At 51.7% G+C, this 57,671-nt stretch carries 53 protein-coding genes, 2 tRNA genes, 1 rRNA gene and 1 pseudogene (1 of these 57 running past the window's edge); 27 read left to right on the top strand and 30 right to left on the bottom strand.

The window, feature by feature from the left end:
• The 4 genes and pseudogenes from QVF11_RS07555 to QVF11_RS07540 form a co-directional block, all read right to left on the bottom strand.
• A pseudogene (locus tag QVF11_RS07555) lies at positions 1-104 on the bottom strand (GNAT family N-acetyltransferase); its annotated part reaches 441 nt to the left of the window's first position; the annotation flags it as partial.
• Positions 105-114: 10 nt separating this feature from the next.
• Complete coding sequence (locus QVF11_RS07550; RefSeq protein WP_110273875.1) at positions 115-372, bottom strand: YjhX family toxin; 258 nt, start codon at positions 370-372, stop codon at positions 115-117.
• A gap of 318 nt (positions 373-690) precedes the next feature.
• Positions 691-1,665: a LacI family DNA-binding transcriptional regulator gene (locus tag QVF11_RS07545; protein ID WP_112214025.1), complete on the bottom strand. Its 975-nt coding sequence runs from the start codon at positions 1,663-1,665 to the stop codon at positions 691-693.
• 100 nt (positions 1,666-1,765) lie between these two features.
• A complete protein-coding gene (locus tag QVF11_RS07540) occupies positions 1,766-2,698 on the bottom strand; it encodes an ROK family protein (protein ID WP_287856026.1) in 933 nt (310 codons plus the stop codon).
• 527 nt (positions 2,699-3,225) lie between these two features.
• Between QVF11_RS07540 and uxuA the strand changes: the two genes are divergently transcribed.
• From uxuA to QVF11_RS07450, 18 genes are all read left to right on the top strand, one after another.
• Positions 3,226-4,410: a mannonate dehydratase gene (gene uxuA / locus QVF11_RS07535; protein ID WP_287856024.1), complete on the top strand. Its 1,185-nt coding sequence runs from the start codon at positions 3,226-3,228 to the stop codon at positions 4,408-4,410.
• 75 nt (positions 4,411-4,485) lie between these two features.
• A complete protein-coding gene (locus tag QVF11_RS07530) occupies positions 4,486-5,961 on the top strand; it encodes a fructuronate reductase (protein WP_287856022.1) in 1,476 nt (491 codons plus the stop codon).
• 134 nt (positions 5,962-6,095) lie between these two features.
• Positions 6,096-6,872, top strand: a complete 777-nt coding sequence (gene uxuR, locus QVF11_RS07525; RefSeq protein WP_110273880.1) for a Uxu operon transcriptional regulator — start codon at positions 6,096-6,098, stop codon at positions 6,870-6,872.
• Between the two features lie 165 nt (positions 6,873-7,037).
• Positions 7,038-8,030, top strand: a complete 993-nt coding sequence (locus QVF11_RS07520; RefSeq protein ID WP_142513173.1) for a helix-turn-helix domain-containing protein — start codon at positions 7,038-7,040, stop codon at positions 8,028-8,030.
• 121 nt (positions 8,031-8,151) lie between these two features.
• On the top strand, positions 8,152-10,260 hold the full coding sequence (gene foxA / locus QVF11_RS07515; protein WP_112214020.1) for a ferrioxamine B receptor FoxA: 2,109 nt from the start codon (positions 8,152-8,154) through the stop codon (positions 10,258-10,260).
• 223 nt (positions 10,261-10,483) lie between these two features.
• Positions 10,484-11,932 carry an NADP-dependent succinate-semialdehyde dehydrogenase gene (gene gabD / locus QVF11_RS07510; RefSeq protein ID WP_287856018.1) on the top strand — a complete coding sequence of 483 codons (1,449 nt, stop codon included), beginning with the start codon at positions 10,484-10,486 and terminating at the stop codon, positions 11,930-11,932.
• 340 nt (positions 11,933-12,272) lie between these two features.
• Positions 12,273-13,676 (top strand): undecaprenyl-phosphate glucose phosphotransferase, encoded by a 1,404-nt coding sequence (locus tag QVF11_RS07505; RefSeq protein ID WP_287856016.1) that lies wholly within the window; start codon positions 12,273-12,275, stop codon positions 13,674-13,676.
• Positions 13,666-14,952 carry an outer membrane beta-barrel protein gene (locus QVF11_RS07500; RefSeq protein WP_287856014.1) on the top strand — a complete coding sequence of 429 codons (1,287 nt, stop codon included), beginning with the start codon at positions 13,666-13,668 and terminating at the stop codon, positions 14,950-14,952. The genes QVF11_RS07505 and QVF11_RS07500 overlap by 11 nt, the downstream gene beginning before the upstream one ends.
• Positions 14,949-15,503 (top strand): polysaccharide biosynthesis/export family protein, encoded by a 555-nt coding sequence (locus tag QVF11_RS07495; protein WP_287856012.1) that lies wholly within the window; start codon positions 14,949-14,951, stop codon positions 15,501-15,503. The genes QVF11_RS07500 and QVF11_RS07495 overlap by 4 nt, the downstream gene beginning before the upstream one ends.
• A gap of 1 nt (position 15,504) precedes the next feature.
• Positions 15,505-17,592: a GumC family protein gene (locus tag QVF11_RS07490; RefSeq protein WP_287856010.1), complete on the top strand. Its 2,088-nt coding sequence runs from the start codon at positions 15,505-15,507 to the stop codon at positions 17,590-17,592.
• A 5-nt stretch (positions 17,593-17,597) separates the two neighbouring features.
• Positions 17,598-18,815 carry a lipopolysaccharide biosynthesis protein gene (locus QVF11_RS07485; protein ID WP_287856008.1) on the top strand — a complete coding sequence of 406 codons (1,218 nt, stop codon included), beginning with the start codon at positions 17,598-17,600 and terminating at the stop codon, positions 18,813-18,815.
• Positions 18,806-20,188: a capsular biosynthesis protein gene (locus QVF11_RS07480; RefSeq protein ID WP_287856006.1), complete on the top strand. Its 1,383-nt coding sequence runs from the start codon at positions 18,806-18,808 to the stop codon at positions 20,186-20,188. The genes QVF11_RS07485 and QVF11_RS07480 overlap by 10 nt, the downstream gene beginning before the upstream one ends.
• Complete coding sequence (locus QVF11_RS07475; RefSeq protein ID WP_287856004.1) at positions 20,181-21,206, top strand: glycosyltransferase family 2 protein; 1,026 nt, start codon at positions 20,181-20,183, stop codon at positions 21,204-21,206. The genes QVF11_RS07480 and QVF11_RS07475 overlap by 8 nt, the downstream gene beginning before the upstream one ends.
• Positions 21,187-22,401 carry a glycosyltransferase family 4 protein gene (locus QVF11_RS07470; RefSeq protein ID WP_287856002.1) on the top strand — a complete coding sequence of 405 codons (1,215 nt, stop codon included), beginning with the start codon at positions 21,187-21,189 and terminating at the stop codon, positions 22,399-22,401. Before QVF11_RS07475 ends, QVF11_RS07470 begins: the two co-directional genes overlap by 20 nt.
• The gene (locus QVF11_RS07465) at positions 22,398-23,513 is read left to right on the top strand and encodes a glycosyltransferase family 4 protein (RefSeq protein ID WP_287856000.1); all 1,116 of its coding nucleotides are present in this window, start codon (positions 22,398-22,400) and stop codon (positions 23,511-23,513) included. The genes QVF11_RS07470 and QVF11_RS07465 overlap by 4 nt, the downstream gene beginning before the upstream one ends.
• Positions 23,510-23,920: a hypothetical protein gene (locus QVF11_RS07460; protein WP_287855998.1), complete on the top strand. Its 411-nt coding sequence runs from the start codon at positions 23,510-23,512 to the stop codon at positions 23,918-23,920. Before QVF11_RS07465 ends, QVF11_RS07460 begins: the two co-directional genes overlap by 4 nt.
• Positions 23,921-23,922: 2 nt before the next feature.
• A complete protein-coding gene (locus QVF11_RS07455; protein WP_287855996.1) occupies positions 23,923-25,341 on the top strand; it encodes a DUF4832 domain-containing protein in 1,419 nt (472 codons plus the stop codon).
• A 2-nt stretch (positions 25,342-25,343) separates the two neighbouring features.
• Positions 25,344-25,850, top strand: coding sequence for a serine acetyltransferase (locus QVF11_RS07450; protein WP_287855995.1), 507 nt, complete (start codon positions 25,344-25,346; stop codon positions 25,848-25,850).
• 71 nt (positions 25,851-25,921) lie between these two features.
• Here the strand turns inward: QVF11_RS07450 and crl are convergent, their stop codons facing one another.
• From crl to gpt, 3 genes are all read right to left on the bottom strand, one after another.
• A complete protein-coding gene (crl, locus tag QVF11_RS07445) occupies positions 25,922-26,320 on the bottom strand; it encodes a sigma factor-binding protein Crl (RefSeq protein ID WP_110273884.1) in 399 nt (132 codons plus the stop codon).
• Positions 26,321-26,377: 57 nt separating this feature from the next.
• Positions 26,378-27,622: an esterase FrsA gene (gene frsA / locus QVF11_RS07440; RefSeq protein ID WP_287855992.1), complete on the bottom strand. Its 1,245-nt coding sequence runs from the start codon at positions 27,620-27,622 to the stop codon at positions 26,378-26,380.
• A 106-nt stretch (positions 27,623-27,728) separates the two neighbouring features.
• Positions 27,729-28,187, bottom strand: coding sequence for a xanthine phosphoribosyltransferase (gene gpt, locus QVF11_RS07435; protein ID WP_110273886.1), 459 nt, complete (start codon positions 28,185-28,187; stop codon positions 27,729-27,731).
• Positions 28,188-28,444: 257 nt separating this feature from the next.
• On the opposite strand from gpt, the gene pepD reads away from it, so the two are divergent.
• The gene (gene pepD / locus QVF11_RS07430) at positions 28,445-29,902 is read left to right on the top strand and encodes a cytosol nonspecific dipeptidase (RefSeq protein ID WP_287855990.1); all 1,458 of its coding nucleotides are present in this window, start codon (positions 28,445-28,447) and stop codon (positions 29,900-29,902) included.
• 58 nt (positions 29,903-29,960) lie between these two features.
• Here pepD and prfH read toward each other — a convergent pair whose 3' ends face one another.
• The 11 genes from prfH to QVF11_RS07375 form a co-directional block, all read right to left on the bottom strand.
• On the bottom strand, positions 29,961-30,560 hold the full coding sequence (gene prfH, locus QVF11_RS07425) for a peptide chain release factor H (protein ID WP_287855988.1): 600 nt from the start codon (positions 30,558-30,560) through the stop codon (positions 29,961-29,963).
• On the bottom strand, positions 30,557-31,696 hold the full coding sequence (locus QVF11_RS07420) for an RNA ligase RtcB family protein (RefSeq protein WP_287855986.1): 1,140 nt from the start codon (positions 31,694-31,696) through the stop codon (positions 30,557-30,559). The genes prfH and QVF11_RS07420 overlap by 4 nt, the downstream gene beginning before the upstream one ends.
• A 235-nt stretch (positions 31,697-31,931) precedes the next feature.
• A complete protein-coding gene (locus QVF11_RS07415) occupies positions 31,932-32,384 on the bottom strand; it encodes a GNAT family N-acetyltransferase (RefSeq protein ID WP_425402937.1) in 453 nt (150 codons plus the stop codon).
• Positions 32,385-32,389: 5 nt separating this feature from the next.
• Positions 32,390-33,445 (bottom strand): DNA polymerase IV, encoded by a 1,056-nt coding sequence (dinB, locus tag QVF11_RS07410; protein ID WP_112214013.1) that lies wholly within the window; start codon positions 33,443-33,445, stop codon positions 32,390-32,392.
• Between the two features lie 139 nt (positions 33,446-33,584).
• On the bottom strand, positions 33,585-33,800 hold the full coding sequence (nqrM, locus tag QVF11_RS07405) for a (Na+)-NQR maturation NqrM (RefSeq protein ID WP_167492892.1): 216 nt from the start codon (positions 33,798-33,800) through the stop codon (positions 33,585-33,587).
• 2 nt (positions 33,801-33,802) lie between these two features.
• On the bottom strand, positions 33,803-35,026 hold the full coding sequence (gene nqrF, locus QVF11_RS07400) for an NADH:ubiquinone reductase (Na(+)-transporting) subunit F (protein ID WP_112214012.1): 1,224 nt from the start codon (positions 35,024-35,026) through the stop codon (positions 33,803-33,805).
• Between the two features lie 11 nt (positions 35,027-35,037).
• Positions 35,038-35,634, bottom strand: coding sequence for an NADH:ubiquinone reductase (Na(+)-transporting) subunit E (nqrE, locus tag QVF11_RS07395; RefSeq protein WP_287855981.1), 597 nt, complete (start codon positions 35,632-35,634; stop codon positions 35,038-35,040).
• Positions 35,635-35,640: 6 nt separating this feature from the next.
• On the bottom strand, positions 35,641-36,279 hold the full coding sequence (locus tag QVF11_RS07390; RefSeq protein ID WP_112214011.1) for an NADH:ubiquinone reductase (Na(+)-transporting) subunit D: 639 nt from the start codon (positions 36,277-36,279) through the stop codon (positions 35,641-35,643).
• Entirely contained in the window at positions 36,272-37,066 is a 795-nt protein-coding gene (locus tag QVF11_RS07385) for a Na(+)-translocating NADH-quinone reductase subunit C (RefSeq protein WP_112214010.1), read from the bottom strand. The genes QVF11_RS07390 and QVF11_RS07385 overlap by 8 nt, the downstream gene beginning before the upstream one ends.
• Positions 37,059-38,297 (bottom strand): NADH:ubiquinone reductase (Na(+)-transporting) subunit B, encoded by a 1,239-nt coding sequence (locus tag QVF11_RS07380; RefSeq protein WP_112214009.1) that lies wholly within the window; start codon positions 38,295-38,297, stop codon positions 37,059-37,061. Before QVF11_RS07380 ends, QVF11_RS07385 begins: the two co-directional genes overlap by 8 nt.
• 3 nt (positions 38,298-38,300) lie before the next feature.
• Positions 38,301-39,644 carry a Na(+)-translocating NADH-quinone reductase subunit A gene (locus tag QVF11_RS07375; protein WP_287855978.1) on the bottom strand — a complete coding sequence of 448 codons (1,344 nt, stop codon included), beginning with the start codon at positions 39,642-39,644 and terminating at the stop codon, positions 38,301-38,303.
• 414 nt (positions 39,645-40,058) lie between these two features.
• Here QVF11_RS07375 and dpaA point away from each other — a divergent pair, with 414 nt between their 5' ends.
• Positions 40,059-40,799, top strand: a complete 741-nt coding sequence (dpaA, locus tag QVF11_RS07370) for a peptidoglycan meso-diaminopimelic acid protein amidase (RefSeq protein WP_112214007.1) — start codon at positions 40,059-40,061, stop codon at positions 40,797-40,799.
• Here the strand turns inward: dpaA and QVF11_RS07365 are convergent.
• Entirely contained in the window at positions 40,770-41,537 is a 768-nt protein-coding gene (locus tag QVF11_RS07365) for a class II glutamine amidotransferase (RefSeq protein ID WP_112214006.1), read from the bottom strand. The two genes, dpaA and QVF11_RS07365, sit on opposite strands and share 30 nt — an antisense overlap.
• Before the next feature lie 209 nt (positions 41,538-41,746).
• A complete protein-coding gene (gene lpcA / locus QVF11_RS07360; protein WP_112214005.1) occupies positions 41,747-42,328 on the bottom strand; it encodes a D-sedoheptulose 7-phosphate isomerase in 582 nt (193 codons plus the stop codon).
• A gap of 238 nt (positions 42,329-42,566) precedes the next feature.
• Here lpcA and fadE point away from each other — a divergent pair, with 238 nt between their 5' ends.
• Both fadE and QVF11_RS07350 read left to right on the top strand, forming a co-directional pair.
• The gene (fadE, locus tag QVF11_RS07355; protein WP_112214004.1) at positions 42,567-45,011 is read left to right on the top strand and encodes an acyl-CoA dehydrogenase FadE; all 2,445 of its coding nucleotides are present in this window, start codon (positions 42,567-42,569) and stop codon (positions 45,009-45,011) included.
• Between the two features lie 166 nt (positions 45,012-45,177).
• Positions 45,178-45,948 carry an amidohydrolase gene (locus QVF11_RS07350; RefSeq protein ID WP_112214003.1) on the top strand — a complete coding sequence of 257 codons (771 nt, stop codon included), beginning with the start codon at positions 45,178-45,180 and terminating at the stop codon, positions 45,946-45,948.
• A 156-nt stretch (positions 45,949-46,104) separates the two neighbouring features.
• On the opposite strand, the gene eamB is transcribed toward QVF11_RS07350, so the two are convergent.
• Positions 46,105-46,698 carry a cysteine/O-acetylserine transporter gene (gene eamB, locus QVF11_RS07345; protein ID WP_112214002.1) on the bottom strand — a complete coding sequence of 198 codons (594 nt, stop codon included), beginning with the start codon at positions 46,696-46,698 and terminating at the stop codon, positions 46,105-46,107.
• Positions 46,699-46,802: 104 nt separating this feature from the next.
• Between eamB and QVF11_RS07340 the strand changes: the two genes are divergently transcribed.
• Complete coding sequence (locus tag QVF11_RS07340; RefSeq protein WP_287856102.1) at positions 46,803-47,681, top strand: LysR family transcriptional regulator; 879 nt, start codon at positions 46,803-46,805, stop codon at positions 47,679-47,681.
• Positions 47,682-47,749: 68 nt separating this feature from the next.
• Here the strand turns inward: QVF11_RS07340 and QVF11_RS07335 are convergent.
• Together QVF11_RS07335 and dnaQ are read right to left on the bottom strand one after the other, a co-directional pair.
• Positions 47,750-47,826, bottom strand: a tRNA-Asp gene (locus QVF11_RS07335).
• 132 nt (positions 47,827-47,958) lie between these two features.
• On the bottom strand, positions 47,959-48,690 hold the full coding sequence (gene dnaQ, locus QVF11_RS07330) for a DNA polymerase III subunit epsilon (protein WP_220022284.1): 732 nt from the start codon (positions 48,688-48,690) through the stop codon (positions 47,959-47,961).
• Positions 48,691-48,755: 65 nt separating this feature from the next.
• Here dnaQ and rnhA point away from each other — a divergent pair, with 65 nt between their 5' ends.
• Positions 48,756-49,223: a ribonuclease HI gene (gene rnhA, locus QVF11_RS07325; protein WP_110273908.1), complete on the top strand. Its 468-nt coding sequence runs from the start codon at positions 48,756-48,758 to the stop codon at positions 49,221-49,223.
• On the opposite strand, the gene QVF11_RS07320 is transcribed toward rnhA, so the two are convergent.
• Positions 49,220-49,942 carry a class I SAM-dependent methyltransferase gene (locus tag QVF11_RS07320; RefSeq protein ID WP_112213999.1) on the bottom strand — a complete coding sequence of 241 codons (723 nt, stop codon included), beginning with the start codon at positions 49,940-49,942 and terminating at the stop codon, positions 49,220-49,222. The two genes, rnhA and QVF11_RS07320, sit on opposite strands and share 4 nt — an antisense overlap.
• A 33-nt stretch (positions 49,943-49,975) precedes the next feature.
• Between QVF11_RS07320 and gloB the strand changes: the two genes are divergently transcribed.
• Entirely contained in the window at positions 49,976-50,731 is a 756-nt protein-coding gene (gene gloB, locus QVF11_RS07315) for a hydroxyacylglutathione hydrolase (protein ID WP_287855968.1), read from the top strand.
• Between the two features lie 71 nt (positions 50,732-50,802).
• Positions 50,803-52,170, top strand: coding sequence for a murein transglycosylase D (gene mltD / locus QVF11_RS07310; RefSeq protein ID WP_112213997.1), 1,368 nt, complete (start codon positions 50,803-50,805; stop codon positions 52,168-52,170).
• Positions 52,171-52,226: 56 nt separating this feature from the next.
• Here mltD and QVF11_RS07305 read toward each other — a convergent pair whose 3' ends face one another.
• The 3 genes from QVF11_RS07305 to QVF11_RS07295 all read right to left on the bottom strand — a co-directional run bounded on the left by QVF11_RS07305 (position 52,227) and on the right by QVF11_RS07295 (position 55,173).
• Positions 52,227-52,997 (bottom strand): class I SAM-dependent methyltransferase, encoded by a 771-nt coding sequence (locus QVF11_RS07305; RefSeq protein WP_287855966.1) that lies wholly within the window; start codon positions 52,995-52,997, stop codon positions 52,227-52,229.
• Positions 52,998-53,081: 84 nt separating this feature from the next.
• Positions 53,082-53,879, bottom strand: coding sequence for an endonuclease/exonuclease/phosphatase family protein (locus QVF11_RS07300; protein ID WP_112214203.1), 798 nt, complete (start codon positions 53,877-53,879; stop codon positions 53,082-53,084).
• A 103-nt stretch (positions 53,880-53,982) separates the two neighbouring features.
• Entirely contained in the window at positions 53,983-55,173 is a 1,191-nt protein-coding gene (locus tag QVF11_RS07295; RefSeq protein WP_112213996.1) for an MFS transporter, read from the bottom strand.
• 104 nt (positions 55,174-55,277) lie between these two features.
• Between QVF11_RS07295 and yafC the strand changes: the two genes are divergently transcribed.
• Entirely contained in the window at positions 55,278-56,180 is a 903-nt protein-coding gene (gene yafC / locus QVF11_RS07290; protein ID WP_287855963.1) for a DNA-binding transcriptional regulator YafC, read from the top strand.
• Positions 56,181-56,229: 49 nt separating this feature from the next.
• Here yafC and dkgB read toward each other — a convergent pair whose 3' ends face one another.
• From dkgB to rrf, 3 genes are all read right to left on the bottom strand, one after another.
• Positions 56,230-57,033 carry a 2,5-didehydrogluconate reductase DkgB gene (dkgB, locus tag QVF11_RS07285; RefSeq protein WP_287855961.1) on the bottom strand — a complete coding sequence of 268 codons (804 nt, stop codon included), beginning with the start codon at positions 57,031-57,033 and terminating at the stop codon, positions 56,230-56,232.
• A 163-nt stretch (positions 57,034-57,196) separates the two neighbouring features.
• A tRNA-Asp gene (locus QVF11_RS07280) sits at positions 57,197-57,273 on the bottom strand.
• Between the two features lie 56 nt (positions 57,274-57,329).
• A 5S ribosomal RNA gene (gene rrf, locus QVF11_RS07275) occupies positions 57,330-57,445 on the bottom strand.
• Positions 57,446-57,671 lie beyond the last annotated feature (226 nt).

The following is a 57,671-nucleotide window of genomic DNA, read 5'->3' as shown; positions in this document are numbered from 1 at the left end:
AGCTCAGCCTCTTTGCTAAAGCCGAACGCTCGGGTTTCGACCTCGCAAATATCACCGGCGTCACCTTCGGTAGTGATATGAAAAGTGAAGTTGTGGTTTGTCATCAGATGCTCCTTAGCGATTATCCAACTGGGCGCGAACGTTGTTCAGTCCGGTGGTATTGATGCGGTAGGGCTGCCCATTGACGGACTTAATCAGCTTTTTGGTTTTGAGTTTTTTGAAAACGGCGAGAGTACAGTCGGTGAGCAGAAGCCCTTCGCGGCTGTAGCATTCAACAGAGGTCACGCGGCCTGAAGTATCGCGAACGTGCGCGATCCGACCACCTTTAGCGAGAACGTGTAAGGTACGTTGTTCCTGACGGGATAGATTCATACTGAAGAAACCTGTTAATCATCATGCGTAAAAACGAGCCAACACCCAAAAGTGTTCGCGTAAAGTTTAAGCGCAGCGATAACCAGTCCGGCCTGAGAAGGTCGGGAAGCTGATTATCTAATGATTACATTCTCCAGCATCAAAGCCTCGGTGAGAGTTGATAGGTATATTCAATGCGAATGATAACAGAGAGAGCATGGATGGGAATAATCAAAGCTGGAAAATGTGATCTCAAAGGAATCGCGGCGAGTACAAAAACCATGCTATCCGGGTATCAGCTTTCTTTTATTCTCTGTGCTCGCTAACAAAAAATTGCCTTTACGCGCTATTTCTCAGCCTGAGCTGCACGGGCAATAAAATATTATCTGCACTCGAGCGGCAAATAAGCTCTTCCACGGCCCGCTTGCCTAATGATTCTTTATCAATGGCTATCGTGGTCAGCGCGGGCGTCAGGTGGCTGGATAAATCAATATCATCGAAGCCGACGATAGCCAGATCCTCTGGCACTCTTATCCCATTTTGATGGCAATAATTCATCGCCACGATAGCCGCCGCATCGTTGTAACAAAACAGGGCATCAGGGGGTTCGGGTAGCGCCATCAGTTCATCCAGCGCATATTCCAAAGAGGGTGTAAGTTCCGTCAGCGCGGGCGCCGTCACTTCATATTGAGGAGACATCAGCATGCCAGCCTCAAACAGCGCCTGTCGGTATCCTTTCTCACGCTGGCGAATACTGTAATGTGCAAGGCTGCTGGCCAGAAAGGCGATACGATGATACCCCTTTTCAATCAGATGCTGCGTCAGCACTATCCCACCCTGGTAATTATCAGGATTGATACTGACCATGCCGGGGATCGCGTGATCAACCAACACCATCGGCTGCGGTAATTTTCTTAATTCCGCCATCAGCTCCGGCTCTATAAACCCAACGCACAGGAGAGCATCGGGGGAATGCTGCCGTACCTGTTGGGTCACATTATCCGTCGGCCCCATCGCCAAAAAGCTGAGCGCAATGTTGCATTCCCGGCAGGCATCTTCAACAGCCAACAGGACAGGCGAATAGAAATTCATCGCACTGGCGGTGTTATGCTGGCGGTGGAGTATGAAGAGAATCTTTTTAATTTTCTCATCGCGAAGTCTGGAGAAGTCATATCCCATCTCCTGCGCTATCTGCATCACCCGCAGCCGGGTTTCTTCGCTCAGCCCGGGTCGATGGTTCAACGCCCGCGACACCGCCCCTACCGATACACCCGCTTTCTGCGCGATATCCCTCACCCTGACTGTCTTCAACATGCCTGACCTACCCCTTATTTACGGTTACCGCTATCATACTTCATGTTGCATTTTTGTTCAGGAGAATGAATGAGTTAGCAAGAGCTCGTATCATTGAAAACTATTCTGTACTGCCACTTGCCCTCAATGCCGCATCGCGTCCCAGCCATGCCGCGCCGCGAACGCCGCTGCTATCACCATGCATCGCCGGGACAATTGGCGTGGTGCATTGCGTATTGAAAATATACTTTTCTACAGCCTGAGTCAGGTTAGTAAATATCTCCGGAATGCGCGAAAGCCCGCCACCAACCACCACAATATCAGGATCGTAGATATTGATAACCGATGCTAACGCCCTCGCCAGCTGATCTTTAAATAGCAGGAACAAAGCGGTTGCATCAGGATCGCATTGATCAATAAGCGAAAAAATGGCTTTTGCATCCAGAGTATTGCTGTCAATCAGATTATATTGCCGTGCCAGCCCTGACCCCGAAATAAAAGACTCGGTACAGTTTAGCTGCCCGCAATAACATTTTACGGCAGCGCCATCCCGCAGCGAATCATAGTGAGGAAGCGGATTATGCCCCCACTCTCCGGCGTTGCCATTGCGCCCTCGCCAGAGCATTTTATTCATTGAAAGCCCGCCGCCGCAGCCGGTTCCCAGAATCGCGCCAAACACAATCCCCGCCTGCGCGCCTGCACCATCAGTCGATTCTGATAATGTAAAGCAGTTGGCGTCATTGTCCCACGCGACCGGATGACCCAACGCCTGTTCCAGATCCTGAATCAGCGGCCGTTGGTTAAGGACCACGATATTGGAGTTTTTGATGAGCCGGGTATCAACATCTTCTGTTCCCGGCAGGCATAAACCGACGCTGATCGGGACAGAGAAGGAAGACTTAACGTCCTGAATAAAATCGACCAGCGATGTCAGAAATCCCTGATAGTCAGATTTCACCGTACTCCTTCGCTTTGATAACAAGACATTACCCTGAGCATCGAGGATAACTGCTTCTGTTTTCGTCCCGCCAATATCCAGTCCCATACTTAACATTCTATCACCTCAGCAAGCGTTCATTCGCCGTTTACTAAACAGTTATTAATGCCCATTATCCTATGTGAAAAATCCGTTATTTGAAGCTTATTAATACGCATTGGTGATAAAGATCACATAAACAAAAATATAAAAACACATTGTTTACTAAACAAAACGAAACATATCAACTTACTGCTTTTGTCGGTGACACTTCCCTTGGGCCAACAGTATCGACCGGACTCCATTATGTGGTTGAGACGTGACTGAATTGGTAAACCATGACCACTCACCTGACCCCTGTCGGGGACATTTACGCAAAGAAAAATTGTCACACGCCGCCCTGTTTTCCCGTTAACACACCTTAAAACCTACTCTCATGTGATTTGGTTAACCAATTTTGCTTTTACGGTTGACATGTATGACAAATTAGAGGAATTTATGCGCCATATCGTCCGGTCTCCCCGGTTTTCATATGGTTTCAGGGAACCGACAATCCAACCAAAGCAGTGGCCTGAAGCGGGTCAACAACGTGAAAGAGGTTAAGCATGGAACAGACATGGCGCTGGTATGGCCCTAACGATCCGGTCACTTTAGCTGACGTTCGTCAGGCGGGGGCGACTGGCGTTGTTACCGCTCTGCACCATATTCCGAACGGCGAGGTGTGGTCGGTTGAAGAGATCCTCAAGCGCAAAGCCATCGTAGAAGAGGCAGGCCTGGTCTGGTCGGTGGTCGAAAGCGTGCCGATTCACGAAGAGATCAAAACCCACTCAGGCAACTATGCACAGTGGATAGCCAATTATCAGCAGAGCCTGCGCAACCTGGCTCAGTGCGGCATTAGTACCGTGTGCTACAACTTTATGCCGGTTCTCGACTGGACTCGTACCGACCTGGAATACGTCCTGCCTGATGGATCCAAAGCGCTGCGTTTCGATCAAATTGAGTTTGCCGCCTTCGAGCTGCATATCCTCAAGCGTCCGGGCGCACAAGCGGATTACACCGCCGAAGAAATCGCCCAGGCAAACCAGCGCTTCGCCACCATGAGCGATGAAGATAAAGCGCGCCTGACCCGAAATATCATCGCGGGCCTGCCGGGTGCCGAAGAGGGTTATACCCTCGACCAGTTCCGTCAGCACCTTGCAACCTATAAAGATATCGATAAAGCCGCGCTGCGCGAGAATTTTGCCGTCTTCCTGAAGGCGATTATTCCCGTTGCCGAAGAGGCTGGCGTCCGCATGGCAGTGCATCCTGACGATCCGCCGCGCCCGATTCTCGGCCTGCCGCGCATCGTCTCTACCGTAGAAGATATGCAGTGGATGGTCGATACGGTCAACAGCATGGCGAACGGCTTCACCATGTGTACCGGCTCCTACGGCGTGCGCGCCGACAATGACCTGGTTGATATGATTAAGCAGTTCGGTCCGCGCATTTACTTCACCCATCTGCGCTCCACCCTTCGCGAAGATAACCCGAAAACCTTCCATGAAGCGGCACATCTGCACGGCGACGTCGACATGTATGAAGTGGTGAAGGCCATCGTTGAAGAAGAACATCGTCGTAAAGCGGAAGGCAAAGATGATCTCATCCCGATGCGCCCTGACCACGGCCACCAGATGCTTGACGACCTGAAAAAGAAAACCAACCCTGGCTACTCCGCGATTGGTCGCCTGAAAGGGCTGGCTGAAGTCCGCGGCGTCGAGCTGGCAATTCAGCGCGCCTTTTTTAGCCGCTGATCCTGACTGGCGGGGCCGAGCGTCCCGCCCTTCTCTCCCTTCGGTCGCGTTTTGCGACCCACTCTGGAGTTTGCTATGACTGCTACCCTTGCCGACAGCAACCTGCCGGTTACACGCCCTGCATGGGATCGTTCTCGCCTGCAATCCCGTATCGTTCACCTGGGCTGCGGCGCGTTTCACCGCGCACACCAGGCGCTTTATACCCACCATCTGCTGGAAACCAGCGATAGCGACTGGGGCATCTGCGAAGTCAACCTGATGCCTGGTAACGACCGCCTGCTGATTGAGAATCTGAAAAACCAACAGTTGCTGTATACCGTAGCGGAAAAAGGCGCCGAGCGCACTGAGCTGAAGATTATCGGTTCGATGAAAGAAGCGCTGCACCCGGAGATTGACGGCTGCGACGGTATTCTGAACGCGATGTCGCGCCCGCAAACGGCGATCGTCTCACTAACGGTGACAGAAAAAGGTTACTGCACCGATGCCGCCAGCGGTCAGCTGGATCTCAACAACCCGCTAATTCAGCACGACCTCGCCAACCCGGCCACGCCGAAATCCGCCATTGGCTACATCGTCGAAGCCCTGCGCCTACGTCGCGAACAAGGGCTGGCGGCGTTTACGGTGATGTCCTGCGACAACGTGCGGGAGAATGGTCATGTGGCGAAAGTCGCGGTACTGGGCCTGGCGCAGGCCAGAGACCCAGAGCTAGCGGCGTGGATTGAAGCTCATGCCACCTTCCCATGCACTATGGTTGACCGCATCGTGCCCGCGGCAACCCCTGAAACGTTGCAGGAGATTGCCGACCAGCTTGGGGTCTACGATCCGTGCGCTATTGCCTGCGAGCCGTTCCGCCAGTGGGTAATCGAAGACAACTTCGTCAACGGCCGCCCTGAGTGGGACCTGGTTGGGGCGCAGTTTGTGGCAGACGTGGTGCCGTTTGAAATGATGAAGCTGCGGATGCTCAACGGTAGCCACTCATTCCTTGCGTACCTTGGCTATCTCGGCGGCTATGAAACCATCGCCGATACCATGGGCAACCCGGCGTATCAAAAAGCAGCCTTTGCCCTGATGATGCAGGAACAGGCCCCAACGCTATCCATGCCGGAAGGCACCGATCTACAGGCTTATGCCACGCTGCTGATCGCCCGGTTCAGTAACCCTTCTCTGCGCCACCGTACCTGGCAGATTGCGATGGACGGTAGCCAGAAACTACCGCAGCGCCTGCTGGATCCGGTACGCCTGCATTTGCGCAACGGTAGCGACTGGCGTCATCTTGCGCTCGGCGTGGCGGGCTGGATGCGCTACACCCAGGGGGTTGATGAACAAGGGCAACCTATCGATGTGCTCGACCCTTTACTGGCCGATATCCAGCAAATTAACTCGCGTTACCAGGGCGCCGAGCGCGTGACCGCCCTGCTGGCCTTAAGCGGGATTTTTGCTCAGGATCTGCCGGAGAACAGTGACTTCGTCGAAGCCGTTACGCAGGCTTATCACAAGCTGTGTAAATGGGGTGCGCGTGAGTGCGTCGCGGCATTAAGAACCGCCGTCTAATCTCTCTAAATCGCAGGTCAACTCTATGAACATTTGGTTGACCTGTTTTGCGTATCTAAGGCGTGAGAGATGCTAACCCGTCACTCAAATGTTATAGTCAGCCACCACACCATCGCATGCCACTGCATAACACCATGAAATCACAAACTTCTCAGCACAGACCCTATCAGGAAGTCGGCGCGATGATTCGCGATCTGATCGTACAAACGCCGTACAAGGCTGGCGATCGCTTACCGCCAGAGCGAGAAATCGCCGAGATGCTGGACGTGACTCGCACGGTGGTGCGTGAAGCGCTGATCATGCTGGAAATTAAAGGGCTGGTGGAAGTCCGCAGGGGTGCCGGGATCTACGTGCTCGACAACGCCGTAGAGGAAGAGGCTGCTGAAAATGCCGACGCCAGCCATTGCGATGACGCCGGTCCTTTTGAGCTGTTGCAAGCGCGCCAACTGCTGGAAAGTAATATCGCTGAATTTGCCGCCCTACAGGCGACTCGGGAAGATATCATCAAAATGCGCCAGGCTTTACAGCTGGAGGAGCAGGAACTGGCCAGCAGCGCGCCGGAGAGTTCAGAAAGCGGCGATATGCAGTTCCATCTGGCGATCGCCGAAGCAACTCACAACAGTATGCTGGTGGAGCTATTTCGCCAGTCATGGCAGTGGCGGGAAAATAATCCCATGTGGATCCAACTGCACCGCCACCTCGGGGACACCCACTATCGCCAGGAGTGGCTGGTCGATCATAAACGGATCCTTGCAGCATTAATCAAAAAAGACGCCCGCGCGGCAAAGCTCGCCATGTGGCAGCATCTGGAAAACGTCAAACGTCGCCTGCTGGAGTTCTCCAACGTCGATGATATTTTCTTCGACGGCTACCTGTTTGACTCCTGGCCGCTGGACAACGTCGACGCCTGACCTCTTATCAAACCGCGCGGGTAAACTCCCCGCGCGACTCCACTTCCCGTAACGGCAATACGTAAAGCAAATATTGATAATGATTCTCATCATTATTGTCGCACTGCGCACGCAGTGATAAAGTTGATCCATCCAATGACACCCTGTCTCAGTGCCAAAAACCGCATGAACAATATGACCCCGCAGAATGAACCTGCCCGCCCGGTGCTGAGAAAAACCTTCTCCGTCAGCGAGTTTATGGACTTTGGCGAACGTTACGGTATCGACTACCGTTTCCCACAGCAGCAGCAAAAACCGCAACCGCCGCACACCAGCCTCGTGCTGCGAGGAGAAGTGGAAGAGATGACGCTGCCGTGCGGAATGTGCGTTACCCATTCTGATGTTCACGTGCTGCAACCTTATGAGACGACCTCCCGCCATAGCAGCCCGCTATATATGCTGGTCGTACTGGAAGGCTGCGTCACTCTGACCCTGAACGGGGAGCAGCATCTCGTTCGCTCCGGGATGGCATTCACGTCCCGTCTTAGCGAACATCAGGTGATGTGCGCCCGCCACGATGCGGACAGCAGGCTACGGACGCTATCTCTGGGACTGTATCCTGACGGCGCATGGCGCGACGGCCTGCTCGACTCATTGATGCGCGAATGGGAAAGATGCCGGACGCCAACGCTTATCTGGCAGATACCGGGTTTTCTGCTGAGCGGCTTGCAGTACGCGCAGCGGAGCGTACTCGGTAGCGTTTCCCGGCAGCTGATGCTGGAAGGGCTCATTTTGCAGTTGTTCGGCCATGGTCTGAGCGTGTGCCAGGATGAAAGTGCGAAACACATCGTACCGGCAGGTGGCGAGCAGCAGCGGCTGGAGAGAGTTCGCCGCCTGCTGGAGCAGTCCCCGGAGAGCGACTACACCCTCAATGAGCTGGCGCAGCGGGCGGCGATGAGTTCCAGCAGCCTGCGCAGCAAATTTCGCCACGCTTACGGCTGCTCAGTGTTCGACTATCTGCGGGACTGCCGTCTGGAGCGGGCAAGAGGCTACTTACTTGAGGGCTATAGCGTACAGCAGGCCGCGTGGATGTCGGGCTACCAGCACGCCACCAACTTCTCGACCGCCTTTCGTCGACGCTATGGTATCTCGCCCTGTGACGTACAAAAGCCGGGCTAATGCATTTTTTACATTTTTGCGAAGAATACTTAGACGCTTTGGCAGCGCGCATACGCATCCTGGCATTCCGCATAGCTATAGAAAGCATCAAAAAGGTAATAATTCTTATTAACAATTAGAAATACCTTTGGAGATGTTCATGTTTGCGAAAACTCGCCTGGCGCTACTGGTAGGATGGGTGACCGGCAGCGTCGCTTTCCCGCTTCTGGCTCAGGAAACTGCTAAAAACGAAACCATCGTGGTCACTTCGCAGATGCAGAGCGGCGCGACCAAAATTGCCACCCCGGACATTGAGACCCCGCAGTCGGTCTCCATCATCACTCGCGAGCAGTTTGAAGAGCAGGGAGCGATCAGCGTCCGTCAGGCCGTGAGCTATACGCCGGGGGTTTACAGCAACCAGATTGGCGCTTCCAACCGCTTTGACTATATCGTCCTGCGCGGCTTCTCTGATGGCAGTCTGGATAACGTCTATCTCGATGGCCTGAAGATGATGGGCGACACCAACTCGCACAGCTCCCTGGTGGTCGATCCGTGGTTCCTGGAGAATATTGAAGTGGTACGCGGCCCGGCCTCGGTGCTCTATGGCCGCTCTTCGCCCGGCGGTATCGTCGCCCTCACCTCGCGTAAACCTTCATTCGATCCCGGCGGCGAAATCAAGCTGTTTGCTGGTAATAACAACCAGCGCGGCGCGGCGTTTGATGTCACTGGCGCGCTGGACGATAACGATCGGGTGGCGGCGCGATTAAGTGGGATGACCCGCTATGCGGACTCCCAGTTTGACACCTTAAAAGAGCAACGCTACGCGATTATGCCCAGCCTGACCTGGCGCATTACCGACCAGACGCGTCTTGATTTAATGGCCTACCTGCATCGAGATCCGGAGGGTGGCAGCCATTCAGGCCTCCCCTATGAAGGCACCGTCGTTCCACACGACGGCAAGAAAATCGCTAACACCTTCTTCGAGGGGGAAGATGATTACGACAAGTACGACCGTCGAGAAAATATGGTCGGCTACAATTTCGAACACATGTTTGATAGCGGCTGGTCGGTGCGGCAGAAGCTGCGTTATCTGCATACTAAAGTCGAGCTAAATCAGGTCTATGCCGCGGGCTGGTTGAATGAAACCGAGCTGAACCGAGGTTATTCCGGCTCAGACGAGAAGATGAATGCCATTACGCTGGATAACCAGCTTGATGGCAGCGTCGATACCTGGGCCGTGAATCATCGCCTGCTGATGGGCATTGACTATCAGGATCGCAGCAACGACACCACCGGCTATTACGGCGCATTCCCGGCCATAGACGCTTTTAACCCGGTCTACGGTGCGAAACCGGATTACATCACCATGTACAGCCGTGAAAAACACAAGCTGCGCCAGACTGGCTACTATCTGCAGGATCAGATGTCCTGGGACCGCTGGCGCTTCACGCTCGGCGGGCGCTACGATCAGGTGAGCGTGTCCAATATCAGTAAGCTCAACAATTCGCGCAGTGATCTGGATAAGAACAATTTCAGTAGCCGCGCCGCGCTAATGTATCTGTTCGATAGTGGTTTTGCGCCATATATCAGCTACTCCACCGCCTTTACGCCGACCAGCTTCGCCGATGAAAACGGCAACATACTGGATCCGATGAAAGGCAAGCAGTGGGAAGCCGGGCTGAAGTATGAGCCGGAGGGGATGAACAGCCAGTTCAGCGCCTCAGTATTCCGCATCAACCAGACCAATATCGCCACCAAAGAAGAGCCGACCGACCCGTACCGCTCGATTGGTGAAATTGAGTCGAAAGGGGTGGAACTGGAAGCCATCAGCCAGCTAACGGACAGCTTCCGTCTGCAGGCCGCCTATACCTACACCGACATCCGTTATAAGAAAAGCAGTCCGGAAGAGCAAGGCAAGCGCGCCGTTTACGCCCCGCGCAACCAGGCCAGCGCCTGGCTGAGCTACGATGTGAAAAGCGGCCCGCTTGATGGCCTGACGCTCGGTTCCGGCGTGCGCTATGTTAATGGGATCACCAGCGATCGCCTGAATACGCATACCCTGCCGTCCTATACGCTGGTGGATATGACGGTTGGCTATGACCTGTCGAAGGTAGGGATTAAAGGTCTTAGCGCGCAGCTGAACGTCAATAACCTGACGGATAAGAGCTATATCGCCGCCTGTAACTCGCTTTCCTATTGCTACTTCGGTGCAGAACGCAGCATCGTCGGCAGCGTCTCCTGGAAGTTCTGATTTAGCTAAATAATGCCCGGCGCTTTAATCGCGCCGGCATATTAATCCTCTGCTTTAACGTCCCACCAGCCTAAACAACCACAAATTTAAACTGGTGATTATCACATCAGCCCGTGCTGTGCCCGGTCCCTTGAGCAGGTTCGTCTACACTAAACAGGGACAAGTGTTTGACGCCGCAGACCGGACGCATTCACAGCTTTTACCGATAAGACAGGACGCAACCATGCAACTTAACGATCCCACCCTTTTTCGCCAACAGGCATTAATCAACGGACGCTGGCGCGACGCCTCCAGTGGAGAAACCATCGCGGTGACCAACCCCGCCAACGGTCAACCGCTGGGCAGCGTACCCAAAATGGGCGCCGAGGAAACCCGCGAGGCCATCGACGCCGCCAACCTCGCCCTGCCCGCCTGGCGCGCCCTCACAGCCAAAGAGCGGGCCAATATTCTGCGCCGCTGGTTCGATTTAATAATGGAGCATCAGGACGATTTAGCGCGCCTGATGACTTTGGAACAGGGTAAACCGCTGGCGGAAGCCAAGGGCGAAATCAGCTACGCCGCCTCTTTTATTGAGTGGTTTGCCGAAGAGGGTAAGCGCATCTATGGCGACACGATCCCGGGTCATCAGGCCGATAAGCGGCTGCTGGTGATTAAGCAGCCGATAGGCGTAACCGCCGCCATCACCCCGTGGAATTTTCCCTCGGCGATGATCACTCGTAAGGCGGGTCCGGCGCTGGCCGCAGGCTGCACGATGGTGCTCAAGCCCGCCAGCCAGACGCCGTTTTCTGCGCTGGCGCTGGCGGAGTTGGCGAACCGCGCCGGGATCCCCGAAGGGGTATTTAACGTAGTTACGGGTTCCGCCAGCGCGGTCGGCAATGAGCTCACCAGCAACCCGCTGGTGCGCAAACTCTCTTTTACCGGCTCGACGGAGATTGGCTGCCAGCTGATGGAACAGTGCGCGAAGGACATCAAAAAGGTCTCACTGGAACTGGGTGGCAACGCGCCGTTTATCGTCTTTGATGACGCCGATTTAGATAAAGCCGTAGAAGGCGCGATGGCCTCTAAGTTTCGCAACGCCGGGCAAACCTGCGTATGCGCCAATCGCCTGTACGTCCAGGACGGCGTCTATGACCGCTTTGCCGAAAAACTCCAGCAAGCGGTAAGTAAGCTGCAAATTGGCGACGGCCTACAGCCCAATATCACCATCGGGCCATTGATTGACGAGAAGGCCATTGCCAAAGTGCAGGAGCATATTAGCGATGCGTTAGACAAAGGCGCACGGGTGGTGACCGGTGGGAAAGCCCACGAGCTGGGCGGGAATTTCTTCCAGCCGACGATTCTGGTAGACGTGCCCGGCGATGCTAAAGTCGCCAAAGAAGAGACCTTCGGCCCGCTCGCCCCGCTGTTCCGTTTTAAAGATGAAGCCGACGCGATAAAGCAGGCCAACGACACCGAGTTTGGCCTGGCAGCCTATTTCTACGCTCGCGACTTAAGCCGCGTATTCCGCGTCGGCGAAGCGCTGGAGTACGGCATCATAGGCATCAACACCGGGATTATCTCTACCGAAGTCGCTCCTTTCGGCGGCGTGAAATCTTCCGGACAGGGCCGCGAAGGCTCAAAGTATGGCATAGAGGATTATTTAGAAATCAAATACATGTGTATTGGGATTTAGTACATGAATGCGCCAGCCTCGGCTGGCGCTGATTATTTTATAGTCGACATCAGTTCGGTCTGAGCGCAACATTTTTAAAATGACCCGTTCCTCGTACGAATAACAACGATCATTTCTCCATAGCCATCATTCATTATGTTTAATGACAATGATAAAAATATTGTTGTTCATAAGAAAAGGCAATCCATCACCTGTTGCGGGCAATTAGACATAAGATTAATCGTAAGCTACAATAACCAACACCGATTTAAAGCTTGGTTTTTGAATAGGTTCATATACATAAATTTCGCTTTAAAGGGAAATATGACATCATTTTATTGACTATAAAACGAGCAAAAAGATGACGGATAGCACGATTAAAATTTACAATGCACGCTACAGCAAGCTCATGAAGCTACTGGATTTTTTTGCCGTCAACCTGTTCATTTTCGCCTATTTAAAATACTTTTTCGTCGAACCATCAACGGCCTCACTTTTCCTCGGAATAATATACTCGCTAATTTTTATACGGGCTAACGAACACTTTCAGTTATACTCCAGCCAATTAAAAGGCCAGTATTTAAAAAAACTCACCAAACTATTCTTCAGCGTTTGTATTAGCGGCCTGCTATCATTTTTATTATTTGTGATTGCTGAATTATTCCTGAATAATCACAACCACACAAACGCTCTGCTTTTAGCTGAAATTATTACGCTGTGCTCAACAGCAATATTTATTAGTATGTTTCTTATCCGTCTCATTACTAGTCTCTATTTTTTCAAATCCAAACTCAAAGTGGCTATATTAGGAATAACGCCAGCCGGACTGGCTATCGAACAGGCGCTATTTAAAGAGTATACCCATAGTGGAATTGAAATTAGCTTCTTTGAGGACCGTACCGTCCAGCGAGATAGCCGTTTGCTCAGTATTAACAAAAAAGGCAACTCACGCGATTTACTGACGCTGGCAAAATCAGGAGAGATAGACGAAGTCTATATTGCTCTCCCCATGGTTGCACAGCAGCGTATTCGTCAGTTTTTAAACGAGTTTTCCGATACCACCGTGGATGTATTTTTAGTACCGGATCTTTTTTCCTACAGCTCGCATATTTCTCAGTTACGGATGTTTGGCAACATCCAGACTATCAGCATTTTCACCTCGCCGTTTGAAGCTGAAGGCGCGGTACTCAAGCGTATTGAAGACATTATTCTTGGCGCTTGTTTTACCCTGGTCAGCCTCCCGGTTATGCTCGCTGTGGCCGTCGGAATTAAGCTGACGTCACCCGGGCCGATTTTATTTAAGCAAAATCGCTACGGCCTGAATGGTAAACAGATACCGGTGTGGAAATTCAGAACCATGCGCGTAATGGAAAACAGCGCAGTCGTCACTCAGGCGAAGCGTGATGATCCGCGCATTACCCGCTTTGGTGCTTTTTTACGTAAAACCTCGCTCGATGAGCTACCGCAGTTTTTTAACGTCCTGCAGGGCACGATGTCGATCGTCGGACCCCGCCCACACGCTGTCGCGCACAACGAGCAATATCGTGTACTGGTCGAAAACTACATGATTCGCCATAAAGTGAAGCCAGGAATTACCGGACTGGCGCAAATTCACGGCTTTCGGGGTGAAACCGACACCATTGATAAAATGGAAAAACGCATTCAGTACGACCTGGAATATATCCAGTCATGGTCGCTGCTGCTGGATATTAAAATCGTTTTTTTAACCTTCTTCCGCGGATTTGTGGGGAAAAATGCGTTCTGAAATCACTTTCCTTGCAGGTCTGCTCTCAATTCCATACGCATGGGCGGACCTGCAAGCGAAACCACATACCGGAGTGGCTGGCATCGATTTCGAAAGCCAGGTGGGTTATGACGTCGGTTACAATGATAACGTGACCTGGCAACGTTACGGCGACAACGAAATCGCCTCCGCATACCAGGGAATTAAACCGATTTTCAAAGCTATCGGCGAACGCTATGAAGATCGCTACCTGCTGATGTATTCCGGTGATTACCGCAATTACGCCAGCAATAGCGCAGATAACCGCAACAATCACTTTTTTATGTTTAACGGCAAATGGCGTTTCGGCAGCATGCACGGCCTGTCGCTGGATCTGGATGAAACTTTCGGCCATGAAGAGCGCGGCCGCGATACCACCGAGGGCTTTCTGCCCGAGCAATTTAAAGAATTTGGTATTAATAAGCCTATCAGCACGCGCTTTTTTAACAGCGAGCTACGCTACAGCTATGGCGCACTGGAAGGTCGGGGTAAAGCCGAGGTTGCGTTGATGCACAAACAGCTACGCTTTCGCCATCTTGACAGCATTCAGGATGCCAGCGCCGACTTTGATTACTACATGCACGATCAGGAGTGGCATGAGAATAGCCTGGTCGCCGAACTTTTTGACCAAAAGGCCAAAACGTTGCGCTATCGCTACAGCTTTATTACCAACCAGCGCAGATATGAGCTCAACTCATTAAAAGACAGCAATGAGTATTATCTGCTGGTTGGTATGAAAAACCGCCTTTCCGGCAAGACTGAAATCAACGGTAACGTCGCCTGGCTGTATAAGGATTTTATCCATAACCCTGACTCACAGGGATTCAACGGCTTGAACTGGGATATTAATGCCGACTGGAAACCGCTTGAGCAGATAAAGTTTAACTTACACAGCTCGCAGCGAATTAAAGACCCTACCGATTCCGGCGGCTATATTCTGGTCTCGAACTTCGGTCTGGGCTATGAACATCACTGGTTAGTCGACAGGTTCTCCACTCTGGTTGATTATTCTTATATTACAGAAGATTACAAACACCAGACCAATGGACGTAAGGATCAATCCAACCTTTTATCACTGACCTTTAATTACGATTACCGCCCATCAGTTAATTTTCAGCTGAAGCTGCAATGGAACACGATGCACTCTAACAAAGAAAAGGATGTCTTCTATATTGGCCCGAACTACGACCATGAGGTCGAGCGCACTCTGGGCTACAACGACTCGGCAATTATTTTTATGACGCAGGTACAAATATGATCCTTACACACGGGAAACGGGTGATTATTCCGCTTCTGGCGCTATGGCTGGTGGGCTGCTCAACACCACAGCAGACAATCAGAACCCCACCGGATACCGTTTATCTTCTGGGCCAGGGGGATGAAATTAATATTTCTGTTTCCGGCGAGCAGGATCTCACCATGCGCGTAAAAATCGATAATAGCGGCAGCGTTGATTATCCTTATATAGGCTCCCTGATGCTGAAAGGAAAAACGCCTGAACAGGTCAGTAAAGAGATTGCCGATAAACTGCGCGGTAGCTATCTGCAAGCGCCAATGGTGACCGTCAGCATCGCTGAATATCGTAAAATTTATCTGTTAGGCGAGGTAAAAAAACCCGACGGTTACGCCTGGGAACCTGGCTTAACGGCTGAAAAAGCCATTGCGCTGGCCGGAGGATTTACCGATCGCGCCGACCGTCAGGACATCCGTATTCGCCAGCTTCGCAGCGGTAAACTGCTGGAGAATGTCGCCGCCGACTCCGCCGTACAGGCCGGGGATACCATTATCATTGGCATGAGCTTCTTCTGATATGGCCATTTCATTAGTTGAAAACGGAAAGAAGAAAGAAGGCTTTATCGATTTCACGCCTTATTTCAACAAAATAAAGCACAAGCTTATCTGGTGCCTGGTAGTGATGGTGATCGCTGCGGCGGCCTCATGGATAGCGACACGCTTTATGTCATCCAGCTACACGGCAACCGCCACGGTGCTGTTTAAAGCACAGTCGCAGGATGTCACCCCCCTGCCGCGGCTGGAAAATTATGACTCTACCCGCAGCGATTACTATGAGACCAAATATGCGTTAATGGGCTCTCGCGTGGTGTTTGAATCAGCGGTGAAAACGTTAAAACTGGATCAAGATCCCGAGTTTAACGGCGGGAATAACCTCGATGAAACTACGCGCGTGAATAATGCTGTACGCGCGCTGCAAAAAAACATCGCTATTTCCGGCGTTCGCACCACACAGCTGGTTTCCGTTTCAATGGAAGCAAAATCGCCGCAAAAGGCAGCCGATATCGCCAACGGCGTCGCGCAGGCGTTTATCGATTACAGCCTGCAGCAAAAGCAAAAAACCTTGCTTCAGGCGCAGGGCTGGAATGAGAAAATGATGGACGATCTGCGAAATAAGCTGGATCGCCAGAAGGCTGATATCGACGACTTCCTCAAACAAAATGGTCTGCTGACCTTTCGCAGCATGGATGGTTACGAGACTGAACGCCTGGGCATCGTGATTAACCATCTTGCCGACGCGACTCAGCGCCGTCTGAAAGCGCAAACGGTGTGGGACAAAGTGCGCCGCCAACAGGGAAAACCACCAGAAGCGATAATATCTTTGCCGGAAATTTCCGGTCATCCGCAGATTCAGGATTTGCGCATCGCGCTAATCCAGACACGACGTAACCTATCGGAAGCGGCAAAGCACTATGGTCCAAAACATCCAAAATATCTCCAGGCTCAGGCCCAGCTGCAGGTTGTCAACGGTCAGATAGGCCAGGTATTGGGCGAACTGCTTAACGGTTTACGCCAGCAGTATCAGATTGCGCTGGACGATGAACAGCACTACCAGCAAATGCTTAACGACCAGAAAGCCGACTTCCAGGCGCTGGGTGCTAAACGCGATAAATACAACACCATGATGACCGCGCTGAACAAAACCGAAGAGCTGTATAAGTCTCTGTATCAGCGGGCTAACGAGCAGAAACTCTCCGAGAGTTTTTCGGTTCCTGACGAAGTTATCTACGATGCCGCCGTGCCGCCAAATCTGCCGTCTAAACCGCAGCGTGGCCTGCTTATCGTGATGGCGACCCTGATGGCGCTGGCGCTGTACATCATGTATCTGATTGTCAGCACCGCGCTCGACAAAACGGTCAACAGCATCAGCGAACTAAAAGCTAAAACCGGCCTTGATGCCAGCGGAGAGTTTCCTCTGTTACCGCGTACGGATAGCGCGAAAGTGATATTCCAGAATCTCCTGTACGCCGATATGCTCCACAGTCTGCGCCTGGCACTGCAGAACCAAAGTAACGCGCCCGGCACGATACTCGTCACGTCGATTCATCCCCGTTCTGGCAGCAGCCTGATTGCTGAACTGCTGGCGTGGTCCACCAGCAAAACACGAAAAACCTTGCTTATCGACCTCGATTATCTGGCAAGCGAAGGCCTCTGTGCACGCTATCCGCAACATAAAATGGGTTTCAGCCAATATCTTGATGAGCGCTGCACAATGGCGCAGGCGGTGATTTCCCTCGGCGACAATCTTGATTTTATGCCGCGAGGCGAGCTAACCGACTCCGCGTTACTGCTGCTGACTTCTGAACGGCTCCCGGCCCTGTTAAAAACGCTGCACCAAACTTATGATTCGCTGATTATTGATACTCCCTCATTGAGCGTAGCGCAGGATAGCCTGCTGCTGACGCCGCATGTCGATACCGCGCTTCTGGTGGTGAAAACCGCCGAACAGGCACCGCATATCAGTGAAGCGCACCGGCGGATGCAAACCGCTGCGCAAACGCACGTTGCCATCATGCTTAACCAGGTGAAAGAAGAAAACCTGGAGACTCAAGAAGGCAAACGCCTGCCTGAGCGCGGCATGCGCGAACTTATTTCACCGAAGTAGCGATTATGAATCTAATCAAGAGTATTTCATCCATCGCCAGCTCCTCGGTCCTCTCGCAGGTAATCGGCGCATTTTCCGTGTGGCTGATTTCCCATCGCTACGGCATGGCGGAAGTGGGCCACTATGCGATGATCTACAGCAATGTGCTGATTGGCGCTCAGGTCTGTACCTTCGCCTCGCAACTGCTCATCCCCCGTCAGGAAGATCATGAGCTGGGGCAAAACGTGGTGTTTTGCCTACTACAAAGCCTGGTGCTGGCAGTGCCGTGGGCGGTTATTACCGGGCTGATTTTCGATCTTAATATCGCGTTTCTCTATCTACTGACGTTTGGCTATGCGCTGGTGTTGATTGCGGAAAACCTTTCGCTTCGCGGCGGCAACTATCAGTTTCTGACCTTTCAACGAATTGCTGTTTCACTGGTCGTGGCGATTGCCCTGCTGGCGATGCCGAATGCGACGCTTTTCTATATCGCCTGGATGGTGGGCATTTTGCTTCTACTCAGCATCTGCTTGCTACGTTTATTCCACTTCAGAACCCTGACACTTGCGCATTTTTCACCACGCGCGAACGAACTTTTTGCCCGCCAGCACTGGCAACACCTCAGCCGGGTGGGTAGCGCAGAGGTTCTGGCAATGGCCAGCAACAATCTGCCAACGATGTTGATTAACGTCTGGTTTTCACCACTGGTAGCCGGCTATTTCTCGGTAGTGAGCCGCTTCTGTTTATCGCCGGTAATGATTGTCGGTAACGCGGTACGTAACTCCATCTTTTCAAAATGGTCGATGGATTTTCGCAATAACACCTTTAACTATCTGGAGTATAAAAAGATTCGCCTGCTGCTGATGGCGGCGGCGTTGATTTGTATTCTCGGGATCTGGATTTTCTATCCGCTGGTTATGCGCTTAGGATTCAGCCAGGAGTGGCTCAACTCAATCCCAACTTCACGCTATATGCTGCCTTACCTGTTCGCCGCGCTGGCCGTCAGCCCGCTCACCGTTATCGAGCTTATCTTCGGCTCTAAACGCTATTTTTTACGCATCCAGATTGAGCAGTTGCTGATCATCGTCGTCGCCTTTGTGGTTCTGCCAAAATTTGGCCAGAACTATGAGATAGCCCTGTTGACGTTCTCCATTCTCACCAGCATTCGCTATCTGTTCATCCTGCTGAAAATGAATAAACGGGCGCTACGACTCTCCCGCCAGGAACAGAAAATATGCAGCTAAATACCGGCCGCTATCTGGAAGCGTTCGCCCTGACAACTATTGTCTTTTGCGGCACGGTTCAGTACTTCACCGGTATTGCGGCGGTGTTATGGCTGCCTTTTTTTATGGTACTGGTGATGGTGGTTCTGTTGATGATGCAAAGCCGCCCGCAGCCGCTGGGGCTTAGCGCTCGCGAGAAGATCGTACTAGCTCTGTACCTGACCTTTATTATCCTCAGCCTTTGTGCCACGGTCTTACAGTCAGGAATAGTCACCGCCATCGTTGGTTTTAAAAACGAATTGGCTCTGTCGCTGGTGATGTTTTGCATGCTGCTTGGCATGTTTCGCGAATCGCAACTGCATCGACTGACCCAGCTATTTTACTGGCTTTTCTACGTCCAGTTTCCGCTGGTCATTTACCAGGTTCTGGTGGTCGTGCCAAAACGCGTTGCGCTGCGCGGTGAGGATGAAAAGTGGGATTCCGTAGTCGGCACGTTCGGTGGCGACCCGATGGGTGGCGGCAATACCGCGGCCATGGGGATGTTCTGTCTGCTGATTATGCTGCTGAAGGTCTCCGAATTTAAGCACGGTATTTGTTCGTTTAAATCGATGGCTCTGCATATTGTACTGGCCTTTTTCCTCTGCGTTGTCGGCGAGGTTAAATTCGTCATTCTGCTGTCGCCATTCTTGTTGGCGCTGCTATGGATCATGCCTGCCTGGGTCAGCGGAATCAGCAAAGTCACCCTGCGCTCTTTGATGATTATTGCCGCTGGAATGGTGGTGTTAATTTTTGCCGCAATCACTATCCTGGCTGCCAATTACTCTTCAGCCTTTGGTGGCGATCCAAGCAAAAGCGCCCTCTCGGTATTTATCGATTCTCTCGGTTACATCTTCGATACCAACTACATTATGGAAAGTGGCGAGCTGGGGCGTTTTACGACGATTTTCTTCTGGCTCAAACATAACGAACTTTTTGGTCCCGGCGGAATGCTTTTTGGCTACGGTCTGAATGCCACCAACAGCGGCAGCACCGTCTCTCCTGGCTATATTGGCGCCTGGTATCATCTTATTCTCGACTCCACCGCACTAAGCATGCTGCTGTGGGAAGTCGGTATCATCGGCGTTGTTTTATTTATCGCCATGATCGCCTCTATTCTTATTGGTATGCGGCCAACAGAGACTTTTTCCCGCTATGATCTAAAACGTGAAGATTTACAATTGCTCAGCTCCGCCCCTGCATATTATGTCTTTGCCATTGGCTGTTTACTTAGCCTCCCCTACAGCCAGATCCTAATGATCATTCCCATGCTACAGTTTTTATTATGGCTAGCCCTCGGGGCGCTGATCGTCATTCACCGTTCTGTCCGTCTGAATTCCGGTACCCAATATGAATAAAACGCCATCCATCACCGTCAGCATTAAGACCCTCAATGAAGCTCAGGGTATTGAAAAAACGATCGACAGCGTTCGTAAGCAATTACAGCCTTATCCACATCAAATTATCGTTGCCGATAGCCTGTCTACGGATAACACTCGAGAGCTAGCCGTTGCCAAAGATGCCATGGTGGTGTGTCTGGATAACGCGCAAGATCGCTGCTGCGGAGTGGGTCACCAGTTAGGTTGGCTATTCAGCGAAGGGGATTACCTGCTGCTATTAGACGGTGATATGGAGCTGGAGCCGGGTTTTCTCGACACCGCCATCGCCTTTCTGGAAGAGCATCCGCAATACGCTGGTGTGGCAGGCAGCGTCGAGATGGATGATGCCTCTAACTACGAATTTAAATCCCGTAAGCAGCGCCTGCATCTTATCTATCCGCAGGGCGATACCGATCATCTGGGCGGCGGCGGGCTATATCGTCGTTCAGCAATAGAGAAAATTGGTTATCTGACCAATCTTAATCTTCACGGTTATGAAGAAGCTGAATTGGGGATCCGTTTACAGGCGGCGGGCTATAAACTCCATCGCCTCGCCGCGCCCTATTTTAGCCATGCGTCCTATACCATGCCGACGTTCAAAATGCTGACCTACCGCTGGAAGAACGGTTTTTTATGGGCGCCGGGTGAGCTATTACGCAACTGCTGGGGGAAAAAGCATTTTCCAGCCGCGCTGAAGATTGTCCGCAACGAACTCATATTCACACTGTACATCCTGATATTGATTATTTGCCTGCTCTCACTGAATCCCGGCTTGATAGTCCTCGCCCTGCTTCCGCTGTTGGCGTTTATCGCGCTAAAGGCGATAAAAAATAAATCGCTGCGGGACGGCATACAGAGCGTCATCAACTTATCATTGTTTTCCGCAGGTATGGTGCGAGGCGTCATTAACTCCGTTCGCGATCCGATGAAACAACCCGCGGTGACCGTCTCCAACCCAAAACATATCCAGACAGAACATGAAAATATTATTCGTTAACAAATTCTTCTTTATTAAGGGCGGAGCGGAAACCGTTTTTTTCCAGGAACGAGACGCCATGCTGAAGGCTGGCTATCAGATTGTCGACTTCAGCATGCAACATGCGGAAAATAAACCCTCTCCCTGGGAGAGTTTCTTCGTACATAACGTGGATTATCACCAAAACCACGGGCTGACGGGTAAGCTCAAAGCAGGTATCGACTTTATTTATAACGCTGAAGCCTGCAAAAAACTGAATACCCTGCTACTTGAGCAGCGCCCGGATATTGTGCACTTTCACAATATCTACCACCAGCTGACGCCCGCATTGATTGGTGTCGCCAAACGCTTTGGCTGCAAAACCGTGCTAACGGCACATGATTATAAAATCGTCTGTCCATCGTACACCATGCTGCGCGATGGCCACATCTGTGATGATTGTATTACCGGTTCGGTGAGCAACGCCTTTCGCCATCGCTGCCAGCAGGGCGACACCTTTAAGAGTCTACTGCTGTCACTCGAAGCTTACTGGCAGAAGTTCGCGCAAAACTACGCGATGCTCGACTCCATCATCGCCCCCAGCGAATTTATGCGCCGGACGCTGCTGCGCAAATTACCCAATGCGCGGATCGACGTGATCGTTAACGGTATTGATGCCAGTACGACAATTCCGGGTGATACGGTGGGCGATTACTTCCTCTACATCGGTCGCTTAAGTCGTGAGAAAGGCGTAGCCACTCTGGCGCTGGCGCAACAAAAAATGCAGCAAAAAATGCCGCTAAAAATTGTTGGCGATGGCCCGCTCGGCAACGATCTGCGCGCCCGCTTTACCGGCCCTGAATTTGTTGGCTATATGCAGCACGGAGAGGCGCTGAACGCTTTGATTCGCGGTGCGCGAGCGGTGATCGTTCCCTCCGAATATTATGAAAACTGTTCGATGTCGGTGCTGGAGGCGATGGCGTTCGGTCGCCCCGTCGTCGGCGGCAATATCGGCGGCATTCCGGAACAAATTCGCGATGGCATTGATGGCTATCTGACGGAACCCGGAAATGCCGACGAGCTGGCACGCATCATGGATAGCCTGGCGGCCAATCCGCAGGAGGCACGTGAAATGGGGATTAACGCACGCCAGCGTTTAGAGGAGAAATACGATCTTGCCCGGCATATGCAGGTATTGCAGGAACTCTATCAGCAGCTCGTGGGGGAAGCGAAATGAGGCTCAAAGTGACGGTGCTCGGCACCCGCGGTATTCCTGACGTCCAGGGCGGAGTGGAAACCCATTGTCAGAATTTATATCCCGAAATCTACCAACAGAATCATGCTGATATCTGCGTGCTTGCCCGCTCACCGTACGTTAATTATCGCCGCAGCGAATATAAAGGCGTGCAGTTGAAAAGCCTGTGGGCACCTAAAAGCCGCAAATTCGAAGCAATTATTCACTCTACGCTGGCGGCCTTTACCACCTTGTTTGACGGCTCTAACGTGGTCCACGTTCATGCTGTGGGGCCAGGCCTGGTGGTCCCGCTTTTGCGTCTGCTCGGCAAGCGCGTTGTTTTTACACATCATGGCCCGGACTATGACCGCCAGAAGTGGGGAAAGATGGCGAAAGAGATGTTGCGTCTCGGTGAAAAATGGGCGGTGAAATATGCCAATGAGGTTATTGTTATTTCGGAAGTGATTAATACGCTTATTAAGACCAAACATGGCCGTCATAATGCCAACGTGATTTACAACGGCGTGCGTCAACCAGTGCTCCCGTCCGAAGAGGCCCGGCAAGCCACGCTGAATCAGTACTCGCTTAAAGCCGGACAATATATTGTCGCCGTCGCTCGCTTCGTTGAAGAAAAAGGACTGCATGACCTAATTGCCGCCCACGAAGCTGCGCACTGCTCGCTGCCGCTAGTACTGATTGGTGATGCCGATCATGCGGATGAATACAGCGTGCGGCTGAAGCAGCAGGCGGCCAACAGTCCAGGCGTAATCATGACCGGTTTTATTAGCGGCGAACCTTTGCATACTTTGTTCTCGCAGGCCGGACTCTTTGTTCTACCGTCTTACCACGAAGGTCTGCCGATTGCCCTGCTGGAGGCGATGTCCTGGTCACTGCCGGTTATCGTCAGCGATATCCCCGCTAACCTGGAAATCGGCCTGCCTGCCGAAGTTTACTTCCCAACAGGCAACGTCGGCGCGCTGGCGCAAAAACTGCAGGCCTGGAGCGGCGATGAGGCCGCGGATTATAACCAATTGATGCCTAAATACCGCTGGCCGGACATTGCCGCTAAAACTGCTCAGGTCTATCAGCGCTTAACGAATAAGAGTCGACAGTGACAAAATCAACATCCGATCTGGTGGTCGAGCGCTTTTATTCCTCACTCGACCCGGAGGTGGAAGCCTCGTTAACCGCCGAGCAAAAGCAGGGTATTGAGCAGGCGCTGGTCAGAGCGAGCCTGGCCTCTCGCCATCGCATCGATTTTCGCCATAGCTTTCCTTTTCTACATCGTCGCTATTTTGTGGTCTTTTTATTCGGCCGTGATCTGCGCAAAATGCCGCGCGAAAGCACGCTACTCGGTCGATTTTTTTCCACCCTGGCGATTACGCTGGCCGTGTTATTCGTCATTTTAGCGGTACTACTAGCGCTCTATATGTTCAAATCTGCCCTGGGAATCGACGTGTTTAAGAATTTCCATGTCGGCATCTGGACGTGGTTCGTCAACCTCCACGATAAAGTGAATTAACGATGAGCACTTTTTCGCTTCGCCACACCGTGTTGTTTTTAACGCTGCTGCTATCTGGATTAATATCGCCTGTCGTAGCATTGGCTGAACGCACAATCATCACCCCTCCTACCTTCAGCGGCATCTTGACGAATCCGGGCATCGGCGTGGCCAGCTTTCACGATGGTTACGGTCAGAAACCGTCACCAGAAGAATATCCGGATACCGGATTTGAATACGATCGCTTTTACTGGAGCGATCTGGAGCCTGAGGAAGGCGTGTATAATTTTGCGCTTATTGACCATGCCTTTAGCGTCGCCGCCACACACCAACCGGCAATGAACGTCGGTTTGCGTTTTATGGTGCTTGATGAACCGCAATCAGGCTCAAAAATACCCACATGGCTCATCGGAAAAGGAATCAAGGGTCAGTGGGTCGAAAATAACAAAACTTTTGTCCCTGACCTCAGCGATCCGATTTTTATCGCCTACGCGCAAAAGCTGCTTAATGCACTGGGCAAACGTTATGATGGCAATCCGGAGCTCGCTTTTGTCGATATCGGCATGGTGGGGTCATGGGGTGAATGGCATAACTCGAACTTTACTGACATTGCGCCGTTGCAGGAAAAGTATACTCCCGAGCAGCTCAACCGCTATGTTGATATGCACTTCAGTAGTTTCCCTAAAACGCCCAAAATTATGCTAATAAGCGGCAATGACTCGCTGGTTTGGGCCAGTCAAAAAGGGGCCGGATGGCGCGCGGATTGCTGGGGGGACTGGCACAATTTTTCAACCGACTGGAGCCATATGCGCGATGACTACCCGCAGCGTCTGGCTGCCGCACAAGCGTCCTGGGCTGGATTTAATAAAAGCTGGCAACACGCTCCCATCAGCCTGGAGATTTGCGGTTATATGGCGGAATGGGAAAGCGTGCAGCACTATACCCGCGAAGAGGTTCAGGCAACCTTTAACTGGGCATTGGCGCAACACGCCAGTACGCTGAATCTGAAATCTCGCCCGGTACCGGCAGAGTATCGCGATATTGTTGATAAGGCGTTATTACGAATCGGCTATCGCTACCGAGTAAGTCAACTGGAATTCAATACGCCCGTGCACGGTGGTCAGCCACTGACGTTAAATGTGACCTGGCGTAATGACGGCGTAGCCCCCGCCTATCTCCCATGGCTTGTACAGTGGCGCCTAGTGAACGATGCGGGTGACATCGTTACGCAAATTAAAACCCAGGATAATGTTCGCCAGTGGCTACCCGGTACTCATCAAAGTCGTTTTACGCTGCCGCTGCCCACGAAACTCCCTACCGGTCAGTACCATCTGGAAGTGGCCCTGACTAATCATCAAGGTGTACCGCGCATTCAACTCGCTAACGAAGGTAAAACCAGGGAAGGATGGTATGCACTGGCTTCGTTTAACCTTAAGGAGTAACCATGTTTGAGGCTATCAGGCAGGTCAGTCGGGAAATCAAGTCTTGCGGCGGTATTAAGGCAAAAATCGCGGTGCTGCTCTATCGTCTGGCAACACTCTATCGCAGCAGGAATCCTCTGTGGAAAATCTGCGGCATCCCTTTTGTTATTCTCAATATTGCAATCAATGAGTGTTTATTCTGCATTGAAATTCCCTGGCGAACGCGTATCGGATATGGGCTGAAGCTCTTTCATCCCCACTGTATTGTGGTTAACCGCGGGACAGTTATCGGCCAAAACTGTACCCTGCGCCAGGGTGTGACCATTGGTAGCGTGACCGATAGCCAGGGCCGGGAAGGCGCCAGCCCGCGAATCGGTGATAATGTGGAATTTGGCGCTCATGCTGTTGTTATCGGCGCGGTGACGCTAGGTGATAACGTCAAAGTGGGAGCAGGAACAGTGGTAACTAAAGATCTGGAAGATGGAATGATTGCTGTCGGGCAACCATGTCGGTTATTAAAAAGTTATTGATGCCATTTATGTTATAAAAAACCACGCTTCTGCAAGCGTGGCTTTTAAACCAAAGGGTAAAAGGCTGAACCTCAGGCTCGCAGTTTCACCGGCTCGCTGAAATCATCGGCAGGTTCCAGCTTCAGGCTGAACGTCGCCAGTAGCGCCTCGGCTCGTTCGTGAAAGCCGCGTAGCGTCTTTTCGAGCTTTTCAGTGACTTCAGGATCGTCAATAGCAACTGCGCGCCAGACCCCTTCTTTATCGAATAAACCAAACTGATAGCTGTAGGTGAAGCGTGATTTCTCCGCGTCCATTTCCATCCACCATCCCCAGAACTCGCGTTTTTCCGGCGCCGGTTTAACGTTGACGCAAACTGCCAGGCAATCGAAAAAGAAGCGGTTGTCTTCACACTGCTCCTCACGGATGTAAGGTCCAAGAGCCGTGAATTTCTTAATCAGCTTACTCTTTAGGTGTCCACTCGGTAACGTCATTGCGATCTCCTTTAGTGATGCAATGACGTTACCAAATCAATAGAATTTAGCAATATATTAACTAAATCTATGACTAATCCAGCGGGCGATCTGCCGCAAGGCGTGATCGAAGTTGCGATAAACCGGGTTGAAAGGAATTTCCATCAGCTTGCCATCGGCTGATGATGAGGTAATCAAACGTGACTCCTCTTCCGGGCTGAACGGATCGTCTTTCCAGTAACCCGAGAGCATTGGCGTTGGGCTGCGGCGGCCCAGCAATCCCTGAACTTTTAACGAATAACGGCTCAGCTCAACGCGCAGCGCCTCATCAGAAGCATCATGCATCCCCAGACGCGAAGCCAGAACGTCAAGATACATTTCCGGCACCCGCCCCTGATGAAGAGGATCAACCAGCAGACCATGCACCACCGGCCCAAGGCAGGCTACAGCTTTCAGACGTTGCGCCTCAAGATAGCCCAGCCGCACCGCAATATTGGCGCCGAAACGAAAACCAAATGCGGCCACGCGAGTATGATCGACCCAGGGGACATTAGACAGATGCTGCAATACATACTGGTGCAGCAAACTGGTGTCCTGGGTCAACTTACATTTTGATGAGAAACCAATAGAAGGCATATCCACGGTCAACATGGCGATACCCAATGGCGCAAAATAGTTCTCATACAGGTTATAATAATCGGTCTGTAGCGCGTCTAGCCCGCCGCACATCAGCACCGTAGGAAAGGGACCATCGCCTGGCGGCATATGCAAGAAACCGGTTATCGGCGCTCCACCGGGGATGGAGAACTCCAGTTCGCGCAGCTTACCCGGCAGCCGCTGGGCCGCTTCTTCATAAGCACGATACGCCAGGACCTGAGCCTGCTCAGCCAGCTCATCGCCCTTAATGTGCGGATAAGCGGCAATGCTGTACAGGTTTGCCGCATGGAGCCAGTGACGGCCGCTAACCAGAAGATCCTCTTCTTGACCAGCCTTTTGCTGCCAATCCATCGCCTGTTTGGCCCACTCAAAGATCCAGTTACCGCCGCGATAGCCGACCACCGTATCGTAAAGCTCCGGGTCAGTGCGTTCTGCATCGCTCATGACGATGCGCGCCTGCACGTCGAGGATCTCCTGCGGCGTCACGCCACGCCAAATCCACATCAAGCGGTTAATGAGTCGATACCAGTGATCAACATTATTGCCGCTCAGCGCGGTCTGAATCGGTTGTTGCGATCCAGTGGAAAACCGACGCACCAGCGTTGATGTTTCCGGATGTTTGAATCGGGGTTTAAACAGCGTTTCGCTAAGGTTAGCCTGGGACATGTGCAGCCTCCATCATGTTGCCACTGAAGCTATTGTAACCTGCACAAGGGTAAAAAAAACCACGCCCGGCAAAACCGGGCGTGGTAATTAGCATTTACGCTGAAAATTAACGACCAGCGATAGGCGGTACGAACACCACGCCCATATCCCACGGTTGTTCAATCCAGGTTTCTTGCGGAATATCAACTACATAATCATCAACCAGCGGACGTCCTGCCGGTTTAGCGAAGATAGTGACAAAATGCGCTTTTGGATACATCTCACGAATAGCCACCGCGGTACCGCCGGTATCGACCAGATCGTCGATGACAATGAAGCCTTCGCCATCGCCTTCAGCACGTTTCAGTACGGTCAGTTCGCGCTGGTTATCGTGGTCATAGCTGGAGATGCAAACGGTATCAACATGGCGAATACCCAGTTCACGCGCCAGTAAAGCTCCCGGTACCAGACCGCCACGGCTAACGGCAATAATGCCTTTCCATTGTTCAACCGGCAGCAGACGAGTAGCCAGTTTGCGGGCGTGAATCTGCAACATGTCCCAGGTGACGACGTACTTTTCGCTCATGTGAAGTGTCCCAGCCTATGTAATACGGCTTAAATTGTGTTCGAGGGGAAAAATGGTTGCGCGAGATTATAGAGATCTGGGGCGTTAAAAACCAGCGTTAAGCAGCCATTGCGACTCTTTTTACGTGGTTTACACTACCGGAGTACGCGGAAAGTGGTATTCTCAACCCCATCGCGCAAGCCCTGGCTTGTAGTGTACTTGATTGCTAACCCCCGACCTGTAAACGACTTTTGCAGGCGCTCGTAAGGAGACTCATCGTGTCTGAACTGTCTCAGTTATCCCCGCAACCGCTGTGGGATATTTTTGCCAAAATCTGCTCAATTCCCCATCCGTCCTATCACGAAGAACAGCTCGCTGAGCACATTATGGGCTGGGCAAAAGAAAAAGGCTTACACGCAGAACGCGACCAGGTTGGCAACATTCTGATTCGTAAAAACGCCACCGCCGGTATGGAAAATCGCAAGCCGGTTGTTCTGCAGGCCCACCTTGATATGGTGCCGCAGAAGAATAACGATACCATCCACGACTTCACTAAAGACCCCATTCAGCCCTATATCGACGGCGAGTGGATCAAAGCGCGCGGTACAACGCTGGGCGCTGATAACGGTATAGGCATGGCCTCCGCACTGGCGGTACTGGCTGACGACAACGTGGTCCACGGTCCGCTGGAAGTGCTGCTGACCATGACGGAAGAAGCCGGTATGGACGGCGCATTTGGTCTGCAGGCCAACTGGCTGCAAGCGGATATCCTGATTAACACTGACTCTGAAGAAGAGGGTGAAATCTACATGGGCTGTGCGGGGGGGATCGATTTCACCTCTAACCTGCCGCTGACCCGCGAAGCCGTGCCGGCTGGTTTCCAGAGCTTTAAATTGACGTTAAAAGGGTTGAAAGGCGGTCACTCAGGCGGCGAAATTCACGTTGGTTTGGGTAATGCCAACAAACTGCTGGCGCGCTTCCTGGCGGGTCATGCTGAAGAACTGGATCTGCGTCTGGTCGACTTCAACGGCGGTACGCTGCGTAACGCCATCCCGCGTGAAGCTTTTGCCACCGTGGCCGTTGCGGCAGATAAAACAGACGTGCTGAAGGCGCTGGTCAACGAATACCAGGAAATCCTGCAAAACGAGCTGGCAGCCAAAGAAAAAAATCTGGTTATCCTGCTGGAGTCGGTCAGCAACGGCCAGGCGGCGCTAACTGCACAATCCCGCGATAGCTTTGTGCGCCTGCTGAACGCGACGCCAAACGGCGTTATCCGCAACTCTGACGTGGCGAAAGGCGTGGTGGAAACCTCTCTGAACGTCGGCGTTGTCACCATGACCGACGACAACGTGCAGATTCACTGTCTGATTCGCTCGCTGATCGACAGCGGTAAAGACTACGTCGTGAGCATGCTGGATTCTTTGGGCAAGCTGGCGGGTGCAAAAACCGAAGCCAAAGGCGCATACCCTGGCTGGCAGCCGGACGCCAACTCTCCGGTAATGCATCTGGTGCGTGAGACCTATCAGCGTCTGTTCAACAAGACGCCGAACATCCAGATTATCCACGCGGGTCTGGAATGCGGCCTGTTCAAAAAACCATATCCGGAAATGGACATGGTTTCTATCGGGCCGACCATTACCGGTCCACACTCTCCGGATGAGCAGGTTCATATCGAAAGCGTTGGCCAGTACTGGACGCTGCTGACTGAACTGCTGAAAGCCATTCCGGCAAAATAAGTCAAAAAAAGGTCCACACCGCAGGGTGTGGACCTTTTTGTTCATACTGACGAGCTGATTACCGCCCGCTAAACGTCCGCACTGGATTGCCGCGCTCAATCTGATGATGAAACATTCGCCGTTCAGATTTCAACGCTGCGTTATCATCCTGCCGCTGCTGTTCCAGCTTCCAGGCAATTAACAATCGCGCCAGCCGCTTATTGGCATGTTGACTCCGTTCCGACTGCACCTTCACGCTGATCCCACTCGCCAGATGCGTGGCGCGCACTGCGGAGTCGGTCTTATTCACATGCTGCCCACCGGGGCCGGAAGAACGTAGCGTTTCAAAGCGAATATCCCCGGACCGTTCCTGCTCATCACTGGAAAAACGTCCTACGCCAACATACCAGTTTTTACGCCCGTGATTGGGTCGAAACGGGCTGGGGAAAATCCACTGTAGGGTGCCACACCAGCTTTCACTTAAGGCAAACGCGGCGTCGCCATCAAGAGAGAGCAGAGCCGAGCGCAGTGTACCGGAACGTCTACCCGGCTCGCTTTCCAGCAGCGTCAGAGAAACCCGCTGCTCAGTAGCTTCCTGCATTAGCCGATCCAACGACATTTTTACGGCCAGACAACATTCATCTGGCCCCTGGGCAGAAGAGAGTTGCAATAAAATCATGCGCCTTTCCCTCCGCTGGTTTTCAGCGTCAGCAGAGGACGCAAACGAGCGACCGGCTCAACCAGCCCAGCCTGCACCAGGCACTCCAGTACGCTTTCAACTGATTTATATGCCTGCGGCGCTTCTTCGTAAATCAGCTGTCGATCTCGGCAAATCACTCGGCTTCCCAGTTCGGTACGTGCCATCTGCACCGGGCTGTATTTAGCGGATAGCCGCCCTTTGCATTCGGTACGCATCCATTTACGCCCCGCCCCATGGGCCAGCGAATGCAGCGTTTCTTCGCTGATAACGGGCTGAACCAGCCAGCTGTAGTCGCCGCGTGAACCCGGAATAATCACCAGACCACTACCGTCCGGCGTCGCCCCTTTGCGATGTAGCCAACCTTGTTGTCCGCTAACAGAACACGGCTCGACAAAGTTATGCGCAACATCCAGCACGCGCTGCCCGGTCGCGCGAACCTGCTGCAAAATACGGGTAGCAATCAGTTCGCGATTGACTCGAGCAAAAGCCAGGGCATCGTTATGCTCCGCCAGATAATCCGCCGCCGCCACGCTCCCTTCGGGTAAACCATCGTGCGAAAAAGACGTGATATGGCGTTGCAGAATAGATTGCCCCAGTCCGCGAGAGCCGCTATGTGCCAACAGCAGCAGATGCTGAGCATCAAGACCGATCCGCTGGAAGCGCTCGCTATCGACAACCTGATCCACTTGTTGCAGTTCGGCGAAGTGGTTGCCGCCGCCAATAGAGCCCAGCGCGCTGCGCCAGGAGTGCGCGATAAGATTTTCCGGCAGGTGCTCATCCAGCCAGCGTTCTTCAGCAACGTCATCCATAGCGGCCAGTTTTTTCTCAAACTTATCCGCGTTATATTTCCGCACAAGAATATCGGTTTGCCACAGCGCCATACCGCAGCCGATATCGTTACCCACCAGAGCCGGGTAGAAATGACCGAGAGAGAAAAAGGCCGCGCCAATCGGATAGCCGCGACCGGGATGCAAGTCAGGCATTCCCACCACGCGATGCATGTGGGGTAAATTTGCCGTCGTGTGTAATTGTTGGATCGCTAAACCTTCGATCCACAGATCGTCTGACGTAATATAAGAAATATTGTCAGACGTATAATGAACATTATTGCCCATATACCAATCCATATATAACCGTCATACTCCAGGCCACATGCACGTTAGTTACGTGTAACTCGAATTATTTGGGTATAAAAATAAATAAAGGATGTGGCAGACGTTACCAGGGCAAAAAGAGAGTTATTCCTGGGAAGGTCTGCAAAGTGCGTTCTGAGAATGTATTTTCATGGTGAACCTCCTTTGCAGTTAATAAATTAGGTGAAAGCGCACGTATAGTAATCAGGCGCAATTTTTATTGCAAGACGATTTGTCGCCGCATCAGATAATTAAGAAAACATTCACCGCGTGCTTCTACCACCTGTTTCTCTACAACACTGAAACCATGACGTTCAAAGCAGGGTTTTGCTGTAATACTGGCTTCCACTGTCCAAATACGTTCAGGAAACTGTATAAACAATGCATTAAGCAGCGTGCTGGCAATTCCCTGGCGGCTATAGTCAGGCGAGACAAACAGTAAATCGATATAGTCATCAACGGCAGTAATAAACCCAACGGGCGATTCATTTTTTACCGCCACCAGCACCTGAGAGGTGGCTATTTTCTGTCGCCAGCGAACTTCATCAACCTGCGCCCAGGCGACAATTTGCTGTGGGGAATAATCAGCGCTGGCGGTCTCTTTAACGGCCCGTAAAAAGATGGCGCATAGCGCGGAAAAATCATGCGCCTCGTAAGGTCTTATTTTCAGCATCGTTATAATCCCAGAACTAATTGTCTCTCAAGCTGTGGGTCAAGAAGCGTCACATGCAGCCCCACCAGCCTCACTCCCCGGCCACCTCGTCGCTCTTGCCAGGCTTTGTGAGCAGTGCTGATCAAGTCATCTTTATTCAACCGGGGCCAGATATGTTCCTGCGTGGTGAGCTGGAAATCATTAAACTTCAGTTTGACGCCCTGGCGGGCAATCAGCAAATCCGGCTTTACCTTCGCCAGACGTCGTTCCAGCTCAGGATAGAGATTTTCAATAATCGACTCACACTCCGCCCACTCGTGGATATCCTCCACCAAAGTGCGCTCGACGCCAACTGATTTACGCTGGCGCTCATTGTTAATCTCTCGCTCATCGATCCCCTGACTGCGCTCCCATAATATCCGGCCAAATTTACCAAAGCGCTTGAGCAACATCGCCAGATCGCTGTTTTGCACATCTTCACAAGTTCGCAGCCCCATGCTTTCCAGCTTTGCGGCAGAAACTTTGCCGACGCCAGGAATTTTCGACAGCGGCAACGTTTTGACAAACTCCGCCACCTGATGCGGCGCAATGACAAACTGGCCGTTGGGTTTGTTAAGATCCGAGGCGATTTTAGCGAGGAACTTTACCGGCGCAATTCCGGCGGAGGCTGTCAGATTTAGTTCACGATGAATGGTTTCACGGATCTCCTGCGCCATCAGCGTCGCTGAGCCCAGGCAAAGTACGCTGTCGCTGACGTCAAGATAGGCCTCATCCAGAGATAACGGTTCGATTAACGAAGTGTAGCGGGAAAAAATCTCCCGGATATGATTTGAGGCTTCTTTGTAAGCATCGAAACGACCGGGTAGCAGGGTCAGATGCGGGCAAAGCTTGAGAGCTGTGGCCGTCGGCATGGCGCTGCGCACCCCGAATTTACGCGCCGGATAGTTGGCGGTACTGATAACGCCGCGCTGTACCCGACTACCGCCAATGGCGATAGGAATATCGCGCAGCGCCGGATTGTCACGCATCTCAACCGCCGCGAAGAAACAGTCCATATCAACATGGATGATTTTGCGCATAGTTAGCCCCCACTGACCACTGGACAAGTATACAGCAAAAATCGAGATATTGAGAAGAGATGTGTTGTAAGCGGCGATGAATATCGTGATGAGGAATAACCCGGCGTCGCTACGCTCGGCCGGGTGGAAACTGAAGAAATTACAGAATTCGGTTCTGCTGGCGTTGCTCTTCACGGGCTATTCGCCGTTTACGCGCATCGCAAGGCTCAGGGCAGTCACAGACTTTCTCTATCCCCAGCGAGGAGATCCCGCCACAGCTGCCCTGAATACTTTTACGCTTGATCAGGTATCCCAGCGACATCCCCAGAATAACCAACGCAAAAATAACAAAGGTCGCCACAAATACCGTCAACATCATCAGCCTCCAAAGTCATCCAGCATGATGTTTTCATCTTCAACGCCGAGATCTTTGAGCATTTTAATCACTGCAGCGTTCATGACCGGCGGGCCACACATATAAAATTCACAATCTTCCGGTGCCGGGTGATCGCGCAGGTAGTTTTCATACAGGACGTTATGAATAAAGCCAGTATGGCCGGTCCAGTTATCTTCCGGCAACGGATCGGACAGCGCCACATGGAAGGTGAAATTCGGATTTTCACGCGCCAACTGTTCGAATTCATCGTCATAGAACATTTCACGCAGAGAACGTGCACCGTACCAGAAGCTAATTTTACGCGAGCTGTGCAGACGCTTAAGCTGATCGAAAATATGCGAACGCATCGGTGCCATTCCAGCACCACCGCCGATGAAGACCATTTCCGCGTCCGTCTCTTTGGCAAAGAATTCACCAAACGGCCCGGAAATCGTCACCTTATCGCCCGCTTTCAGCGACCAGATATACGAGGACATGATACCCGGTGGCGCGTCAGGTACTTTCGGCGGCGGCGTCGCGATACGCACGTTAAGCATGATAATGCCTTTCTCTTCCGGATAGTTAGCCATTGAGTAAGCGCGCAAAGTCGGCTCTTTTACGTCAGAAACGTAGCGGAAGAGGTTAAATTTATCCCAATCGCCGCGATACTCGTCCGGTACATCAAAGTCGGCATAAGCGACCTTGTGCGAAGGACATTCAATCTGAATATAACCACCCGCGCGGAATGGAACCTCGTCGCCATCCGGCACACGCAGCTTCAGCTCTTTGATAAAAGTAGCTTTATTATCATTAGAGATAACCTCGCATTCCCACTTCTTAACTCCGAAGATTTCTTCCGGCAACTCAATTTTCATGTTCTGCTTCACCGCGACCTGACAGGCCAGGCGGCAGCCTTCTTTCGCCTCACGTTTGGTGATATGAGAAAGTTCGGTTGGCAGAATATCGCCGCCGCCCTCTTTCACCGTCACCCGGCATTGGCCGCAGGAACCACCGCCACCGCAGGCTGATGAAACGAAAATACCGTTGTTGGAGAGCGTATTGAGTAACTTATCACCCGCCGGAGTACGGATCTGTTTATCCGCCTCGTTATTAATTTCAATGACCACATCACCAGCATTCACCAGTTTTGAACGCGCGGCCAGTATCAGCCCTGATAGCACCAGGACGATCAGCGTGAACATCACAACGCCAAGAATAATTTCCATACTTTCCGCCCTTATAGCTGCACACCGGAGAATGACATAAAGCCCAGCGCCATCAGACCCGTGGTAATAAAGGTGATCCCTAACCCGCGAAGGCCTGCGGGCACGTTTGCGTATTTCATTTTTTCACGGATGCCAGCCATCGCCACAATCGCCAACAGCCAGCCAATACCGGAGCCAAAACCGTACACGATGGATTCAGTGAAGTTATAGTCACGCTGCACCATGAATGAAACACCGCCAAAAATCGCGCAGTTAACGGCGATCAGCGGTAAGAATATCCCCAGCGCGTTGTAGAGCGCCGGAAAGTACTTATCGAGGATCATTTCCAGAATCTGCACCAGCGCGGCAATCACGCCGATGAAGGTAATAAAGTTAAGAAAGCTTAGGTCAACGCCTTCCACCAGTGCGCCGTCACGCAGGACCAGGTTATAGACCAGGTTGCTGATTGGCACCGCCAGTCCCAGCACCACCGTTACCGCCACGCCAAGCCCAAAAGCGGTCGAGACCTTTTTTGATACCGCCAGGAAGGTACACATCCCCAGAAAGAAGGCCAGTGCCATGTTTTCAACAAACACAGCGCGGACAAACAGGCTAATGTAATGAGCCATAATCGGTTACTCCTTTTCCTGCTGTTCAGGCTTCCAACTGCGCACGGCCCAAATCAACAAACCGATAATAAAGAATGCGCTCGGTGCCAAAAGGAACATACCATTTGGCAGATACCAGCCGCCGTTCTGCACCGTTTCCAGCACAGTGATGCCAAACAGTTTGCCGCTACCAATGAGTTCGCGCAGGAAGCCGACAATCAACAGAATCGCACCATATCCCAGACCGTTGCCGATACCGTCCATAAAACTCGCCAGCGGCGGCGACTTCATGGCATAGGCTTCCGCCCGCCCCATCACAATACAGTTAGTAATGATAAGCCCGACAAACACTGACAGCTGTTTCGAGGTCTCATAGGCAAAGGCACGTAGCAGCTGGTCAACCACAATAACCAGTGAGGCGATAATCGCCATCTGTACAATGATGCGCACGCTGTTAGGAATATGGTGACGGATCATAGAGATAAACATGCTGGAGAATGCCGTAACCAGCGTTACCGCGATGGTCATAACAAAAGCGGTTTCCAGCTTGGTGGTTACAGCCAGTGCAGAACACACGCCCAAAACCTGCAGAGTAATGGGGTTATTAGCGATAAGCGGCCCCACCAGCACACGCTTCATTTCTTTCATGTCGCCCAAATCAGCCATTATTCAGCTCCCCTTCGCGCACCTTATTCAGGAATGGACCAAAGCCCAGTTCGCCCATCCAGAAATCAAAGCTATGCTGCACACCGTTTGACGTCAGCGTTGCACCCGACAGCCCGTCAACGGCATGAACGTCTCCCGGGCGCGCGCCACCTTTCACAATTCTCAACGCTGGCATGCCTTTATCGTCCAGCACCTGTTTGCCGACAAACTGCTGACGCCAGTTAGGATTTTCAATTTCCCCGCCCAGCCCCGGCGTTTCGCCGTGATCGTAGTAGGTGATGCCTTTGACAGTACGGCCATCGGTTTCCAGCGCGACGAAGGCATACATCACCGACCACAAGCCATTGCCGTAAATGGGCAGTACAACTTCCTGAACCTGCTGCTTCTCATCGCGCACCAGATAAATTTCAGCGATGTTACTACGACGTTTGATTCCCGCAGGATCCTGGCTGGCTTCCAGCTGAATGCTCTGTTGTGAGTCTTTCAGCGCCTGGGACTGATTAAACTTGCCAGGGTCTTTATCCAGCAGCTCACCGCTGGCTAAATCGACTAATCGTGGAGAGATGCGGGCATTAAAAATATCAGCCACTTCATCTGCACTCATCCCCTGCTTCATCAGACCGGCAACCGCCAGAATATTGCGCTGTTTATCCAGCGCACGCTGCTCCTGCTGGCGCGATTTTAGCCCCACGGCAGAACCGGCGACCACGATTGAGCAGACCAGGCAAAGCACCAGCACCACCAGCAGCGTTTTGCCGATGCTATCGTTACTTTTATTCTCAGCCACGCGACTTCCTCCGCTTAATATTGGCCCGCACCACCAGGTAATCAAACAGCGGCGCAAAGAGGTTGGCGAAGAGGATCGCCAACATCATCCCTTCCGGATAGGCTGGGTTGACCACGCGAATCAGCACGCACATCACGCCGATCAGCAGGCCATAACTCCATTTTCCTTTATCCGTAAACGATGCGGATACCGGGTCCGTGGCCATAAACATCATGCCGAAGGCGAAACCGCCAAGCACCAGATGCCAGTACCACGGCATGGCAAACATCGGATTGGTATCAGAGCCAATGAAATTAAACAGGGTCGCGGTGGCCACCATGCCGATGAAAACCCCAGCGACAATGCGCCAGGAGGCCACGCGACCGAAGATGATGATGGCGCCACCGATGAGAATCATCAGCGTCGAAACTTCGCCAATCGAGCCAGGAATATGGCCGAGAAAGGCATCCATCCAGCTAACCGGCAGGCCAGTTGTAACGTTAACCAGCGATTCACCGCCGCCACTTGCCCACTGGGATAGCGGCGTCGCGCCGGAGAAACCATCGGCAGCGGTCCAGACCAGATCGCCAGAAATTTGCGCCGGGTAGGCGAAGAACAGAAAGGCGCGCCCAGCCAGAGCTGGATTAAGAAAGTTACGCCCGGTCCCGCCGAAAATCTCTTTGGCAATAACAACACCAAATGAGATCCCCAATGCGGCCTGCCACAGCGGCAGAGTTGGCGGCACTATCAGCGCGAACAGGATTGAGGTAACGAAGAAGCCTTCGTTTATTTCGTGCTTACGCACGATAGCAAACAGAACCTCCCAGAATCCGCCGACAAGAAACACGGTGATGTAGATGGGCAGGAAGAATATAGCCCCCAGCGTCATCATGCTGAGCCAACCGGCATCAGCCGTGAAGTTCACCCCCAGCCATTGTGCAATGCTGTAGTGCCAGTTCCCGGCGATAACCTGCTGCAGTTGTTCAGCACCGTATAATTTATGCAGTGCCGGGATGGTTTCCTGACCAACGTTATACATTCCCCAGAACATCGCCGGGAAAACCGCAAACCACACCAGAATCATCATCCGCTTGAGGTCGATGGCGTCTCTGACATGCGCCGCACCGCGCGTCACCTGCCCCGGAGTGTAGAACAGCGTCGCCGTCGCTTCGAACAACGGATAGTATTTTTCCAGCTTGCCGCCATGCGTAAAGTGCGGCTCAAGTTTGTCAAAAATTTGCTTTAAGCCCATCACTTATCCTTCCTGCTCAATCTGGGTTAACACACTGCGCAATGCCGGACCATATTCGTACTTGCCGGGGCATACGTAGGTGCAAAGCGCCAGGTCTTCTTCATCCAGCTCCAGACAGCCCAGCGCCTGCGCGCTATCGGTATCACCCGCCAGCAAATCGCGCAGCAACATCGTGGGCAGAATATCCAGCGGCATCACGCGCTCATAGTTGCCGATTGGCACCATGGCCCGCTCACCGCCGTGGGTATCCGTCGAGAAATTGAACAGCTTATGCTTGAGAAAATGACCGAGCGTGGTTCGGGTAATGGAGAATTTATCTTTCCCCGGCATAACCCAGCCGAGCAGCTCTTTTTCACGCCCCTCTTTCACCACGCTGACTTGTAAATGAAAGCGCCCAAGAAAAGCATAGGCTCCATGGGCATGGGTTCCGCTGAGAACTGAACCCGAAATAACGCGGTTTTCATCATCAAGCAGTTCTTCGACAAGCAGCTCATCAAGGCTGGCACCTAAGCAAGTCTTTAACAGACGAGGCTCTTTTACCTGCGGACCACCGAGGGCAATAATGCGTTCGCTATATATTTCCCCTTCGAGGAATAATTTACCGATAGCGATGACGTCCTGGTAGTTTAGATGCCAGACCTGCTTTTTCAGGCTAACCGGCTCCAGAAAATGGATGTGCGTTCCGGGTAGCCCTGCCGGATGTGGCCCGGTGAACTGGTTGAAAGTCACCTGCCCAACAGGATGCCCACCAAGCTTGCCGCCGCTGGCCTGACACACGTGAACTTGACCGTCAGTCAGACGCGTCAGCACCGTCAACCCGGCATCAAAAGCGTCGCGCTGGGCCAGGATGATGGCCTGAGGTTCGGCTGCTAGCGGGTTGGTGTCTATCGCAGTTACAAAAATCGCCGCTGGCACGCTACCCGGAGCCGGAATTTTGCTGAAAGGACGGGTACGAAATGCAGTCCACTGCCCGGACTCCAGCAGCTGTTGCTGCACGCTCTCACGCGTTAATCCAGCAAGATCAGAGGGTTCATAGCGGGAAAAATGAATGACCTCATCGCCCTCGACATCGATAACAACCGATTGCAGAACCCGTCGCTCGCCGCGGTGAATGGCGCTAACAATTCCGCTCGCTGGGGCGGTAAAACGCACGCCAGGGTTCTTTTTATCTTCGAACAGGAGTTGGCCTTTTTGCACCCGGTCGCCTTCACACACCGCCATCGAGGGGCGCATACCGATGTACTCTTCACCTAACAGCGCAACGCGTTTGACCGCAGTCTTAGAAGAAATTTGCTGTGATGGCATGCCAGCTATGGGCAGATTTAGCCCTTTCGTGATTTTAATCATATCGTTAGCAGGTATCCGTTACTTAAACCCCGGCATCAGGCCGAGGCCAGCATCATTGATGGAAAAATAAAAGGAAGAAAGGAACACCATATTCCTGATGATTCGCAAGACGGGAGAGAAGCATCCTTTCTTACCCTGATCATTTAGCGGACCAAGTGTAACATTTCGTGAGCGGTGCCTGTAGACAAACCGCCATTAAGTCGTTCTAAAATGCGAGCTATTACGCAAAGTTCTGACTGCGCTTTGCCGTGAGATTCGCTATAACAGGAAACTAAAACGTAAACGCAGCACGTCGTGCTTGCGAAAAACTGCCGTGATGCTAATGTGAGCGCTCTAAATCCAGAAAACTCTGATTTCGGATCTCTCTTGCCGTCCTGGCAATGTGGTTATTTGTTTTATCAAGGAACAAGTAGTATGCGCAAAATCGCATTATTTATTGCGATGCTTCTGTTGCCATGCGTGTCATTCGCAGGGCTACTCAGCAGTAACAGCTCGACAACGCCAATGAGCAAAGAGTATAAGCAGCAATTAATGGGCTCACCGGTCTACATTGAGATCTTTAAAGAAGAGCGCATGCTCGATCTTTACGTCAAAATGGGCGAAACCTATCAGCTTCTCGATAGCTACCGGATCTGCAACTACTCCGGTGGTCTCGGACCCAAGCAGCGTCAGGGCGATTTTAAGAGCCCGGAAGGTTTCTATAATGTTTCCCGCAATCAGCTAAAACCTGACAGTCGCTTCTATAAAGCAATCAATATCGGCTTCCCGAACGCCTACGATCGTGCGCATGGTTATGAAGGTAAATACCTGATGATTCACGGCGCGTGCGTATCAGTCGGCTGTTATGCCATGACCGATACCGGTATTGATGAGATTTTCCAGTTCGTCACCGGGGCGCTCGTCTTCGGCCAGTCCAGCGTCCAGGTCAGCATTTATCCTTTCCGCATGACCGATGCCAACATGGCCCGTCACAAATTTTCCTATTTCACCGATTTCTGGAAACAGCTGAAGCCTGGCTATGATTACTTCCAGCAGACGCACAAGCCGCCGGTAGTCTCAGTGGCCGATGGTCGCTACGTGGTAAGCAAGCCGCTTAGCCACGAAGTTGTCCAGCCGCAGCTGGCCTCAAACTACACGGTCCCCGAGGCAAAATAACGCCCACTCGCCTGGCATGATCTTATTCCAGGTTTCGTTGCCGGTTAACGGTTGAGTGGCAATCACGGAGACCACATCATTCGGTGTGGTCTCGCGTTGAAAATCGATTTCCACATCCTGATCCAGCAACGTTGCTACACCAAACGGCGCGCGTCGCGTGATCCAGTATAAATTGGTTGAGCAAAACGCCATCACATAGCGTCCATCGGACAGCAGCATGTTAAACACGCCTTTTTCGCGCAGCGTTCCGGCAAGCGTAGCGATATATCTAAACACCTCGACCATATCATCCGGCGTATTGGGATAGCGTTCAGTTACGCTATTCAGTAACCAGCAGAAGGCTTTCTCGCTGTCCGTCTCGCCAATCGGCTGCAGGTTTCCCGTCTCCAGAGACTCATATCCTTCTAACTGGCCGTTATGCGCGTAGGTCCAGTTACGTCCCCAGAGTTCACGGGTAAACGGATGAGTATTTTCCAGCGCGACGATCCCCCGGTTAGCCTGGCGAATATGGGCGATGACTGAACATGATTTAATGGGATAGTCCTGGACCAACTTAGCAATCGGTGACTGAAAGCTAGGCTGTGGATCTTTAAATGTGCGACAGCCCTTACCTTCATAAAAGGTAATGCCCCAGCCGTCTTTATGCGGCCCAGTTCCGCCACCGCGCTGCACCAGCCCGGTAAAACTAAAGCAAATATCTGTTGGCACATTCGCGCTCATCCCGAGCAATTCGCACATAGATCACCTCATACAACTTACTGAAACATAAAAGGCGTTATTGGTGCAGTCAATTTGGACACGGCCAGCGCGCAGAAACCGTAGCGTACTTCATGTACGTGAGGATGATTCGCTACGCTCCCCCTTCGGGCCGCCCTGAAGGGCGTTCAAAACTCGGTGAGTTTTGTCTGAGCACTGCCCGGGTTCAAAATGGCTAACTAAAGAGCCTTTTAAGCTTTAACCATCTCTTTTTCAATCAACATAATCAGGATATGAATCACTTTAATGTGAATTTCCTGAATGCGATCGGCATAACCAAAATGCGGTACGCGAATTTCAACATCCGCAGAGCCCGCCATTTTACCGCCATCTTTGCCGGTCAGAGTGATGACTTTCATTCCCTGAGCGCGAGCGGCTTCAATCGCTTTAATAACGTTACCGGAGTTACCGGAAGTAGAAATCCCGAGCAACACGTCACCTGCGCGGCCCACCGACTCAACGTAGCGAGAAAAAACATATTCATAGCCAAAATCATTACTGACGCAAGAGAGATGGCTCACGTCTGAAATCGCAATTGCCGGATAGCCAGGGCGGTTTTCACGATAGCGCCCGGTCAGTTCTTCCGCAAAATGCATCGCATCGCAGTGAGAACCGCCATTACCGCAGGAGAGAACTTTGCCACCAGCCTTAAAGCTATCCGCCAGCAGCACCGCTGCACGCTGAATGGCATGAATGTTGGCATCGTCCTGCAGAAAATTAGCCAGCGTTTCCGCCGCTTCGTTCAGTTCGTTACGAATAAGATCCTGGTACATGAGGATAATCCTTCAGTATTTGTGGGATAACTCAGGCAGTTTACCGGATAGCCGCCGATGCGAGAAGCAGCAGACGGGTCTATCCCCTGCGCTTTTGATTTTATGTGCCGCATTTCCGTACAACAATGTGAGCAATGTTGTAATTATTTTGTAAACACATTGCTAAAACAAATTACATCCACTACAACCATATCATCACAAGTGGTCAGACCTCCTACAAGACAGGGAGCATTTCTTTATGATGATTTTGAGTATTGTTGCAACCGTTGTTTTACTCGGTGCGCTCTTCTATCACCGAATCAATCTGCTGCTTAGCAGCGCGATTTTGCTTGCCTGGACTGCGGCACTCGGCGTTGCTGGGCTGTGGAATATCTGGCTACTGGTACCGCTGGCAATCATTCTCCTGCCGTTTAACTTTGCGCCAATGCGTAAATCAATGATTTCAGTTCCCGCATTTCGCGCTTTCCGCAAGGTTATGCCGCCGATGTCGCGTACTGAAAAAGAAGCCATTGATGCCGGTACCACCTGGTGGGAAGGCGACCTGTTTCGCGGTAACCCTGACTGGCAGAAGCTGCACAACTACCCGCAGCCGCGCCTGACCGCTGAAGAACAAGCCTTTATTGACGGCCCGGTTGAAGAAGCCTGCCGCATGGCGAACGACTTCGAAATTACCCACGAAATGGCCGATCTACCGCCGGAGCTGTGGGCTTATCTGAAAGAGCATCGCTTCTTCGCGATGATCATCAAGAAAGAGTACGGCGGCCTGGAGTTTTCTGCTTTCGCCCAGGCGCGCGTGTTGCAAAAACTGTCCGGTGTTTCCGGGATTCTGGCGATTACCGTCGGCGTACCTAACTCATTAGGCCCAGGCGAACTGCTGCAGCATTACGGCACCGAAGAGCAGAAAAATCACTATCTGCCACGTCTGGCGCGCGGTCAGGAAATTCCATGTTTCGCGCTGACCAGCCCGGAAGCTGGCTCAGATGCTGGGGCCATTCCGGACACCGGCGTGGTCTGCATGGGCGAATGGCAGGGCCAACAGGTGCTGGGTATGCGCCTGACCTGGAACAAACGCTATATCACGCTGGCCCCCATAGCCACCGTTTTGGGTCTGGCGTTTAAACTCTCCGACCCCGACCGTCTGTTGGGCGGTGAAGAAGAGCTGGGTATCACCTGTGCCCTGATCCCAACAGCCACACCAGGCGTTGAGATCGGTCGTCGCCACTTCCCGCTGAACGTTCCGTTCCAGAATGGCCCGACCCAAGGTAAAGATATTTTTGTTCCTATCGATTACATCATTGGCGGCCCGTCGATGGCCGGTCAGGGCTGGCGGATGCTGGTTGAATGTTTATCCGTGGGCCGCGGCATCACATTACCGTCCAATGCCACGGGCGGCCTGAAATCCGTCGCCATGGCTACCGGCGCCTACGCGCATATTCGCCGCCAGTTCAAAATCTCTATCGGTAAAATGGAAGGGATTGAAGAACCGCTGGCGCGTATTGCAGGTAACGCCTACGTGATGGATGCCGCAGCCTCGCTGATTACCTACGGTATTATGCTCGGTGAAAAACCGGCAGTACTATCGGCAATTGTGAAATATCACTGTACCCATCGCGGCCAGCGCTCGATCATTGACGCAATGGATATTACCGGCGGTAAAGGCATTATGCTCGGCAGCGGTAACTTCCTGGCGCGAGCCTATCAGGGCGCACCAATCGCTATCACCGTAGAGGGGGCGAATATCCTCACCCGCAGCATGATGATCTTCGGTCAGGGGGCGATTCGTTGCCATCCGTACGTGCTGGATGAAATGGCCGCCGCGCAGAATAACGATGTTAACGCATTCGATAAGCTGCTGTTCAAACATATCGGTCATGTGGGTAGCAACAAAGTACGCAGCTTCTGGCTGGGTCTGACTCGCGGCCTCACCAGCAGTTCACCGACCCGCGATGCCACTCGCCGCTACTATCAGCATATGAATCGCCTGAGCGCCAACCTGGCCCTGCTGTCCGATGTCTCAATGGCGGTACTCGGCGGCAGTCTGAAGCGCCGCGAGCGTATTTCAGCGCGCCTGGGCGATGTACTGAGCCAGCTCTATCTGGCCTCTGCAGTGCTGAAGCGCTATGACGATGAAGGGCGTAACGAAGCAGATTTGCCGCTGGTTCACTGGGGCGTGCAGGATGCACTGTATCAGGCAGAACAGGCGATTGACGATCTGCTGGTCAACTTTCCTAATCGGCTGGTGGCCGGAGCGCTTCGCGTAGCCATCTTCCCGACCGGACGTCATTATCTGGCCCCTTCAGACAAGCTGGATCATAAAGTAGCGAAAATTCTGCAGGTTCCGAGCGCGACTCGTTCTCGTATCGGCCGCGGTCAGTACTTGACGCCGAGCGAGCATAACCCGGTTGGATTGCTGGAAGAGGCGCTGCTCGATGTTATGGCAGCCGACCCCATCCACCAGCGTATTTGCAAAGAGCTGGGTAAGAACCTGTCGTTTACCCGTCTTGATGAACTGGCTCATAACGCGCTGGCAAAAGGGTTAATTAATCAGGATGAGGCAGATATTCTGGTTCGTGCCGAGAACAGTCGCCTGCGCAGTATTAACGTCGACGACTTCGCCCCGGATGAACTGGCGACCCGCCCGGTAAAGCTGCCGGAGAAAGTACGCAAGATTGAAGCGGCATAAAAAAACCATAATATAACAACATCACGATCGAGGCGGGCTCCCCCGCCTCTTTTTTTGCCCGCCTCCCAACTTATCATTTTATTAACAAAATATTCCGCCAGCCATCCACTGGCTGATATGGTGTTAAAGTAATAATAAGCCTCTCTTGATACTGGAGTTCATCATTGTGCCCGGACTGAAAATTACCCTTTTACAACAACCGCTGGTGTGGATGGACGGTCCCGCCAACTTGCGCCATTTCGATCGTCAACTGGAAGGAATTACCGGGCGTGATGTGATTGTTCTACCGGAAATGTTCACTACCGGTTTCGCGATGGAGGCGGCAAAGCAGTCGCTAGCGCAAGAGGATGTTATTGCCTGGATGGAAGCGAAGGCCGCGCAAACCAACGCGCTAATCGCAGGCAGTGCAGCACTGCAAACGGAGCGCGGGCCCGTTAACCGCTTTCTGTTGGTTGAGCCTGATGGTAAAACGCATTTTTATGATAAACGACACCTGTTTCGCATGGCGGATGAGCATCATCATTATGAGGCGGGTAACGATCGCGTGATTTTTGAATGGCGCGGCTGGAGAATTCTGCCGCTGGTATGCTACGACTTGCGCTTCCCGGTGTGGTCACGTAACCATAATGACTATGATTTAGCACTTTACGTTGCCAACTGGCCCGCACCGCGCTCCACCCACTGGCAGGCATTGCTGGTCGCCCGAGCAATTGAAAACCAGGCCTACGTCGCCGGTTGTAACCGCGTAGGTACCGACGGCAACGGCCATCACTATCGGGGAGACAGCCGGATTATCACCCCACAAGGAGAGATAATCGCCACCGCCGAACCGCATCAGGCTACGCGCCTGGATGCTGAACTGTCATTAACAGCGCTTAAAGAGTACCGCGAAAAATTTCCGGCCTGGCAGGATGCGGACCCTTTCACACTCAACTAATGCAAATATACCCTAAATAATTCAAGTTGCTTAAAGACGGCAAGGGAGTGAGTCCCCGGGAGCATAGATAACTATGTAACCGGGGTGAGCGAGCGCAGCCAACACATAAGCAGCTTGAAGTATGACGGGTATAAAGGGGAGCCAATGCTCCCTTTCCTATATTTTAAACAAGATCCTTGCTGCGCAGTAGACCAGTAACAAAGCTAAAAAGAAGTTTACCTGACGCCCATAATGCAGGAATAAGCGCTGAAACAGATGCCCGGTCAGCGCCCAACACACGTTGCCGAAAGTTCCAATTACCGCAAGAAGCAAACTCACGCTCACCAGCCAAACAGGATCACGCGTCACCGGCAGTACAAAGGTCGACAGTGCCGTAATCCCATAAAGGATAATTTTAACATTCACAAACTGTAGGCCCAAGCTCATCCAAAAACTTACCGGTTTGCCACTGATGTCATTACCAGCAGGTTTACTCTTCGCTATTTGCCACGCTAACCAAAGAATATAGGCAGCACCAATCCAACTCAGTGTCCGGGATAATCCCTCATCAAGCATAACTAGCGAATACGTCAGGCCAGCGCAAATCAGCATCGTAATAATAAACCCCGCGCTCATCCCGGCCAGCACGAACATGCTTTTGCGCAACCCATGTGAAGCTACGCTGCTCAGCGCAAGAATGTTATTCGGCCCGGGGGTCAATGCGGTTATCAAGGTGTAGGTTAAAAATGCGCTTATCAGGGCTGGGGTCACTTGTCTTCTCCTGTTTTTTAGCCGACAGTACCCGATATAAATCATTTAAAAAAATGAATATTATTTCATTCTAAATTCGATAATTTCGATACATTGAGGTCATGATGGACTTACGTCGCTTTGTCACGCTCAAAACGGTTGTTGAAGAGGGCTCCTTTTTACGCGCTTCGCAGAAACTATGCTGTACGCAATCAACAGTGACATTTCACATTCAACAACTTGAGCAAGAGCTGTCTATCCAGCTTTTTGAAAAAATCGGCCGCCGGATGTGCCTGACTACAGCCGGGAAAAATATTCTTCCCCACATCCACGAGCTGATAAAAGTGATGGAGTCCATTCGCCATGCCGCCAGGCAGGATCAGGAGCCGAGTGGAGAGCTCCGTGTTGCCACCGGGGAAACGCTGCTGGCATATAAAATCCCCGCCGTTTTACAACGCTTTAAGCTACGGGCGCCAAAGGTTCGTTTATCTTTGCAATCGTTAAATTGCTATTCGATTCGCGATGCCCTGCTGGATGATGATGTTGATCTCGGAGTGTTTTACCGCGTCGGTAATGATGAAGCATTGAAAATTCACCACTTTGGCGAGCAGCGACTGGTACTGGTCGCTTCGCCGGAACACACTTCGCTTAACTTTATGCGCCGGGACCAACACATTCCACTGAGTTTTATCATCAATGAACCACAGTGCATTTTCCGACAAATATTTGAAAGCGAGCTGCGCAAGCGCGGCATTACCCTGGAAAATACGATTGAGCTATGGAGTATCGAAAGTATCAAGCAATGCGTGGCGGGTAATCTCGGCGTAAGCTACCTGCCGCGATTTGCCGTAGAACAAGAATTGCGTGAAGGTAAACTGGTGGAACTGCCTTTCAGTAAAAAACCGCTGACTATTAATGCGGTTTGCGGGTATCACGCCAGCAAAGTTGTCAGCCCGGCGATGCAGGTCTTTGTCGAGTGTATGGAGGAGTGCCTGAAGGCCTGATTCAGAAAATTGCACAGGCCTAAAACGACGAAAGCCTGAATCATTGCTGATTCAGGCTTTCTGAATAGTGGCGGAACGGACGGGACTCGAACCCGCGACCCCCTGCGTGACAGGCAGGTATTCTAACCGACTGAACTACCGCTCCACTTACTGTTCCCTTGGGAACGAGGCAGATACTACGGTTTCCCCTCTACTCCGTCAATGGTTTTTCTTCATTTATGAATCGCTTGCTGCAAAAATCGCCCATCGGACTATTTTTCATGCATATTCCGACAACTCAGGCCCGCCACAGGCAGCTTCCACCTTTCTTTTGTACCAAATCGAGCCGCGATTCATGGTTCATTAGCTCTTCGTCCGAGGCATAAACCACACGTAATTTGCTTACGGCCCGGACTACGCGCTGTATTCCCATTTCACCAGCCTGCTGCTGACTTTCTCCTTCCATTGAGAAAGCCATTGTAGTCTGCCCGCCGGTCATCATCAGATAAACGTCGGCCAGAATCTGGGCATCGAGCAACGCTCCGTGCAGCGTTCGCTTACTGTTGTCTATTTCATAACGTGAGCAAAGTGCATCAAGGCTATTACGCTTGCCCGGAAACATTTTACGCGCCAGGGCCAGGCTATCGGTGACCTTACAAAACGTATCGGTTTTCGGAATTCCACGCTTAAGCTTGCCAAACTCATAGTCCATAAAGCCGATATCGAACGATGCGTTATGTATGACCAGTTCCGCACCACGGATGTAATCCATAAACTCATCAGCAACATCAGCAAACACCGGCTTATCCATCAGGAATTCATCAGCAATACCGTGAACACCAAATGCTTCAGGATCCACCAGCCGATCTGGTTTTAAATAGACGTGGAAGTTATTCCCGGTCAGGCGGCGGTTAATCACCTCCACCGCGCCGATCTCGATTATCTTGTGCCCTTCATAATGAACCCCGAGTTGGTTCATACCGGTGGTTTCAGTATCGAGAACAATCTGTCGTGTAATTGCAGTGCTCATAGCGGTCATTTATGTCAGACTTACCGTTTTACGTATCGATTTCAATTACAGGAAGTCTACCAGAGATGCTCAAACAGGTAGAAATTTTCACCGATGGCTCTTGTCTGGGAAATCCAGGCCCAGGCGGTTACGGTGCAATTTTACGCTATCGGGGGAAAGAGAAAACCTTTAGCGAAGGTTTTAATCTTACGACTAATAACCGCATGGAGATGATGGCAGCAATCGTCGCTCTGGAAGCGCTGAAAGAACAGTGTGAAGTGATTCTCAGCACCGACAGCCAGTATGTTCGCCAGGGGATTACTCAGTGGATCCATAACTGGAAAAAACGCGGATGGAAAACCGCGGACAAAAAACCAGTCAAAAACGTCGATCTCTGGCAACGACTGGACACAGCGCTGGGCCAACACAAAATAAAATGGGAATGGGTCAAAGGCCATGCCGGCCATCCGGAAAATGAACGCTGCGACGAACTGGCACGTACAGCAGCCTCTAACCCCACCCAGGACGATACCGGTTATAAGGCAGAAAGTTAATTCTGCCCTTTGCGCCACTGTCGTGTGGCTCCGACTGCCTGCCGTATCCGGTTTTTTGCTTTACCCGATTTCATCGGGTTTAGCGTCAAGGGTATGGTGCGTTTGCGAGCAATAATTAGCTGTAAGCAGCCCAGAGCGGGCAAATGCGTACTAAGCATTTTCCCCCCATGACGGGACCAGGGTAGCACCTGATAGCGACCACAGTGGAGCACTTCAAAGTTCAGCAACGCCAGCCAATCTAGCTGGCGCGTTAACGTAAACATCCGGCTGTTATACGGGGGCTTATTGCGTAACACGGGTACTAGTTTACGTAACCCCATCAGACTCATTGGATTAAAACTGGTTAAAATAATCCAGCCATCATCAATCAGCACCCTGTCCGCCTCCCGCAGCAGGCGGTGCGGATCGCTACACCACGGCAAAGTATGAGCCAGTAAACAGGCATCAACTGATTTCTCGGCAAAAGGTAAATACAATGGATCGGCTTTCACCTGTATCGGGTTACCCTGCAAAGAAACATTCACCTGATGAGAAATAGCGCAGGATTCGGTATTGATTTCCGCGCTCAGATTGCCAATTTTAAGTAAATGAAAACCATATAATTTAGCCAGCCACGGTTTCATCTGGCGTTCTAGTGATTCGCGATAGTATTCACCCCATGGCATGCTGGACCAATGCTCGGGCGCTGCCACTGTATGAGGTATCCTTGCCGGCTTCATCACAACCTTCCGCTATGCTTTGAGAGGTAATTTATGAATCTTATCAGTATTCCCGCATTTCAGGACAACTACATCTGGGTTCTTGCTGAGGATAGTGGACGCTGTCTGATAGTCGATCCTGGTGAAGCGGCACCCGTGTTGGCCGCAATAGAACAGAACCACTGGCAACCAGAAGCCATTCTATTGACTCACCACCACCGCGATCACGTTGGCGGAGTAAAACAACTTCGCGAGAAATTTCCTGCAGTCGTGGTTTACGGGCCGGCAGAAACCCTGGATAAGGGAACCACTCACCTTGTGGCTGATGGCGATAGCATCTCCGTTTTAGAGCGTGAGTGTTCTATTTTCGCCACTCCGGGTCACACTTTAGGACACATCTGTTTCTTCATGAAACCTTATCTATTCTGCGGTGACACTATGTTTTCAGGTGGCTGCGGTAGGTTATTTGAAGGCACCCCAGAGCAGATGTATCAATCATTTATGAAGATCAGCGCTCTTCCCGATGAAACGTTAATATGTTGCGCACATGAGTACACTTTAGCAAACATGAAGTTTGCATTAAGCATCCTGCCCCTGGATAGGGATATAAATGATTACTACCACAAAGTTAATGAGTTACGTGCAAAAAAACAAAATACACTACCCGTAATTCTGAAAAATGAGCGTCGTATAAATTTATTTTTACGCACAGATGACAATGATTTAATTAAAGAAATTTCCAAAGAAACAAATTTGCAACACTCTATTGAGAGATTTGCATGGTTAAGGTCAAAGAAAGACGTCTTCTGATATTTAATTCTTGTCTTCGGTCGACTTCACCGTTATTCTTGCTCGTCTTTTAAGCAACTATTGACACACACATGAAGGCACGAGCGATTTTACTCGTCTCTGTCCTGCTGGTAGGGTGCCAGGCGTCTAAACACGATGGCACCGTTCAACAGCACGCACAGAGCCTTTCTGCAGCGAGTCAAGGGGAAGCAGGTAAGTTCACAAGTCAAGCGCGCTGGTTAGATGATGGAACCTTCTACGCGCAAGACCAGGATCTGTGGGCTTCCATTGGCGACGAGCTGAAGATGGGAATTCCGGAAAATGTCCGGATTCGCGAACAAAAACAGAAATATTTGAGAAATAAGAGCTATCTCCACGATGTAACTTTACGGGCAGAGCCGTATATGTACTGGATAGCCGGGCAAGTTAAGAAACGTAACATGCCTATGGAACTGGTATTACTACCCATAGTGGAGAGCGCTTTTGACCCGCATGCAACGTCTGGTGCCAATGCCGCAGGCATTTGGCAGATCATTCCGAGCACCGGGCGCAATTATGGTTTGAAGCAAACCCGCAGTTATGATGCGCGTCGTGATATCGTCGCCTCAACAACTGCGGCGTTGAATATGATGCAACGTCTGAACAAAATGTTCGACGGCGATTGGTTATTAACCGTCGCAGCATATAACAGCGGCGAAGGCCGGGTAATGAAGGCAATTAAAGCCAACAAATCACGTGGAAAACCCACTGATTTTTGGTCACTCTCATTACCTCAGGAAACCAAAATCTACGTACCTAAAATGCTGGCTTTGAGTGATATTCTCAAGAACAGCAAGCAGTATGGCGTAAAACTGCCAACAGCAGACGAAAGCCGAGCGCTGGCACGTGTACGCCTCGACAACCCGGTTGAGATTTCACAGCTAGCCGATATGGCAGGAATGCCGGTTAGTAAGCTGAAGACGTTCAACGCAGGTGTTAAGGGTTCAACCCTGGGCGCTAATGGGCCTAACTACGTATTGGTGCCGCAGAAACACGCAGCTCAATTGCGTGAGTCTTTGGCTTCCGGTGACATTGCTGCAGTGCAGCCGACTCAGCTTGCGGACAACAGACCGTTGACCAGTCGTAGTTACAAAGTGCGATCTGGAGATACTATCTCCGGTATAGCATCTCGACTCGGTGTATCAACGAGAGATCTGCAGCAATGGAATGGTATTCGCGGATCAAACCTGAAAGTGGGTCAGAGTCTCGTGATCGGTGCAGGTAGCAGTGCAGAGCGTCTGGCAAACAATAGCGATAGCATCACTTATCGCGTGCGCAAAGGCGACTCGCTATCGAGTATTGCAAAACGTCATGGCGTGAACATTCGCGATGTGATGCGCTGGAACAACGATACAGGCAACCTGAAACCTGGGGATCAGTTAACGCTGTTTGTGAAAAACAGCGACAGACCTGAATCCTGATAGCTCAGGATTCATTTTAAAAGGCACCCATGTGGTGCCTTTTGTTTTTTTCTGCTCTAGATCGCTTTATGTGCCTCAAACATAATTGTATCGCTGGTAAAAGATCCATCCAGCGCCAGTGCAAAGTAAGCCTTAACCTCTGCCGATGCACTCTCCTGATACAGGCGAATAGCCTCCACCAAAGGCGCTGGCGTCCGCATCCGGGCAACCCATGAGCTGAATTCCAGCGGCAAGCGATCGGTCAGCAAATTATTCGTCACTAATCCCGCCTCATTCGCCATTGCCAGCCATTCACCGCTTGAGTAATTGCGAACATGAGAAGTATCGCGCAAAGCCTCAACGGTCTGCAGCCAAACATCACGAACCGGATGCCCTGGCGACATGACGTCCATGATAATTACGGCTCCTCCCGGTTTCAGCACCCGCTTGACTTCGCGTAATGCCTGACCGACATCATGCCAATGATGTGCAGAATAGCGGCTAATCACCACATCAAAACTGGCATCAGCGAAAGGCAGTGATTCGGCATAACCCTGCTGAGTCGCAATATTAACAAACCCTTTATCCGAAGCGGCCTGAGCTACAACCTCCAGCATCTGGCTGGATAAATCATACGCCACTACCTGTGCAACCTGTCCTGCAGCTGCAAAACTGGCATGACCGGCGCCACATCCCATGTCCAGCACGTGAGCCTGCGGAAAATCGGCTAACCTTTCTGCCAGACGTTGCAGATCGCGCCCAGATGCGTGTACAGCACTAGTCAGATAAGCGCTAGCCTGCGAGCCAAACTGTTTTTCGACATTGTCGTGATGAGAACGTGTTGTCATTACTTTGTCCTTCGGTTTTTTGAGTAATAAAGGCAGAACCATACTTGCGCAGGCCTGCCCCATGGCAGGCCTGACATACCTTAATTAATCAGGCTTGCCGGGACTGAATTCAACTAGTAGAGGGTTGTGGTCGGAGGCGCGTGTCACCAATACGGAAGCGTCGTGTACGCTTAAGCCTCGATAGAACACAAAATCAAGCGGACGACCAAAAGCGCGACGTCGCTGATCGTCAGAGAAACGGACTTCACGCAGCGACATTTCTCGCGCAAAGCGGTACAAAGCGTTCATTCGCGGACGGCTCCAGGCGTTGAAATCACCCGCCATAATCACCGGTCCGCTGTGATGGGCTATCTGATCGCCTATCGGCAACAGCTGCTTGCTGTAGACATCGACGCCAAGGCTGAAGTTGACCGCGTGAATATTCACTACCATCAGCAAACGGGAATCTGGTAACGGATAAACTGTAACCAGCGCTGACTTCGCCAACCGCAGGATCGGCTCGCGTTCACGCAGAGGGCAGCAGTATATCGGATGAGCAGAGGCTAACGTCATCACGCCAGAAGGATGCTGAGGCAGTACCAGCGCCGGCACCTGATCAGCGGCCAGATAATTGGACGTAGCAAATTTTACTAACTCAGGCGTGGTTTGCGCTTCCTGTAACAGCACCAAGTGGGCATCTTTGCCGAAATTATTAAGAACGGATTTCCACTCGGCGCGCTGCTGTTTGAAGATATTCCACACCAGCACGCGGATTTTTTCATCCGAGCTTAACGGCACCCCGGAAGGGAAAGCCGGAGTAATGCCTGCAAACGACCCCGGAGGTAAAATTCTCTCCGCGGGTTGTCCGGCGACATAGCGCATGGCATAGGTATTCTTTCGCAATTTAGGCATCAAACCTCGATAACAGGAAACCAGCCCGACTGCGGCTGGTCCTTCTGTTATAGGGATTTTTGTATACACTTTCAATGCAATTTGCCAGAAACCGTTATCCTTCTACGGAAAGGCCCGTAGCACAGCGCTGAGGCTTATCGAGCCGACCGCTAATAACCACCAATAACAACGCAACCAGCACAATCAGCGCGCCAATCCATGGCGTCTGAGCCAAACCATAATGTTCCACCGTCTGTCCACCAATCACGGAACCTAACGCAATACCAATATTAAACGCTGCAATGTTCAAGCCGGAGGCGACATCGACCGCATCGGGAGTATATTGCTCCGCTTTTTGGACTACGTACACCTGTAGGCCAGGGACATTACCGAAAGCAAAAATACCCATCACCAGTATCGTCGCTAACGCGGCATAGTGAATACTTGCCGTGAACTGAAATACCAACAGCAGAACAACCAGGGCAGCAAAGATAAACTTCAGTGCTACAACGGCGCCATGTTTATCTGCCAGTTTACCGCCCCACACGTTACCAATTGCGACCGAAACACCATACCCCAATAAAATCCAACTCACTGCTGATGGGCTAAACCCGGCCAGATCTTGCATCATCGGTGCCAGGAAGGTAAAAGCGGTAAATACGCCACCATAACCAAGTGCAGTAATAGCATAAATAATTAGTAAACGTGGATGAGTCAGGACCTTAAGTTGATTACGCAGGCTAGCGCTGACGCGGCCAGGGATATTATTCGGTACCAGAATCAGGCTGCTAATTAACGCGATCGCTCCAAGGATCGATACCGCCAGGAATGTCTCACGCCAGCCAAAATGTTGGCCAATAAAAGTGCCTAGCGGAACACCGGTCACCAACGCAACTGTCAGACCACCAAACATAATTGCAATCGCCGAAGCAGCTTTCTCTTTTGGCACCAGGCTGGTAGCAATTGTCGAACCTATAGAGAAGAATACGCCGTGTGCCAGGCCTGTCAAAAGGCGGGCCAGAACGAGAGTTTCATAGCCAGGCGCCTGCCAGGCCAAAAGATTACCAGCGGTGAACAGTACCATCAATGCCAGTAGTAGTTGCTTACGCGGCATACGACCGGTCAATGCGGTGAGTACCGGGGCCCCAATTGCTACGCCTAACGCGTAGATAGAAACCAACAAACCCGCAGAGGGCAATGAGATAGACAGCTGTTCAGCAATTGCAGGTACCAGACCTACAATTACAAATTCAGTCGTGCCGATAGCAAAGGCACCGATCGTCAAGGCAAGTAGCGCCAGTGGCATAATTTACTCCGTATCATCAGGATTAAGATGACACGTAGTATGAAGGGATGTTTTAATAACAAAAATAGTTAAAATATCAATAGAATTTTGCCACAGGTGCAATAATGAGAGCTACCTCAGAAGAAATCGCTATCTTTGTCGCCGTAGTAGAGAGTGGTAGCTTCAGCCGCGCGGCTGAACAGTTAGGGCAAGCCAACTCTGCCGTAAGTCGGGCAGTGAAAAAACTGGAGTCAAAACTCGGTGTTAGCCTGCTTAACCGCACCACTCGTCAGCTAAGTTTGACCGAAGAGGGGGAGCGTTATTTTCGCCGTGTACAGGTGGTGCTTCAGGAAATGGCAGCGGCAGAGAATGAGCTTCTGGAAAGTCGGACGACGCCAAGAGGATTATTACGTGTTGATGCCGCAACACCAGTGATGCTGCATTTTCTGATGCCTTTGATAAAACCTTTTCGCGAACGCTACCCGGAAATGAGCCTTGCTTTGGTCTCCTCAGAAACGTTTATAAATCTGATTGAGCGTAAAGTTGATGTTGCCATCCGCGCGGGTACCCTGACTGATTCCAGTTTGCGCGCCAGACCGTTGTTTAATAGCTACCGCAAAATTATCGCCTCGCCGGAGTATATTGCTTGTTTCGGTACACCGCACAACGTAGCCGATTTAAAAAATCACCAGTGCCTGGGTTTTAGCGAACCCTTGTCATTGAATACATGGCCCGTTTCCTGCTGTGATGGCCAACTGCTGGAGGTTGAATGTGAAATATCGTCTAACAGTGGAGAAACACTCAAGCAACTTTGCCTCGCAGGTAACGGCATCGCTTGCCTGTCGGATTATATGGTGGATAAAGAGATTGCCAGCGGGGAGTTTGTTGAATTGCTTGCCGACAAACGCCTGCCGGTCGAGATGCCATTCAGCGCGGTGTACTACAGCGATAGGGCCGTAAGCACGCGCATCAGGGCATTTATTGATTTTCTTAGTGAGCACGTCAAACAGCTCCCGAAGGAGCTGTAAGAGACTGTCTTCCGGCAGCGGCGTAAACCGCCGTGCCGGAGGCCGTGGGTTAATCCCACTTCGGCGCCAGGCCTTCCGGGCTTACCAGGCGGTCGTTGCAATCCAGCGCAGCGATCGCTTGATGATCTTCATCATCCAGCTTCAGATCCAGCGCTTTCAGGTTGCTCGCCAGGTTTTCACGCTTGGTGGAAGATGGGATAACCGCATAACCTTCGCCCATCGCCCATGCCAGGATGACCTGAGCCGGGGTCGCATTATGTTTAGCGGCGATACGGGCAATCACTTCATCTTTCAGAGCTTTACCGTAGGCCAGCGTCATATAAGAAGTGATATGGATACCGTGCTCACGCGCCCAATCGACCACTTTACGGTTCTGCAGGTACGGAGACAGTTCGACCTGGTTGGTCGCGATATTCTCCGCACCGACAGTAGCAATTGCACGCTCCATCAGCGGGATAGTGAAGTTAGAGATACCAATCTGACGGGTCAGCCCTTCTTTCTTCGCTTCCAGTAGGGCGGCCATAAACTCTTCGACTGCAACAGCATCATTCGGTGACGGCCAATGGATCAGCGTCAGGTCGACATAGTCGGTACGAAGCTTCTGCAAACTCTCTTTCAGGCTGGCGATCAGCTTGTCTTTGCCCAGGTTTTCAATCCAGATCTTGGTGGTGATGAGCAGCTCATCACGCGCGATGCCACTTTCAGCAATGGCCTGACCTACAGCCGCTTCGTTATCATAGATTTGTGCGGTATCAATGGCGCGATAGCCCAGCTCCAGCGCCGTTTTTACAGAAGCGATTACCACATCATCTTTCAGGCGGAAGGTGCCAAGACCAAATGCAGGGATTGTCATGATTTTCCTCTTTATTTATCAATATCGGTTAACGAGGACAATTATGGCGAATGAAAGGAACGAGAAAAAGATCGCTATATGCAGAGGATTTTTGCTAAATCAGCAATAATTAAACGACAAGAAAAGAAAAAGCCCTGAGCAAACGCTCAGGGCTTTTAATAAGTGGCGGAACGGACGGGACTCGAACCCGCGACCCCCTGCGTGACAGGCAGGTATTCTAACCGACTGAACTACCGCTCCACCGAATTTCTTTACAACCACCGGTTTAATGCCCCGGTTTCACTTGCTAATTTGATGCCTGGCAGTTCCCTACTCTCACATGGGGAGACCCCACACTACCATCGGCGCTACGGCGTTTCACTTCTGAGTTCGGCATGGGGTCAGGTGGGACCACCGCGCTGTCGCCGCCAGGCAAATTCTGTTGTCAGAAACGAATCTTTTACACCGATACTGCGTTGGCTGCATTCGTAAAGTCAGTCACATACTCCAGTATGCTCCTTCCTTTCCTTCATTTGCCGCCTTGCCTCTGCGTAAAATCTTTCGTTCCCGAAAATCTGTAATCTAAGCTGAAAATCATCTCTCACGCCAAAACATCTTCGGCGTTGTAAGGTTAAGCCTCACGGTTCATTAGTACCGGT

This window comes from Klebsiella sp. (assembly GCF_027492335.1).
Taxonomy (GTDB): Bacteria; Pseudomonadota; Gammaproteobacteria; order Enterobacterales; family Enterobacteriaceae; genus Klebsiella; species Klebsiella huaxiensis.
This window is presented reverse-complemented; position numbering and strand designations above follow the sequence as displayed.

Bases quoted from the DNA above. Each gene is read 5' to 3' on its own strand.
- QVF11_RS07550 (WP_110273875.1), bottom strand. From the start codon at position 372: ATGAATCTATCCCGTCAGGAACAACGTACCTTACACGTTCTCGCTAAA.
- QVF11_RS07545 (WP_112214025.1), bottom strand. From the start codon at position 1,665: ATGTTGAAGACAGTCAGGGTGAGGGATATCGCGCAGAAAGCGGGTGTA.
- QVF11_RS07540 (WP_287856026.1), bottom strand. From the start codon at position 2,698: ATGTTAAGTATGGGACTGGATATTGGCGGGACGAAAACAGAAGCAGTT.
- uxuA (WP_287856024.1), top strand. From the start codon at position 3,226: ATGGAACAGACATGGCGCTGGTATGGCCCTAACGATCCGGTCACTTTA.
- QVF11_RS07530 (WP_287856022.1), top strand. From the start codon at position 4,486: ATGACTGCTACCCTTGCCGACAGCAACCTGCCGGTTACACGCCCTGCA.
- uxuR (WP_110273880.1), top strand. From the start codon at position 6,096: ATGAAATCACAAACTTCTCAGCACAGACCCTATCAGGAAGTCGGCGCG.
- QVF11_RS07520 (WP_142513173.1), top strand. From the start codon at position 7,038: ATGAACAATATGACCCCGCAGAATGAACCTGCCCGCCCGGTGCTGAGA.
- gabD (WP_287856018.1), top strand. From the start codon at position 10,484: ATGCAACTTAACGATCCCACCCTTTTTCGCCAACAGGCATTAATCAAC.
- QVF11_RS07505 (WP_287856016.1), top strand. From the start codon at position 12,273: ATGACGGATAGCACGATTAAAATTTACAATGCACGCTACAGCAAGCTC.
- QVF11_RS07500 (WP_287856014.1), top strand. From the start codon at position 13,666: ATGCGTTCTGAAATCACTTTCCTTGCAGGTCTGCTCTCAATTCCATAC.
- QVF11_RS07495 (WP_287856012.1), top strand. From the start codon at position 14,949: ATGATCCTTACACACGGGAAACGGGTGATTATTCCGCTTCTGGCGCTA.
- QVF11_RS07490 (WP_287856010.1), top strand. From the start codon at position 15,505: ATGGCCATTTCATTAGTTGAAAACGGAAAGAAGAAAGAAGGCTTTATC.
- QVF11_RS07485 (WP_287856008.1), top strand. From the start codon at position 17,598: ATGAATCTAATCAAGAGTATTTCATCCATCGCCAGCTCCTCGGTCCTC.
- QVF11_RS07480 (WP_287856006.1), top strand. From the start codon at position 18,806: ATGCAGCTAAATACCGGCCGCTATCTGGAAGCGTTCGCCCTGACAACT.
- QVF11_RS07475 (WP_287856004.1), top strand. From the start codon at position 20,181: ATGAATAAAACGCCATCCATCACCGTCAGCATTAAGACCCTCAATGAA.
- QVF11_RS07470 (WP_287856002.1), top strand. From the start codon at position 21,187: ATGAAAATATTATTCGTTAACAAATTCTTCTTTATTAAGGGCGGAGCG.
- QVF11_RS07465 (WP_287856000.1), top strand. From the start codon at position 22,398: ATGAGGCTCAAAGTGACGGTGCTCGGCACCCGCGGTATTCCTGACGTC.
- QVF11_RS07455 (WP_287855996.1), top strand. From the start codon at position 23,923: ATGAGCACTTTTTCGCTTCGCCACACCGTGTTGTTTTTAACGCTGCTG.
- QVF11_RS07450 (WP_287855995.1), top strand. From the start codon at position 25,344: ATGTTTGAGGCTATCAGGCAGGTCAGTCGGGAAATCAAGTCTTGCGGC.
- crl (WP_110273884.1), bottom strand. From the start codon at position 26,320: ATGACGTTACCGAGTGGACACCTAAAGAGTAAGCTGATTAAGAAATTC.
- frsA (WP_287855992.1), bottom strand. From the start codon at position 27,622: ATGTCCCAGGCTAACCTTAGCGAAACGCTGTTTAAACCCCGATTCAAA.
- gpt (WP_110273886.1), bottom strand. From the start codon at position 28,187: ATGAGCGAAAAGTACGTCGTCACCTGGGACATGTTGCAGATTCACGCC.
- prfH (WP_287855988.1), bottom strand. From the start codon at position 30,560: ATGATTTTATTGCAACTCTCTTCTGCCCAGGGGCCAGATGAATGTTGT.
- QVF11_RS07420 (WP_287855986.1), bottom strand. From the start codon at position 31,696: ATGGGCAATAATGTTCATTATACGTCTGACAATATTTCTTATATTACG.
- dinB (WP_112214013.1), bottom strand. From the start codon at position 33,445: ATGCGCAAAATCATCCATGTTGATATGGACTGTTTCTTCGCGGCGGTT.
- nqrM (WP_167492892.1), bottom strand. From the start codon at position 33,800: ATGTTGACGGTATTTGTGGCGACCTTTGTTATTTTTGCGTTGGTTATT.
- nqrF (WP_112214012.1), bottom strand. From the start codon at position 35,026: ATGGAAATTATTCTTGGCGTTGTGATGTTCACGCTGATCGTCCTGGTG.
- nqrE (WP_287855981.1), bottom strand. From the start codon at position 35,634: ATGGCTCATTACATTAGCCTGTTTGTCCGCGCTGTGTTTGTTGAAAAC.
- QVF11_RS07390 (WP_112214011.1), bottom strand. From the start codon at position 36,279: ATGGCTGATTTGGGCGACATGAAAGAAATGAAGCGTGTGCTGGTGGGG.
- QVF11_RS07380 (WP_112214009.1), bottom strand. From the start codon at position 38,297: ATGGGCTTAAAGCAAATTTTTGACAAACTTGAGCCGCACTTTACGCAT.
- QVF11_RS07375 (WP_287855978.1), bottom strand. From the start codon at position 39,644: ATGATTAAAATCACGAAAGGGCTAAATCTGCCCATAGCTGGCATGCCA.
- dpaA (WP_112214007.1), top strand. From the start codon at position 40,059: ATGCGCAAAATCGCATTATTTATTGCGATGCTTCTGTTGCCATGCGTG.
- QVF11_RS07365 (WP_112214006.1), bottom strand. From the start codon at position 41,537: ATGTGCGAATTGCTCGGGATGAGCGCGAATGTGCCAACAGATATTTGC.
- lpcA (WP_112214005.1), bottom strand. From the start codon at position 42,328: ATGTACCAGGATCTTATTCGTAACGAACTGAACGAAGCGGCGGAAACG.
- fadE (WP_112214004.1), top strand. From the start codon at position 42,567: ATGATGATTTTGAGTATTGTTGCAACCGTTGTTTTACTCGGTGCGCTC.
- QVF11_RS07340 (WP_287856102.1), top strand. From the start codon at position 46,803: ATGGACTTACGTCGCTTTGTCACGCTCAAAACGGTTGTTGAAGAGGGC.
- dnaQ (WP_220022284.1), bottom strand. From the start codon at position 48,690: ATGAGCACTGCAATTACACGACAGATTGTTCTCGATACTGAAACCACC.
- rnhA (WP_110273908.1), top strand. From the start codon at position 48,756: ATGCTCAAACAGGTAGAAATTTTCACCGATGGCTCTTGTCTGGGAAAT.
- QVF11_RS07320 (WP_112213999.1), bottom strand. From the start codon at position 49,942: ATGAAGCCGGCAAGGATACCTCATACAGTGGCAGCGCCCGAGCATTGG.
- gloB (WP_287855968.1), top strand. From the start codon at position 49,976: ATGAATCTTATCAGTATTCCCGCATTTCAGGACAACTACATCTGGGTT.
- mltD (WP_112213997.1), top strand. From the start codon at position 50,803: ATGAAGGCACGAGCGATTTTACTCGTCTCTGTCCTGCTGGTAGGGTGC.
- QVF11_RS07305 (WP_287855966.1), bottom strand. From the start codon at position 52,997: ATGACAACACGTTCTCATCACGACAATGTCGAAAAACAGTTTGGCTCG.
- QVF11_RS07295 (WP_112213996.1), bottom strand. From the start codon at position 55,173: ATGCCACTGGCGCTACTTGCCTTGACGATCGGTGCCTTTGCTATCGGC.
- yafC (WP_287855963.1), top strand. From the start codon at position 55,278: ATGAGAGCTACCTCAGAAGAAATCGCTATCTTTGTCGCCGTAGTAGAG.
- dkgB (WP_287855961.1), bottom strand. From the start codon at position 57,033: ATGACAATCCCTGCATTTGGTCTTGGCACCTTCCGCCTGAAAGATGAT.